At 71.7% G+C, this 40,534-nt stretch carries 37 protein-coding genes and 1 pseudogene; 22 read left to right on the forward strand and 16 right to left on the reverse strand.

What is annotated here, in order from left to right:
• The 6 genes from AOK03_RS15480 to AOK03_RS15505 all read left to right on the forward strand — a co-directional run.
• Positions 1–1,101: alginate lyase family protein (locus AOK03_RS15480; RefSeq protein ID WP_055565837.1), on the forward strand; the 1,101-nt coding region annotated here is incomplete at its 5' end.
• A 170-nt stretch (positions 1,102–1,271) separates the two neighbouring features.
• Positions 1,272–1,940, forward strand: a complete 669-nt coding sequence (locus AOK03_RS15485) for an ABC transporter ATP-binding protein (RefSeq protein WP_055565866.1) — start codon at positions 1,272–1,274, stop codon at positions 1,938–1,940.
• A 152-nt stretch (positions 1,941–2,092) separates the two neighbouring features.
• The gene (locus AOK03_RS15490; RefSeq protein ID WP_055565838.1) at positions 2,093–4,639 is read left to right on the forward strand and encodes a sensor histidine kinase; all 2,547 of its coding nucleotides are present in this window, start codon (positions 2,093–2,095) and stop codon (positions 4,637–4,639) included.
• Positions 4,640–4,692: 53 nt separating this feature from the next.
• Positions 4,693–5,376, forward strand: a complete 684-nt coding sequence (locus AOK03_RS15495; RefSeq protein ID WP_055565839.1) for a response regulator — start codon at positions 4,693–4,695, stop codon at positions 5,374–5,376.
• A 106-nt stretch (positions 5,377–5,482) separates the two neighbouring features.
• A complete protein-coding gene (locus AOK03_RS15500; protein WP_055565840.1) occupies positions 5,483–5,881 on the forward strand; it encodes an OB-fold nucleic acid binding domain-containing protein in 399 nt (132 codons plus the stop codon).
• A gap of 3 nt (positions 5,882–5,884) precedes the next feature.
• Positions 5,885–6,625, forward strand: coding sequence for a DUF3159 domain-containing protein (locus tag AOK03_RS15505; protein ID WP_055565841.1), 741 nt, complete (start codon positions 5,885–5,887; stop codon positions 6,623–6,625).
• A 137-nt stretch (positions 6,626–6,762) separates the two neighbouring features.
• Here the strand turns inward: AOK03_RS15505 and AOK03_RS15510 are convergent, their stop codons facing one another.
• From AOK03_RS15510 to AOK03_RS15525, 4 genes are all read right to left on the reverse strand, one after another.
• The gene (locus AOK03_RS15510; protein WP_055565842.1) at positions 6,763–7,440 is read right to left on the reverse strand and encodes a potassium channel family protein; all 678 of its coding nucleotides are present in this window, start codon (positions 7,438–7,440) and stop codon (positions 6,763–6,765) included.
• Complete coding sequence (locus AOK03_RS15515; protein ID WP_055565843.1) at positions 7,440–8,108, reverse strand: potassium channel family protein; 669 nt, start codon at positions 8,106–8,108, stop codon at positions 7,440–7,442. The genes AOK03_RS15510 and AOK03_RS15515 overlap by 1 nt, the downstream gene beginning before the upstream one ends.
• A gap of 221 nt (positions 8,109–8,329) precedes the next feature.
• A complete protein-coding gene (locus AOK03_RS15520) occupies positions 8,330–8,569 on the reverse strand; it encodes a hypothetical protein (RefSeq protein ID WP_055565844.1) in 240 nt (79 codons plus the stop codon).
• Positions 8,569–8,898, reverse strand: a complete 330-nt coding sequence (locus AOK03_RS15525; RefSeq protein WP_055565845.1) for an ArsR/SmtB family transcription factor — start codon at positions 8,896–8,898, stop codon at positions 8,569–8,571. Before AOK03_RS15525 ends, AOK03_RS15520 begins: the two co-directional genes overlap by 1 nt.
• Positions 8,899–9,139: 241 nt before the next feature.
• On the opposite strand from AOK03_RS15525, the gene AOK03_RS15530 reads away from it, so the two are divergent.
• The 3 genes from AOK03_RS15530 to AOK03_RS15540 all read left to right on the forward strand — a co-directional run bounded on the left by AOK03_RS15530 (position 9,140) and on the right by AOK03_RS15540 (position 15,070).
• Positions 9,140–11,455 (forward strand): MMPL family transporter, encoded by a 2,316-nt coding sequence (locus AOK03_RS15530; RefSeq protein WP_079074741.1) that lies wholly within the window; start codon positions 9,140–9,142, stop codon positions 11,453–11,455.
• A gap of 60 nt (positions 11,456–11,515) precedes the next feature.
• Positions 11,516–13,585 (forward strand): APC family permease, encoded by a 2,070-nt coding sequence (locus AOK03_RS15535; protein WP_055565846.1) that lies wholly within the window; start codon positions 11,516–11,518, stop codon positions 13,583–13,585.
• A 108-nt stretch (positions 13,586–13,693) separates the two neighbouring features.
• Positions 13,694–15,070 carry a class I SAM-dependent RNA methyltransferase gene (locus AOK03_RS15540; RefSeq protein ID WP_055565847.1) on the forward strand — a complete coding sequence of 459 codons (1,377 nt, stop codon included), beginning with the start codon at positions 13,694–13,696 and terminating at the stop codon, positions 15,068–15,070.
• Here the strand turns inward: AOK03_RS15540 and AOK03_RS45000 are convergent.
• Both AOK03_RS45000 and AOK03_RS15550 read right to left on the reverse strand, forming a co-directional pair.
• The gene (locus AOK03_RS45000; RefSeq protein WP_341845808.1) at positions 15,012–15,743 is read right to left on the reverse strand and encodes a sulfatase-like hydrolase/transferase; all 732 of its coding nucleotides are present in this window, start codon (positions 15,741–15,743) and stop codon (positions 15,012–15,014) included. The two genes, AOK03_RS15540 and AOK03_RS45000, sit on opposite strands and share 59 nt — an antisense overlap.
• Positions 15,656–17,185 (reverse strand): monooxygenase, encoded by a 1,530-nt coding sequence (locus AOK03_RS15550; RefSeq protein ID WP_055565849.1) that lies wholly within the window; start codon positions 17,183–17,185, stop codon positions 15,656–15,658. Before AOK03_RS15550 ends, AOK03_RS45000 begins: the two co-directional genes overlap by 88 nt.
• Before the next feature lie 59 nt (positions 17,186–17,244).
• Here AOK03_RS15550 and AOK03_RS15555 point away from each other — a divergent pair, with 59 nt between their 5' ends.
• The 3 genes from AOK03_RS15555 to AOK03_RS15565 all read left to right on the forward strand — a co-directional run bounded on the left by AOK03_RS15555 (position 17,245) and on the right by AOK03_RS15565 (position 20,165).
• A complete protein-coding gene (locus AOK03_RS15555) occupies positions 17,245–17,913 on the forward strand; it encodes a TetR/AcrR family transcriptional regulator (protein ID WP_055565850.1) in 669 nt (222 codons plus the stop codon).
• A 174-nt stretch (positions 17,914–18,087) separates the two neighbouring features.
• Positions 18,088–18,801, forward strand: coding sequence for a tRNA-dependent cyclodipeptide synthase (locus AOK03_RS15560; RefSeq protein ID WP_157868952.1), 714 nt, complete (start codon positions 18,088–18,090; stop codon positions 18,799–18,801).
• A 44-nt stretch (positions 18,802–18,845) separates the two neighbouring features.
• On the forward strand, positions 18,846–20,165 hold the full coding sequence (locus AOK03_RS15565) for a cytochrome P450 (RefSeq protein ID WP_079074739.1): 1,320 nt from the start codon (positions 18,846–18,848) through the stop codon (positions 20,163–20,165).
• Between the two features lie 45 nt (positions 20,166–20,210).
• Here AOK03_RS15565 and AOK03_RS15570 read toward each other — a convergent pair whose 3' ends face one another.
• From AOK03_RS15570 to AOK03_RS45175, 5 genes are all read right to left on the reverse strand, one after another.
• Complete coding sequence (locus AOK03_RS15570) at positions 20,211–20,855, reverse strand: DNA alkylation repair protein (protein ID WP_055565868.1); 645 nt, start codon at positions 20,853–20,855, stop codon at positions 20,211–20,213.
• A gap of 103 nt (positions 20,856–20,958) precedes the next feature.
• The gene (locus tag AOK03_RS15575) at positions 20,959–22,074 is read right to left on the reverse strand and encodes an acyltransferase family protein (RefSeq protein WP_244177628.1); all 1,116 of its coding nucleotides are present in this window, start codon (positions 22,072–22,074) and stop codon (positions 20,959–20,961) included.
• Entirely contained in the window at positions 22,074–24,323 is a 2,250-nt protein-coding gene (locus AOK03_RS15580) for a PIG-L family deacetylase (RefSeq protein WP_055565852.1), read from the reverse strand. Before AOK03_RS15580 ends, AOK03_RS15575 begins: the two co-directional genes overlap by 1 nt.
• Before the next feature lie 163 nt (positions 24,324–24,486).
• On the reverse strand, positions 24,487–24,741 hold the full coding sequence (locus AOK03_RS43445; RefSeq protein WP_055565853.1) for a hypothetical protein: 255 nt from the start codon (positions 24,739–24,741) through the stop codon (positions 24,487–24,489).
• Positions 24,742–24,805: 64 nt separating this feature from the next.
• Positions 24,806–25,024, reverse strand: coding sequence for a hypothetical protein (locus tag AOK03_RS45175; RefSeq protein ID WP_425264381.1), 219 nt, complete (start codon positions 25,022–25,024; stop codon positions 24,806–24,808).
• A gap of 300 nt (positions 25,025–25,324) precedes the next feature.
• Here AOK03_RS45175 and AOK03_RS15595 point away from each other — a divergent pair.
• The 4 genes and pseudogenes from AOK03_RS15595 (at position 25,325) to AOK03_RS15610 (ending at position 28,976) form a co-directional block, all read left to right on the forward strand.
• A pseudogene (locus AOK03_RS15595) lies at positions 25,325–26,326 on the forward strand (S8 family serine peptidase).
• Positions 26,327–26,354: 28 nt separating this feature from the next.
• Positions 26,355–27,224, forward strand: a complete 870-nt coding sequence (locus tag AOK03_RS40285; RefSeq protein WP_063792505.1) for an alpha/beta fold hydrolase — start codon at positions 26,355–26,357, stop codon at positions 27,222–27,224.
• Between the two features lie 103 nt (positions 27,225–27,327).
• Positions 27,328–28,404: a tRNA (adenosine(37)-N6)-threonylcarbamoyltransferase complex transferase subunit TsaD gene (tsaD, locus tag AOK03_RS15605; RefSeq protein ID WP_055565855.1), complete on the forward strand. Its 1,077-nt coding sequence runs from the start codon at positions 27,328–27,330 to the stop codon at positions 28,402–28,404.
• Positions 28,404–28,976, forward strand: coding sequence for a GNAT family N-acetyltransferase (locus tag AOK03_RS15610; protein WP_055565856.1), 573 nt, complete (start codon positions 28,404–28,406; stop codon positions 28,974–28,976). Before tsaD ends, AOK03_RS15610 begins: the two co-directional genes overlap by 1 nt.
• A gap of 9 nt (positions 28,977–28,985) precedes the next feature.
• Here the strand turns inward: AOK03_RS15610 and AOK03_RS15615 are convergent, their stop codons facing one another.
• Entirely contained in the window at positions 28,986–29,930 is a 945-nt protein-coding gene (locus tag AOK03_RS15615; RefSeq protein WP_055565857.1) for a carbon-nitrogen hydrolase, read from the reverse strand.
• Between the two features lie 159 nt (positions 29,931–30,089).
• On the opposite strand from AOK03_RS15615, the gene AOK03_RS15620 reads away from it, so the two are divergent.
• Positions 30,090–31,091, forward strand: a complete 1,002-nt coding sequence (locus AOK03_RS15620) for a LacI family DNA-binding transcriptional regulator (RefSeq protein ID WP_055565871.1) — start codon at positions 30,090–30,092, stop codon at positions 31,089–31,091.
• Positions 31,092–31,101: 10 nt separating this feature from the next.
• Here the strand turns inward: AOK03_RS15620 and AOK03_RS15625 are convergent, their stop codons facing one another.
• Positions 31,102–31,635 (reverse strand): YbhB/YbcL family Raf kinase inhibitor-like protein, encoded by a 534-nt coding sequence (locus AOK03_RS15625; RefSeq protein WP_055565858.1) that lies wholly within the window; start codon positions 31,633–31,635, stop codon positions 31,102–31,104.
• 108 nt (positions 31,636–31,743) lie between these two features.
• Here AOK03_RS15625 and AOK03_RS15630 point away from each other — a divergent pair, with 108 nt between their 5' ends.
• The 3 genes from AOK03_RS15630 to AOK03_RS15640 all read left to right on the forward strand — a co-directional run bounded on the left by AOK03_RS15630 (position 31,744) and on the right by AOK03_RS15640 (position 33,999).
• Positions 31,744–32,421 carry a GntR family transcriptional regulator gene (locus AOK03_RS15630; protein ID WP_055565859.1) on the forward strand — a complete coding sequence of 226 codons (678 nt, stop codon included), beginning with the start codon at positions 31,744–31,746 and terminating at the stop codon, positions 32,419–32,421.
• A gap of 16 nt (positions 32,422–32,437) precedes the next feature.
• On the forward strand, positions 32,438–33,637 hold the full coding sequence (locus tag AOK03_RS15635) for a spore photoproduct lyase family protein (RefSeq protein ID WP_055565860.1): 1,200 nt from the start codon (positions 32,438–32,440) through the stop codon (positions 33,635–33,637).
• Positions 33,638–33,801: 164 nt separating this feature from the next.
• The gene (locus AOK03_RS15640; RefSeq protein WP_055565861.1) at positions 33,802–33,999 is read left to right on the forward strand and encodes a hypothetical protein; all 198 of its coding nucleotides are present in this window, start codon (positions 33,802–33,804) and stop codon (positions 33,997–33,999) included.
• 96 nt (positions 34,000–34,095) lie between these two features.
• Here the strand turns inward: AOK03_RS15640 and AOK03_RS15645 are convergent, their stop codons facing one another.
• Positions 34,096–34,299, reverse strand: coding sequence for a hypothetical protein (locus AOK03_RS15645; protein WP_055565872.1), 204 nt, complete (start codon positions 34,297–34,299; stop codon positions 34,096–34,098).
• A 201-nt stretch (positions 34,300–34,500) separates the two neighbouring features.
• On the opposite strand from AOK03_RS15645, the gene AOK03_RS15650 reads away from it, so the two are divergent.
• Entirely contained in the window at positions 34,501–34,692 is a 192-nt protein-coding gene (locus AOK03_RS15650) for a hypothetical protein (protein ID WP_055565862.1), read from the forward strand.
• 2 nt (positions 34,693–34,694) lie between these two features.
• Here the strand turns inward: AOK03_RS15650 and AOK03_RS15655 are convergent, their stop codons facing one another.
• Positions 34,695–35,345 (reverse strand): histidine phosphatase family protein, encoded by a 651-nt coding sequence (locus AOK03_RS15655; protein WP_055565863.1) that lies wholly within the window; start codon positions 35,343–35,345, stop codon positions 34,695–34,697.
• Positions 35,346–35,484: 139 nt separating this feature from the next.
• Between AOK03_RS15655 and AOK03_RS15660 the strand changes: the two genes are divergently transcribed.
• Positions 35,485–36,741 (forward strand): amidohydrolase, encoded by a 1,257-nt coding sequence (locus AOK03_RS15660; RefSeq protein ID WP_055565864.1) that lies wholly within the window; start codon positions 35,485–35,487, stop codon positions 36,739–36,741.
• Between the two features lie 45 nt (positions 36,742–36,786).
• Here the strand turns inward: AOK03_RS15660 and cobN are convergent, their stop codons facing one another.
• Positions 36,787–40,428, reverse strand: a complete 3,642-nt coding sequence (gene cobN, locus AOK03_RS15665; protein ID WP_055565865.1) for a cobaltochelatase subunit CobN — start codon at positions 40,426–40,428, stop codon at positions 36,787–36,789.
• Positions 40,429–40,534 lie beyond the last annotated feature (106 nt).

The following is a 40,534-nucleotide window of genomic DNA, read 5'->3' on the forward strand; positions in this document are numbered from 1 at the left end:
GCCGCGGCCCCCGGCACCTTCACCCACCCCGGAGTCACCGTCTCCCGAGGCCAGTTGGACTTCGCCCGCGAGAAGGTCACCGCGGGCGCCCAGCCCTGGAAGTCCGCCTACGACCAGATGATGGGCAGCAGGTACGCCTCCCTCTCCCGCATCCCCAAGCCCCGCGCGGTCGTGGAGTGCGGCTCCTACTCCGACCCCAACTACGGCTGCACCGACGAGCGCGAGGACGCGATAGCCGCGTACACCACCGCCCTCGCCTGGTACGTCACCCGCGACGAGCGCTACGCGAAGAAATCCATCGAGCTGATGGACGCCTGGTCGGCCACGATCAAGGACCACACCAACAGCAACGCCCCGCTGCAGACCGGCTGGGCGGGCTCCAGCTGGCCGCGCGCCGCCGAGATCATCAAGTACACGTACGACGGGAACTGGTCGAACTCGGGCCGCTTCGCGACGATGTTGCGCAACGTCTACCTCCCCGAGGTCATCAACGGCTCCAACTCCAACGGGAACTGGGAGCTCTCGATGATGGAGGCCGCCGTCGGCATCTCCGTCTTCCTGGAGGACAAGGCGTCGTACGACAAGGCGATGGCCACCTTCCGCACGCGCACCGCCGCCTACGTCTACCTCGCGTCCGACGGGCCGCTGCCGAAGACCGCGCCGAAGCAGAACCTGGACACCCGGGAGAAGATCGTCAAGTACTGGCAGGGCCAGGGCACCTTCACCACCGGCCTCACCCAGGAGACCTGCCGCGACTTCACCCACACCGGGTACGGCCTCTCCGCGATCTCCCACGTCGCCGAGACCAGCCGCATCCAGGGCCAGGACCTCTACTCGACGGACGTCGGCGAGCGGCTGCGCCAGGGGCTCGGCTTCCAGTCCAAGTACGAGCTGGGCGAGGCGCCCCCCGCCTCGCTCTGCAAAGGCACGGTCCACCGGGGCCTCGGCCCGGTCACCGAGGTCGGCTTCAACGCCCTCGCCGGCCGCCTCGGCCACACCATGACCAACACTCAGAAGCTCACCGAACGGAACCGCCCCGCGGGCTCCAACAACCTCTTCGTCGCCTGGGAAACCCTGACGCACGCGGGCAATCCGCGCTGAGCCGGTACTTGTCGAGCCTTGTCGGGCCGGGCGTCGGATGGCGATACTGACGCCCGGCTCCCGCGCAACCGGGGGCGGAACGGGGGGAGTGGTCGGTGGCAGCGGGCGCGGGGCAGGCCGGGAACGCCAAAGACCTCGGGAACGCCGAGGGCGCCGAGGACACCGGGAACATGGTCGTCGTCGAGGACCTCCATCGGACGTACGGCACCGGGGCGGCGGCCGTCCACGCCCTGCGCGGCGTCTCCTTCACCGTCCCGCGCGGCGAGCTCGTCGCCCTGAAGGGCCGCTCCGGATCGGGCAAGACGACCTTGCTCAACCTCGTCGGCGGGCTCGACGCCCCGGACCACGGAAAGATCGCCGTGGACGGCGTGGAGCTCGCGGGACTCGGCGAGAGCGGCCTCCTGGAGCTGCGCAGGGACCGGCTCGGCTTCATCTTCCAGTCCTTCGGGCTCATCCCCATCCTCACCGCGGCCGAGAACGTCGGCGTCCCCCTGCGGCTCCGCAGGACCGACCCCCGCGCGCGCGAGGAGCGCGTCGCCCTCCTCCTGGCGCTCGTCGGCCTCGCCGACCACGCCAAGCAGCGGCCCGGCGAGCTCTCCGGAGGGCAGCAGCAGCGCGTCGCCATCGCCCGCGCGCTCGCCAACAAGCCCGCCCTCCTGATCGCCGACGAACCCACCGGCCAGCTGGACGCGGAGACCGGGCTCGCCGTGATGGAGCTGCTGCGCGCGGTGGTCCGCAGCGAGGGCGTCACCGCCCTGGTCGCCACGCACGACGCGGCCCTGCTCGATCTGGCCGACCGGGTCCTGGAACTGCGCGACGGCGAGATCATCACGCACTGACCGTGCACTGACCAGGGCGACTGGGCCCCGCGCCGACGGCATCAGGGTTGTGTCAAGGACAGCACCCCCGTACCCCCTCGTCCGTATTGCCGGAATTGTTGGCCGTAAGGTCGACGCTGCGTACACAGCAGTTTCGGGAAGACAATGGGGCCATGGCACGCGGCAAGCTTCGGATCTACCTCGGTGCGGCACCGGGCGTCGGCAAGACGTACGCGATGCTCTCCGAGGCCCACCGCCGCATCGAGCGCGGCACGGACTGCGTGGTCGCCTTCGTGGAGCACCACGACCGGCCGCGCACCGAGGTGATGCTGCACGGCCTGGAACAGGTGCCCCGCAAGGACCTGGAGTACCGCGGCACGGCGTTCACCGAGATGGACGTCGACGCGGTCCTGGAGCGCGCCCCCGAGGTCGCCCTTGTCGACGAGCTCGCCCACACGAACGTCCCCGGCTCCCGCAACGCCAAGCGCTGGCAGGACGTCGAGGAGCTCCTCGCGGCCGGCATCGACGTCGTCTCCACGGTGAACATCCAGCACCTGGAGTCGCTCGGCGACGTCGTCGAGTCGATCACCGGCGTGCGCCAGAAGGAGACCGTGCCGGACGAGGTGGTGCGCCGCGCCGACCAGATCGAGCTGGTCGACATGTCGCCACAGGCGCTCCGCCGCCGCATGGCGCACGGCAACATCTACAAGCCCGACCGCATCGACGCGTCCCTCTCCAACTACTTCCGGCCCGGCAACCTCACGGCGCTGCGCGAGCTGGCGCTGCTCTGGGTCGCCGACCGCGTCGACGAATACCTGCAGCAGTACCGCGGCGAGCACAACATCCGCTCCACCTGGCAGGCCCGCGAGCGCATCGTCGTCGGCCTGACCGGCGGACCCGAGGGCCGCACGCTGATCAGACGCGCGTCCCGGATGGCGGCCAAGGGCTCCGGCAGCGAGATCCTCGCCGTCTACATCGCCCGCAGCGACGGCCTGACCGGCGCGTCCCCCAAGGAACTCGCCGTCCAGCGCACCCTCGTCGAAGACCTCGGCGGCACCTTCCACCACGTCATCGGCGACGACATACCCGCCGCCCTCCTCGACTTCGCGCGCGGCGTCAACGCCACCCAGATCGTCCTGGGCTCCTCGCGCCGCAAGACCTGGCAGTACGTCTTCGGGCCCGGCGTCGGCGCGACCGTCGCCCGCGAGTCGGGACCCGACCTGGACGTGCACATCGTCACCCACGGCGAGGTCGCCAAGGGGCGCGGCCTGCCCGTCGCCCGCGGCGCCCGCCTCGGCCGCTCCCGGGCCATCTGGGGCTGGCTGGTCGGCGTCGCCGGGCCCACGGTCCTGACGGTGCTGCTCACCCACGTCGACGCCGATCTGGGCCTCGCCAACGACATGCTGCTGTTCCTGACCCTCACGGTCGCCGCCGCGCTGGTGGGCGGACTGCTCCCGGCGCTCGCTTCGGCGGCCGTCGGCTCGCTGCTCCTCAACTACTACTTCACGCCACCGCTCCACCTGTGGACCGTCTCCAACAACAAGAACATCGTGGCCATCGCGGTGTTCGTGGGCGTCGCCGTGTCGGTGGCCTCCGTCGTGGACCTCGCGGCCCGCCGCACCCACCAGGCCGCCCGGCTGCGGGCCGAGGCGGAGATACTCTCCTTCCTCGCCGGCAGCGTGCTGCGCGGCGAGACCAGCCTGGAAGCCCTCCTCGAACGCGTCCGCGAAACGTTCGCCATGGAGTCCGTCGCCCTCCTGGAGCGCGCGGGCGACACCGACCCCTGGACCTGCGCGGGCAGCGTCGGTGACGGGCGCCCGCTGGAACGCCCCGAGGACGCCGACGTCGACATGCCCGTCGGCGACCACATGGCGCTCGCCCTCTCGGGCCGGGTCCTGCCCGCCGAGGACCGCCGCGTCCTCGCGGCGTTCGCCGCGCAGGCCGCCGTCGTCCTGGACCGCCAGCGCCTGCAGTCCGAGGCCGACCAGGCCCGCACGCTCGCCGAGGGCAACCGCATCCGCACCGCCCTGCTCGCCGCCGTCAGCCACGACCTGCGCACCCCGCTCGCGGGCATCAAGGCCGCCGTCTCCTCGCTGCGCTCCGACGACGTGGAGTGGTCCGACGAGGACGAGGCGGAACTCCTCGAAGGCATCGAGGCGGGCGCCGACCGGCTGGAGCACCTCGTCGGGAACCTCCTCGACATGTCCCGGCTGCAGACCGGCACCGTCACCCCGCTGATCCGCGAGATCGACCTCGACGAGGTCGTTCCGATGGCGCTCGGCGGCGTACCCGACGGCAGCGCGGAGCTGGACATCCCCGAAACGCTGCCCATGGTCGCCGTCGACAAGGGCCTCCTGGAGCGGGCGGTCGCCAACATCGTCGAGAACGCCGTGAAGTACGCCCCCGACGACGAGCCCGTCAAGGTCTCCGCCAGCGCGCTGGGCGAGCGCGTCGAGATCCGCGTGGTGGACCGCGGCCCCGGCGTCCCCGACAGTGCCAAGGACCGTATCTTCGCGCCCTTCCAGCGCTACGGTGACGCTCCACGGGGTGCCGGAGTGGGCCTCGGCCTCGCCGTCGCCCGCGGCTTCGTCGAGGCCATGGGCGGCACCCTCGCCGCCGAGGACACTCCCGGCGGCGGCCTGACCATGGTCCTCACCCTGCGGGCGGCGGCCGGGCGTCCGCCGGTCCGTCCCGAGCTGTCGTCCCGGGTCACGTCGTGATCCGGAACCAAGAGGCCACGCCTCAGAACCAGCAGTCCGAAAGGCAGGTACGCATGACCCGGGTGCTCGTGGTCGACGACGAGCCGCAGATCGTACGCGCCCTCGTGATCAACCTGAAGGCGCGCAAGTACGACGTGGACTCGGCCCCCGACGGCGCGACCGCGCTGCAGGTCGCCGCGGCCCGCCACCCCGACGTGATCGTGCTCGACCTCGGTCTGCCCGACATGGACGGCGTGGAGGTCATCAGGGGCCTGCGCGGCTGGACGCGCGTCCCCATCCTGGTCCTCTCCGCCCGGCACAGCTCGGACGAGAAGGTCGAGGCGCTGGACGCGGGCGCCGACGACTACGTGACCAAGCCCTTCGGCATGGACGAGCTCCTCGCCCGGCTGCGTGCCGCCGTGCGCCGCGCGGAGCCCACCGGGACGGGCGACGGCGACGTACTGGTGGACACCGGCGACTTCTCCGTCGATCTGGCCGCCAAGAAGGTCAACCGCGGCGGCCGCGACGTACGCCTCACCCCCACGGAGTGGCACCTCCTGGAGGTCCTGGTGCGCAACACCGGCCGTCTCGTCAGCCAGAAGCAGCTTCTCCAGGAGGTCTGGGGTCCCTCGTACGGGACGGAGACGAACTACCTGCGCGTCTACATGGCGCAGCTGCGCCGGAAGCTGGAGACGGACCCGGCGCACCCGCGGCACTTCATCACGGAGCCCGGAATGGGATATCGGTTCGAGAAGTGACCGGATCGGTCGCTTCAGGGGGGTCCGCAGCGGGTACTGAGCGGACATAAGCACAGATGAGCGCACCCCTTTCCCCAGTGTCCTCGGCCCCCGGTACGCTTCTTGTATGAGTGCTGTTTCTGGTTCCGACAAGCCGGTGGGCCGTTTCCGGCGCATGCTCGACCGGCTCTCCTCCTCTCAGGAGGACCTGGAGTCGGAGGAGCTGCGGGAGGACGCCGAGACGGCGGGCTGCGTCCGCATCGGCGACTGCCGCGACCGCCAGATAGTCACCGTTACTGGTACCTTGCGCACGGTCACTCTGCGGCCACGTGCCGGGGTGCCAGCCCTGGAGGCCGAGCTGTTCGACGGTTCGGCGGCGCTGGACGTGGTGTGGCTCGGCAGGCGTTCCATCGTGGGAATCGAACCGGGGCGCAGGCTGATCGCATCCGGCCGGATCTCGATGAGCCGGGGACGCCGGGTGCTCTTCAATCCGAAATACGAACTCAGACCCCTCGGACGGGAGTAGCCGGTGACGTCCCTCGACAAGCCGACGGACCACGGGAGCGCGGAGCAGGACGCAGATTCCAGGGCCGTGACCGAGGCAGCGCTCTTCGAAGCCTTCGGCGGTGTTCGGGGCATGGTGGAGACCGTCGTTCCCGGCCTGCTCTTCGTGACCATCTTCACGATCAACAAGGACCTGCACATGTCGGCCATCGCGGCCCTCGCGGTGTCCTTGGTGCTCGTCGTGGTCCGCCTGGTCATGAAGGACACCGTCAAGCACGCCTTCAGCGGCGTCTTCGGCGTCGCCTTCGGTGTGGTCTTCGCGATGATGACCGGCAACGCCAAGGACTTCTACCTGCCGGGCATGCTGTACACCCTCGGCCTCGCCCTGGCGTACATCATCACGACCCTCGCGGGCGTGCCGCTGATCGGCCTCATCCTCGGCCCGGTCTTCAAGGAGAACCTCTCCTGGCGCACCCGCAACCCGGGCCGCAAGAAGGCGTACGCGAAGGCCAGTTGGGCCTGGGGCCTGATCCTGCTCGCCAAGTGCGCGATCCTCTTCCCGCTGTACTGGTGGGCGGACACCACGCAGTTCGGCTGGGTCCTGATCGCCCTCAAGATCCCGCCGTTCCTGCTCGCCGTCTATCTGACCTGGGTCTTCCTGGCGAAGGCCCCGCCGCCGATCGACGTCTTCGCGGAGATGGAAGCGGCGGAGAAGGCGGAGAAGGAGCGCGAGGCGGAGCGCGAGCGGGAGCGCCGCGACGCCTGAGAGCACGCCCCGAAGGGGCGGCCCAGGGGCGCGGGGAACTGCGCGCCCAGCCACGACGACGCCGCAGCCGAAGAAGGACGAGGGGGCACCCGGAACGTTCCGGGTGCCCCCTCGTCGTACCGCCGGCCAGGGCGGTCTCAGCCCACCGCGTCCTCGCGACGCACCGAGAGAAGGTCCTCCAGCTGCTCCTCGCGGGCCTGGGCCGCCACGAAGAGGAGCTCGTCACCCGCCTCCAGGGAGTCGTCCGCGGTCGGCGCGAGAACGCGCGTGCCGCGGATGATCGTGACCAGCGAGGTGTCCTCGGGCCACTGGACGTCGCCGACCTGCGTGCCCGCGAGGGCCGACTCGGGCGGCAGCGTCAGCTCGACGAGGTTCGCGTCGCCGTGGCTGAAGCGGAGCAGGCGCACGAGGTCGCCGACGCTCACCGCCTCCTCGACGAGCGCGGACATCAGACGCGGTGTGGAGACCGCGACGTCGACGCCCCAGGACTCGTTGAAGAGCCACTCGTTCTTGGGGTTGTTCACGCGGGCGACGACCCGCGGGACGCCGTACTCGGTCTTGGCGAGCAGCGAGACGACCAGGTTGACCTTGTCGTCGCCGGTCGCGGCGATCACGACGTTGCAGCGCTGCAGCGCGGCCTCGTCGAGCGAGGTGATCTCGCAGGCGTCGGCGAGCAGCCACTCGGCCAGCGGGACGCGCTCGACCGAGATGGCGGTCGGCGCCTTGTCGATGAGAAGGACCTCGTGGCCGTTCTCCAGGAGCTCACCGGCGATGGAACGTCCCACCGCACCGGCTCCGGCAATGGCGACCCTCATCAGTGACCGCCCTCCTCGGGGCCTTCGGCGAACGCGGCTTCGACCTTGTCGACCTGGTCGGTGCGCATCATGACGTGCACCAGGTCGCCTTCCTGCAGGACCGTCTGCGAGGTCGGCAGGACCGCCTCGCCCAGCCGGGTGAGGAAGGCGACGCGCACGCCGGTCTCCTCCTGGAGCTGGCTGATCTTGTGACCGATCCACGCCGACGACGCGTGCACCTCGGCGAGCTGCACCCCACCCGTGGGGTCGCGCCACAGCGGCTCGGCGCCGGACGGGAGCAGTCGGCGCAGCATCTGGTCGGCGGTCCAGCGGACCGTGGCGACCGTCGGGATGCCGAGGCGCTGGTAGACCTCGGCGCGGCGCGGGTCGTAGATGCGGGCCGCGACGTTCTCGATGCCGAACATCTCGCGGGCCACGCGGGCGGCGATGATGTTCGAGTTGTCGCCGCTGGAGACGGCCGCGAAGGCGCCCGCCTCCTCGATGCCGGCCTCGCGCAGGGTGTCCTGGTCGAAGCCGACGCCGGTGACGCGGCGGCCGCCGAACCCGGATCCGAGGCGCCGGAAGGCCGTGGGGTCCTGGTCGACGACGGCGACGGTGTGCCCCTGTTGTTCCAGGTTCTGGGCGAGAGCGGAGCCGACTCTCCCGCAGCCCATGATGACGATGTGCACCTGTCCTTTACCCCGCACTCCTGGTCATCCCGCTGACCTGCGAAAACATCGTGCTCACTCTTCTCTCTCACTCTGCCGGGCAACCACGGGGCAACAGCGTGCGGCGTTGCCAAGAGACGAGCTTAAGCCGCAATGGGTCCCGCGCACTCACCCACGTCCGCACTCATGGGGACCACGTCCTCACTCATGGGGACGCGAAAGGGGCCGGTGGGGGTGAGACCTCAGTCCACGCTGCGCAGCAGGCCCTCGACGTTCTGCAGGCGGTGACCGAGTTCGACGAGCTGGAGGCGGGTCGACTCCTGCTCCGACCTGGCGCGCTCGACGGCCTCTCGGTACTCGTGCATGGCTTCGGCGTACTGCCGGTCGCGCTCGCGGTTGCGCTGCGTCTGGAAGTACGCGACGGCGACGATGGCGCCGGCGAGTATCAGGAAGAAGGCGACCGGGATGATCACGTCGTCCATCAAGACCCCTCAGGTGGTTGCTGTCCGGCCTCGTCCGACGCGTCCTCCCGGACGGCCGCGAGGATCGTGTCCACGTTCAATCGCACGTCGAACGGCGCGAGTTCGAAGTACTTGAGTGCCTTGCCGTCGTCGGAGAGCTCCAGGCGCCCGACGACCAGACCGGCCTTCTCCAGGCGTTCGAGGTGCATGTAGAGCAGGGGGCGGGAGACGCCGAGCCGCCGTGCCAGTTCGCTGACGTACAGCTGTCCCGGCGCGAGCTCGGTGATGATCCGGATCCGCTGGGCGTGGCCGACAGCGGAGAGGAAGGCGAGCAGCTCTGCGCTGTCCATGGTCCGCCTTCGCACTGGTCCCGAAACCTGTCAGCCAAGACTTACGTATGACGGGATCCACTGTCAATCTGTGCCGTTCCGCCGCCGCATGCGCTCTGAATGACAGTTGACGGCTGCTTCCTTCACCTGTCAGTCTCCACTTACACATGAAGCAACGAGCTATGAGCCACGGGCCGCGAGCCATGGGCTGTGAGTCGTGAGCCCACGAGCGTGGCGAGTGGCAAAGGGGACGGGGATGGTCATGAGGAAGCGATCGGCCACGGTGCGCGTGGCCCGGTGGAGCGCGCTGAACCCATGGAAGGCGGTCATCGGCTGGCTGCTGTTCGTGGTGCTCTGCCTGGGGGGCGGGATCGCCGCGGGCATGAACAGCGCGACGTCGGAGGACTTCCGCGTCGGAGAGGCGGGCCGGGCCGAGGCCCTGGCGACCGACGGCGGCATCCCGCTGCGGTCCACGGAACACGTACTGATCCGTGACGCGTCGGGCTCGACGGGCAAGCCGGGCCCGCTGGACAAGGCGGCCGCCGACGCCGCGGTCAAGGACATCACCGCGCGGATGAAGGCCCTGCCCGAGGTCGCCTCGGTCAAGGCCCCGGTGTCCTCCGCCGACGGACGCGTCCTGCGGGTCCCGGTGGAGCTCACCGGAACCGAACAGGACGATCAGGAGAGAGTCCCGCCGCTCCTGGCGCAGACCGCGGAGGCCGCGAAGGCCCACCCCGGCCTCGTGATCGAGGAGACCGGCGACGCCTCCGTGAGCAAGGGCGTCGACGATCAGCGCAACGAGGACCTGAAGTTCTCCGAGGCGATCACGCTGCCCATCACGCTGATCACCCTGGCGGTGGTCTTCGGCTCGGTCGTCATGGTCGGCGTACCGCTGCTGCTCGCCGTCACCTCGATCATGGCGACGATGGGCCTGGCGATGGTGGCCTCCCACCTGCTGCCCGACACCGGCGTCGGAATGAGCATGATCCTGCTGATCGGCATGGCCGTCGGCGTCGACTACACGCTCTTCTACCTCAAGCGCGAACGCGAGGAGCGGGCCCGCGCGGGCGGCCGCCTCACCTCGGAGGCGCTGGTCGAGGCCGCCGCGGCGACGGCCGGCCGCGCGATCGTGGTCTCCGGGCTCGCGGTGATCGTCTCCACCACGGCGCTCTTCCTGGCGCGTGACGTCATCTTCGACTCGCTCGCCACGGGCACGATCCTGGTCGTCGCCGTCGCCGTGGTCAGCTCGGTCACGGTGCTGCCCGCGCTCCTGGTCAAGCTCGGCCGCCGGACGGAGCGGCGGACGGCGAAGCGTGTCGCACGGGGGAAGCCCGTCCGGACGTACGGCGAGAAGAAGCCCGGCCGCGTCTGGAGCCTCCTGCTCGCCCCCGCCCGCAAGCGCCCCGCACTCACCCTCGGCCTCTCGGTCCTCGTGATGCTGGGGCTCGCGCTGCCCGCGCTGGACATGAACCTCAAGAACCCGGCGCGCGACAGCTTCTCGCGCGAGATCGCGGCGATGCGGGGGTACGACCGGCTGCTGGAGGCCTTCCCGGAGCAGCGGGTCCGGCACGTGGTCGTGGTGCGGGCCGAGGCCTCGCAGGCCGGTGACGTACGGGCGGCGCTGGGGGAGCTGGAGCGCAGGGCGTACGCGGACCCTCTCTTCACGCGCCCCGCCGACCGGGACTCCTCCGGTACTCCGCTCGTCCGCTCCTCTGAGGACCGGACGACCACAACACTGGAACTCAACGTTCCGCACCCCACGTACTCGAAGAAGGCTGAAGACTCACTCGACCACCTCCGCCGGACCTATCTGCCCGCGACCGTCGGCAAGCTGCCCGGCGTGGAGACGGCCGTCACCGGCGAGGTCCCGCGCGGCCTCGACTACGTGGGACACCAGAACGACAAGCTGCCGCTCGTCCTCGGCTTCCTGCTCCTGATGACCTTCGTCATGACGGTCTTCGCGTTCCGCTCTGTCGTCCTCGGACTGCTCGGCGTCGTCCTCAACCTGCTCTCCGTCGGCTCCGCGCTCGGCGTGCTCGTCCTCGTCTTCCAGGGCGAGTGGGCGGAAGAGCTGCTCTCCTTCATCTCACTCGGCGGAATCTCCTCGCGCGTGCCGCTCTTCCTCTTCGTGATCCTCTTCGGGCTCTCGATGGACTACCAGGTCTTCGTGGTCAGCCGGATCCGCGAAGCCGCCCTGAACGGCGTGCCCACGCGCCGGGCGGTCATCGACGGCATCACGTCCTCCGCCAAGGTCGTCACCAGCGCGGCGATCGTCATGGTCACCGTCTTCGCGAGCTTCGTGATGCTGCACATCCTGGAGATGAAGCAGATGGGCCTCGTCCTCGCGGTGGCCGTCCTGCTCGACGCGTTCGTGATCCGCGTCATGATCCTGCCCGCCGCGCTGCTCCTGCTCGGCCGCGCCACCTGGTGGCCGTCCGGCGCGATCCGGCGCGCGGAGGCACGGGCCGCGGCGGCGCGGGCCGACCAGGGGCACTCCGGCCACCCGGAGCCGCACGCCGCCCGTCCGGGGGCGCACCCCGCCCATCCGGAGGCGCGCAGGATCGCACAAGGCCGATAAGCGGAGCAGTTGGGGGTGGTGGGTGGGCGCGCCCCCATTCGAACGCTTACGATCCTCTCCGTGTCCAAACTGACCGACGTGCCCAAACGGATCCTCATCGGGCGCGCACTGCGCAGTGACCGGCTCGGAGAAACGCTCCTGCCGAAGCGCATCGCACTCCCCGTCTTCGCGTCCGACCCGCTCTCGTCTGTGGCGTACGCGCCGGGAGAGGTCCTTCTCGTCCTCTCCATCGCGGGTGTGTCGGCCTACCACTTCAGCCCCTGGATCGCCGTAGCGGTCGTCGTGCTGATGTTCACGGTCGTGGCGTCCTACCGCCAGAACGTGCGCGAGTACCCGAGTGGTGGTGGCGACTACGAGGTCGCCAACACCAATCTCGGCCCGAGAGCCGGCCTCACCGTCGCGAGCGCCCTGCTCGTGGACTACGTCCTGACCGTGGCCGTGTCGATCTCCTCGGGCATCGAGAACCTCGGGTCCGCCGTGCCGTTCGTGGTCGAGCACAAGGTGCTCTGCGCGGTGGCCGTCATCGTCCTCCTCACCCTGATGAACCTGCGGGGCGTGAAGGAGTCCGGGAAGCTCTTCGCCATCCCGACGTACGTCTTCGTGGCGGGCGTCTTCATCATGATCGCGTGGGGTGCCTTCCGGGGCATCGTCCTCGGCGACGACATGGCGTCGCCCACCGCCGACTACGAGATCAAGCCCGAGCACCAGGGCCTGGCCGGCTTCGCGCTGATCTTCCTGCTCCTGCGGGCCTTCTCCTCGGGCTGTGCGGCGCTCACCGGCGTCGAGGCGATCAGCAACGGCGTCCCGGCGTTCCGCAAGCCGAAGTCGAAGAACGCCGCGACGACGCTCGCGCTCATGGGCGGCCTGGCCGTCACCATGTTCTGCGGCATCATCGGCCTCGCCATGGCGACCAACGTCCACATGGCCGAGAAGCCCGCGCAGGACCTGATCCACAACGGCGTCCCCGTCGGCAGCGACTACGTCCAGAACCCGGTGATCTCCCAGGTCGCCGAGGCGGTCTTCGGACACGGCAGCTTCCTCTTCATGATCCTCGCGGCCGCCACCGCCCTGGTCCTCTTCCTCGCGGCCAACACCGCGTACAACGGCTTCCCGCTGCTCGGCTCGATCCTGGCCCAGGACCGCTACCTGCCGCGCCAGCTGCACACCCGCGGCGACCGCCTCGCGTTCTCCAACGGCATCGTGCTGCTCGCGGGCGCCGCGGCCCTGCTGGTCGTGATCTACGGCGCGGACTCGACCCGCCTGATCCAGCTCTACATCGTCGGCGTCTTCGTCTCCTTCACCCTCAGCCAGATCGGCATGGTCCGGCACTGGAACCGCCACCTGGCCAAGGAGAAGGACCAGAACAAGCGCCGCCACATGATCCGCTCCCGCGCGATCAACACCTTCGGCGCGTTCTTCACGGGCCTCGTCCTGGTCGTGGTGCTGGTCACCAAGTTCACGCACGGCGCCTGGGTCGCACTCCTCGGCATGTGCATCTTCTACGTGACGATGACGGCGATCCGCCGCCACTACGACCGCGTGGCCGAGGAGATCGCCGCCCCGGAGACTCCGAACGACGACAGCGTGCGCCCCTCCCGGGTCCACTCGATCGTCCTGGTCTCCAAGATCCACCGCCCGACGCTGCGGGCCCTGGCCTACGCGAAGCTGATGCGCTCCCACACCCTGGAAGCCCTCAGCATCAACGTCGACCCGGCGGAGACCAAGGCCCTCAAGGAGGAATGGGAGCGGCGCGGCATCACGGTCCCGCTCAAGGTCCTCGACTCGCCCTACCGCGAGATCACGCGCCCGATCATCGAGTACGTCAAGAACCTGCGCCGGGAGAGCCCGCGCGACGTCGTCAGCGTGATCATCCCCGAGTACGTCGTGGGTCACTGGTACGAGCACCTGCTCCACAACCAGAGCGCCCTGCGCCTCAAGGGCCGCCTGCTCTTCACGCCGGGCGTGATGGTGACGTCCGTCCCTTACCAGCTGGACTCCTCCGAGGCCGCGAAGAAGCGGGCCCGCAGGCGTTCGGAGTGGAACGCGCCGGGTGCGGTGCGGCGGGGGCCGGTGGAGAAGCCGAGGCGTCCCAAGGAGCAGAACAAGAAGGAGCCGAGCAAGAAGGGCTGACCCCGCCGGGGGCGGCTCGTGGCGAGCGGCCGGACGACACCCACGTAGACTGGTGGGCTGTAGTCCGGCCGTTCCCCTTTTACTTTTACGTAGTGGAGTCACCCCGCCATGCAGGCAGAACCGAAGAAAACGCAGGCGGGGAACTCGTCGGCGGACGCCTCCCAGGCGAGCGTCTCGCTGATCGGCCAGGAGTACGAGGTCGAGATCGGCCCCGTCGCGCACGGCGGTCACTGCATCGCCCGTACGGACGAGGGCCAAGTGCTCTTCGTACGGCACGCGCTGCCCGGCGAGAAGGTCGTCGCGCGGGTGACGGAGGGCGAGGAGGGCGCACGCTTCCTGCGGGCGGACGCGGTAAAGGTGGTCGAGGCCTCGAAGGACCGCGTCGAGGCCCCCTGCCCCTACGCGGGCCCGGGCCGCTGCGGCGGCTGCGACTGGCAGCACGCGAAGCCGGGCGCGCAGCGCCGCCTCAAGGGCGAGGTCATCGCCGAGCAGCTCCAGCGCCTCGCCGGGCTCACCCCCGAGGAGGCGGGCTGGGACGGCACGGTCATGCCGGCGGAGGGCGACAAGCTCCCGGCCGGTGAGGTCCCGGCCTGGCGCACGCGCGTCCAGTACGCGGTCGACGCCTCGACGGGCAAGGCGGGTCTGCGCCGCCACCGCTCGCACGAGGTCGAGCCGATCGAGCACTGCATGATCGCGGCGCCCGGCGTCTCCGAGCTCGGCATCGAGGAGCGCGACTGGTCGGGCATGGCGACGGTCGAGGCGATCGCGGCGTCGGGCTCCCAGGACCGCCAGGTGATCCTCTCCCCGAAGCCCGGCGCACGCCTCCCGATCGTGGAGCTGGACAAGCCGGTGTCGGTGATGCGGGTGGGCGAGAAGGACGGCGGAACGCACCGCGTCCACGGCCGCCCCTTCGTCCGCGAACGCGCCGACGGCCGCACCTACCGCGTCGGCAGCGGCGGCTTCTGGCAGGTCCACCCGAAGGCGGCGGAGACCCTGATGCTCGCCGTCATGCAGGGCCTCACCCCGCGCAAGGGCGACACGGCCCTCGACCTCTACTGCGGCGTCGGCCTCTTCGCGGGCGCGCTGGCCGACCGCGTCGGCGAGAAGGGCGCGGTGCTCGGCATCGAGTCCGGCAAGCGCGCGGTGGAGGACGCCCGCCACAACCTGGCGTCCTTCGACCGCGTCCGCATCGAACAGGGCAAGGTCGAATCGATCCTCCCGCGCACCGGCATCACCGAGGCCGACCTGATCGTCCTGGACCCGCCGCGCGCGGGCGCGGGCAAGCAGACGGTGAAGCACCTGGTGGGCCTTGGCGCGCGGCGCATCGCGTACGTGGCGTGCGATCCGGCTGCGCTGGCGCGGGATCTCGGGTACTTCCGTGAGGGCGGGTACCGGGTGCGGACGCTTCGGGCGTTCGATCTGTTTCCTATGACGCATCATGTGGAGTGCGTGGCGATCCTTGAGCCTGCTGAGAAGGGCCGCTGACCTGCCGGTGCACCTGGTGTGCACGACGCGCGCCCGAGGGGCCACGCTGTCCGATCCGGGCGGCGTGATGCCGGGATGCCGGGATGAGCGCGGGCGGTGTGTTGGTGAACACCCCTGTGTTGTGGGGGTACTTGCCGGTGAAGATGGACGAACGGGAGGGGCAGCACAGCGAGTCCGTCACCGTGTGGTTGGAGAAGGACAGTCCGGCCCTCTGCATGGCCTTCACGTGCGGCATGTGGTTCACCAGGGCCGACGAGAGATCGTCGGTGAGGACCCACACGGTGTTCGGACGCCCGGACGCCCGGACGCCCGGACGACGCGCCCGCGCTCGCATCGGCCGGGCGCGCCTCACCGCCTTCGCTGTTATTGCACGCGACCGGACCGGACGCCGCGAGGGCGCCCCTGGCCAGCCACAGGGGAACTTTGCTGCGAGTGCCTGCGATGGCCAACGGATCCCCTCCTGGACGGCGTGACGGAACGACTCCCTGCCCTTCGACCCTGCCGGAGAAGGGTGGGAGAACGGTGCGAGCGCGGCGTGCAACGGGTGGGAAAGACACCGGAACGGCGACCGGCCGCACGTCGTACTCAGGGCCTGGGGCTTCCGGTCCAGGTCGTCAGGGCCTCGGTGCGCTCGGCCCGGCGGGTGGCCGCGTCGGTGGTTCGGGTGGCCCATGCGATGTGGCCGTCGGGGCGGACCAGGATCTCTGTTGCTTCGTGCAGATCGTCGCGGGTGGCGTTCGGTGATGCGGTTGCCGCGGTGAGGTACGGGGGCCGGGGCCCTTCCTCGTTCTCCGTCGACTGGCCTTGCCCGCCGTCGTGTTCCGTAAAGTCGATCAGGACGAAGTGGGCCGGTGAGAGCAGTTCGTGGACGCGGGTGTTCTTCGAGTCGGCCGTGTTCAGTTCGATGTCCGGCATGCGGCGGCCCGTCAAGGGGTGGGCGTCTTGCCGGGGTGATGTGTACGCAGTGCTCAGCGCGGAGACGCGGTCGGCGAGGAGTCGGTTGACGTCCTGGACGCCGAGCAGTTCGTCGAGCAGTGTGCGCAGGGCCGTCGCGGGCCGCTCGTACTGTGGGGTGAGGGTGAGTTCCGTGAGGAGCAGTTGGACCGAGGTGTTCTCGGTGACCGCCTGTCCGACCGGGCGGCGTTCCTCTTCGTAGCTGTCCAGCAGATCGCCGGGTGCCCAGCCGTTGATCTCGGCGGCGAGCTTCCAGCCGAGGTTCATGGCGTCCTGCAGACCCGTGTTCAGGCCCTGCCCGCCCGCCGGGAAGTGGATGTGTGCGGCGTCGCCCGCCACGAGGACGCGACCGCTGCGGTAGCGCTCGGCCAGGCGGGTCGCGTTGCCGAAGCGTGAGAGCCACCGCGGGTCGGCTATGCCGCAGTCGCCGCCGCAGATGCGTGTCAGGGCGTCCCGGAACTCCTCCAGTGTCACGGGCTCGTCGGCGGGGGCTCGCATGCGTTGGGGGTCGATGTAGACGAGGCGGGTGAGTCCGGCCTCCAGCGGTACGACCATGACGCCGTTCGCCCGTGCGGCTTCGAGGGCCTCGGGGGAGGCGCCGACCGTCGCGAAGTCGCCCAGTACGCCGGTGAGGGTCTCGTCGGTGCCGGGGAAGCCGATGCCGGCGGCCCGCCGCACGGCGCTGCGTCCGCCGTCGCATCCGACGGCGTACCGCGCCCGGGACGTGGTGGCCCGGCCGTCGCTGTCACGGAGATCGACCGATACGCCCGTGTCGTCCTGTGCGAGTGCCAGGACCTCGTGCCCGCGGTCGATCCGTACGCCCAGTTCGCGGGCCCGCTCCTCCAGCAGGGCTTCCGTGCGCGCCTGGGCCAGGAACAGCGTGTAGCCGTGGCGGCTGTCCAGCGCGCCGAAGTCGAGCCGGGTGGGCAGATTGGCGAAATGCCAGCCCGGCAGGGTCCTGCCCGACGACAGGAAGCGCGGCAGGAGGCCTCGCATGTCCAGCAGCTCCAGGCTGCGCGGGTGCAGCGTCAGGGCCCGGGAGTTCCGGGTGGCCTCCGCACGGCGCTCCACGATCCGCACCCGAGTGCCTGCCAGGGCGAGTTCACACCCGAGCATGAGGCCGGTCGGCCCGGCGCCGACGACGATGACATCAGGTTCCATGACTGCTCCCTCATTAGTGAACGGTGTTCACGTGAACGATGTTCACTATAGTTGGGGGCATGACCTCTCCGTCAATCCCGAACAGGGGCCGACCGGCGCGCCTCGACCGCGCGAAAACCGTCGGGACCGCCCTGGAACTGCTGGACGAGCTCGGCCTCGAAGCGCTCACGATGCGCAGGCTGGCCGACAGGCTGGGCGTCCAGGCCGGGGCGCTCTACCGCCACTTCACGACCAAGCAGGACCTGCTGACCGCCATGGCGGAACGCATGCTCGGCGACGTCCAGGTGTCACCCGGGGCGGCCGACTGGGCGGAACGCCTGCGGGCGCTCGCCCGTGCGATGCGCCGGGCGCTCCTGGCCCACCGTGACGGTGCCAGGGTCTTCGGCGGCACCCACTCGGTCGGTCCGCACACGCTGGCCTTCGCCGAGTCCGTCCTCGGTGTGCTCCGGGAGGCCGGGTTCAAGGACGAGGACGCGGCCCGCACCCTCATGGCCATGGTCAACTTCACGCTCGGTCACACGCTGGAGGAGCAGGCCGCCACCGCACCGCTCGAGAACGGGACGCCGGAGGACCCGGACCGCCTGCGGAGCGCTGTGCTGGCCGGTTCGTACCCGCACCTCGCGGCCACGCTGCCCGTGCTCACCAGCACAGACTTCGACGCCCACTTCGAATTCGCGCTGGATGTCCACATCGAAGGGCTGCGTCACCTGCGGCCCCGCGCGGCGTAGTTCAGGGCGAGGGGCGGAGGGGGAGAGGGGGCGGTTCCGGCGGTCTTAGGGGTGTTGCGCGCGCCGGGAGCTCACTCTGCGTCACCACTTCGGGGAATTGACCACATTCCTGGCACTCTTCATGGGCATACCTGAATCGCATATTCGTCATCGAGGCGACAGCGAGGAGCCGTGGTGCCCCACAGCGAACCGGCCCTGATCGAGAACGACTTGGACATCGTGCCCGTGGGCATGCGGAGCGGAGACCTTCTTCGGCGCGGGGATCATGCGCTGTTCGGGGTGAGCACAGGGAACAGCTACTTCACCCGGCGGTGTCTGGCCGAGGTGATGGCGTGGGCGGTGGACCGGTTCGAGGTCGTGGACGTCGTGCACGCCGATGTCGCCCTGGAGGCGATGCTGGAGGCCTTCGGCTACGAGCGGCCTGCCGCGCGCCGGAGCGCGGCCAAGCAACTGCGCGGGGTCCGGCGGCGCATCAAGGGCGCCCTGGAGGACGTCGGTCCGGACGCGGGGCGCGTACGGGTGCGGCCGCTGTCCGACTTCCTGGACCAGCCCGGATACCGCGAGGTCCGCGCGCAGGTCCGCACCGCGCTGCAGACCGACATGGAACTGCGGTCCGTCCGGGACGCCATGGCCCACCAGTTCCTCGCCAAACGACTGGCGCCCGGCGCGCTGCCCCTGCCCGCGCAGACCGAGGCGGCGCTCGACTACGTCAACGCCGAGCTGCCGTTCTTTGTCGACACCCCCCACATCCTGGGCGTCGACTCGTCCGTCCACTGCTATCACACCGTCCTGGCGCTGGGGCGCCTGCTGTTCGGCGAGCGCCCGACGGGGCTGCTGCGCCCGGCCGACACCCAGGGGTACGCCATCGTCGCCGCCTGCCTCGCATGACCCGTCCGCAGGGCCCGGGGGTCCGCAGAAGAAAGCAGGTCGTCATGGATTCCAGCCCGTCCAGCCCGTCCACCTCGTCGGCGTCCACCTCGTCCACCTCGTCCACCTCGTCCGCCTCGTCCGCGTCCGTCGCGAGCGCCGCCTCCTCCGTGGCAGGAGACACCTCCTGCCCGTACGCCCCGGTGCAGTGGCCGTTGTCCCGGCGCGGCGACGTCGTACCCGCCGAGTGCGCGGAGTTGCGCCGGGACAGCCCCATCGCCCGGATCCGGACCCTCACCGGCGACGACGCCTGGCTGGTCACCAGTTACGCGCTGGCCCGGCAGGTGCTGGAGGACGACCGCTTCAGCCTGCGCGACACCGCGGCTCCCGACGTGCCGCGGCAGTACGCCCTGACGATCCCCGCCTCGGCCGTCAACACCATGGGCAACGTCAACAGCGCCGGTCTGCACCAGGAGGTGCTCCGCGCGTTCGGGCCCAGGACCGGTCCCGCGTCCGCGCAGTGGATGTCCCGGCGGGCGCACGACCTCGTCGACGTCATGGTCGAGGAAGGGGCCCCGCTGGATCTGCGGCAGCGGTTCGCCGAGCCGTACTCCGCCGCCCTGGTCTGCCAGGTACTCGGCCTGCCCTACGAGGACGGGCTGCGGCTCATGTCGGGGCTCGACCTCGGCTTCGTCACCAGCCCCGTCGTGTTCGACGGCTGCACCGCCAACTGGGACAAGGACTTCGCCTTCGTCCTGCGGCACGTGCGTGCGGCGCGCAGCGATCAGAGCGGACTGATCCGGCGGCTGTGCGAGCTGCGGGACGATGCGCGGCGTGACGGCGGTGATCTGACCGACGAGATGATCGCCGCCACGGTCACCTCCCTGTTCGGGGCCGGTGCCATGAGTACGTACGTCTTTCTGCTGCACGCCGTGCTCACCCTGGTCCAGCACCCGGACGTGGTGGAGCGCCTGCGGAAGAACCCCCAGGAGATGCCGCGCGCGGTGGAGGAGCTGATGCGGTGCACCCTGTCGATCGGGGACGGACTGCCCCGGATCGCCCGGGCCGACGTCCGGGTCGGCGAGGTCCTGGTGCGGGCGGGGGAGCTGGTCCTGGTCTGCGTCGAGGGGGCGAACTTCGACCCTCGGCAGTTCCCGGACCCCGAGCGGTTCGACCTCGACCGCACGGGCAACAACCACCTGTCGTTCGGGGCCGGTCGCCACTTCTGCCCCGCCTCCGCGATCTCCCGCGTGCACGCCGCCGAGGCCCTCACCGTCCTCGTGGGGCGGCTGCCGCGGCTGCGACTCGCCCTGCCCGCCGATCAGTTGGTGTGGCGCACGGGCAACATCAAGCGGGTGCCCGAGAGGCTTCCCGTCCTGTGGTGAGGCCTCACCGCCCGGCCGCCTCCCCGCCCCCGCCTCCCCGCGGTCCTACTTTCCCTGCCCGCGGCGCACCATCTCGGTGATCCAAACGGGCGCGAAGGGAGACGTGCAGCCCGGCGAGGTCGGATAGTCCTTGAGCACCTCCAGGCGCTCGCCGATGTCGAGCGCACGCGTGCGGTGCTCGGCGTGCTCGATGCCGATCCGCGCCAGGCAGTGGTTCATCTCCCACTGGAGGCGTTCCGGGGCGTCCTTCATCTCCGCCTCGATGACGTCGAGCAGCCCGGAGAGGTCGAGGCCCTCGGGCTTCTTCGCCACGCGTTCGGTGGTCAGCGCCCAGCCGGCGCCCGCGACCACCGGATCCGGGTCGGCGGACCAGGCCCGGCGCAGCTCCTCGGCGTGCGGGCTCTTCTTCACCACGTAGTTCACGAGCCAGTCGTGCACCTTGGGGGTGCGTGCCTCGCGCACCATGGCGTCCAGCCGGTCACGCTCGAACGTCTTCGGGCGGCAGATCAGGAGGGCCAGCAGCCGCGCCGCGGTGTCCTGCGTCTCCCAGAGCCGGCAGGCGAGATCCTGCTGCGTCTTCAGCCGTTTCGCGAGTGCGCGCAGCTTGCCGAGGTTCACCCCGTGGTCGTCGCCGTGCCTCGCGTTCACCTCGCGCGTCTTCGGGTCGTCGAGCGCGGCCAGCTCGGCCATCACCTCGTTCAACGCCACCGTCCCGGTCACCTCGGCCACCTCGGTCTCCTGCCGTCCCGTCCACGAAATGCGGGAGCGCGTTCCACCTTGCCCTCCGCCGCGCCTACCGCGAGCGCTCACCCGCCGGTACGGCCCCCCGCGGCAGCCGAGGCTCCACCACCCGCCGGAACACCTTCCGTACCGGCGGAGTCGACAGCAGGAACACCGTGGTGACGACGCCGAGCGTGAGGAGGATCTGGCCGACCGCGCCCAGGTCCTTCAGGGCCGGGTACAGGCCCGCCGCCTCGCCCGCGCGGATCAGGAGGCCGTGCAGGAGGTACGGGTACATCGTGGCGGCGCCGAGAGCGGTGAAGAGCGTTCGGCGGCGGGGCACGCAGGCGAAGAACGCGGCGACCAGCACCGCGCTGAGCGCGAAGATGCCGACGCGCACGGCCAGGTACTGCGGCCAGCTCACGTCGAGTTCCGTGTAGCCGACGTCCATGGACAGCCAGTGCTCGTCGGGCGCGGGGATCCACAGGTACGCCCCGGCCCCGGCGCAGACCAGCGCCACCACGCCACAGCGGCGCGCCGTTCGCGTACGCAGCAGGGCGAAGTGCTCCGGGCGCAGGTTCAGGCCGAGCACGAACCACGGCAGGAACATCAGTACGCGCGGCAGCGCCAGGTCGTAGCCCATCGTCGTGAGTCCGGCCGCGAGGGAGATCAGTACGGCGATCGGCACGGGATGGCTGATCGCCCGCCACAGGGGGGTGCTCAGGCGCCAGAGGAACAGGGCGATGAGGAACCAGCAGAGGTAGGTGGGTTCCGTGGGGGTGAAGACGTACGGCTCGCCCCGCACCGCGCTGTACGTGGCGGAGTACGCCGCCTCGAACAGGAGGTAGGGGATCAGCACCCCTTCGATCAGTCGGCGCACCTGGTCGGGGCGGCCGGTGAAGCGCTGCGAGAAGTAGCCGCACAGCAGGATGAACGCCGGCATGTGGAACGCGTACACGACGGTGTGGACCGCCTGCAGCGTGTGCGTGCCGGAGACGATCTGTTCCCAGGAGTGGCCGAGGGCGACCAGCACGATCAGGAGGAACTTGGCGTTGTCGAAGAACGGGTCGCGCGAGTCCTGCGGGTTCTGTGGGGCCTGCGGGTTCTGCGAGTCCTGTGGACGCTTCGAGTTCTGTGAGTGCTGCGAGTTCTTTGTGTTCCGTAGCCGCGTGGGGGTCGGCATCCGCATCAGGCCTTCGACCTCCCCGCCGTCGGGGACCCCACCGGCTGCCAGGGAGCCAGGCGACCTCCTCCACGCGTGGCATGGGTCCAGTACAGGCGGCTGTCGAGGCCGAGCATCGTGAGGACGACACCGCCCGACGCCAGCGGAGCACTCGACGGCGCGCCCGCGGGGAGCACACCGGTGTGGTTCCACTGCGGCCGGGTCTTGGCGATGCCCGACGTGCTCCAGGCCGTGGCGACGTCGCCCGTGGCCGTCCGGGCCGCGAGCAGGACACCGCCCCCGTCGTCCGAGGCGACGCCCACCGGGCCGTAGCCGCCCGCCCCGCCCAGGTCGGTGACGGACGTCGACGTGTGCGCGGTGGACGACCTGCGCACCTGACCCGGCTCGGTCGATGAGGGGGTGAGACCGTCCGCGTGCAGACGGGCCGAGCGCACGTTCCCGGAGTTCGGGGCGCGGTAGAAGACCCGGACACCGTCGTCGTCCTGCCGGACGGTCAACGGCAGGGTGGTGGCGGGGAGGCCGGTGGCCAGGGGGCCGCGGACGTCCGCACCCGGCTCGTCCTGGATCCAGGCCAGGACGCTGTGCGGGGTGGCGGCGAGGACGTAGGCGCGCCCGGCGCCGTCCAAGGCGGCGACCGGATCGCCGTGCACGGCCGCACCGCCCAGGCCGCGCCAGGGAGTCCACGTGCCGTCCGGCTGCTGGACGCGCGCCGTCAGCTGGTGGCCGCTGTTGCGCGCGAACACCGCCATCGTGCCGTCCTCGTGCGCCACGACCGCGGGCGCGCTGATGTCGTTCGTGCCGACCTCGTCGGACAGCTCCGGGCTGTCCAGCGACTGCCAGGGGCCGAAGGGCTTGCCCGGGGCCTGCTGGACGACGAATCCCACTTCCTTGCGGTAGGCGGCCGGCTGGTCGCCGAACAGCGTGCGGGTACCGAAGACGGCGATGCGTCCGTCGGAGAGGGCCACCGGTCGTACCCCCGTGTCCACACCCGTCTCCGCCTGGAACACGGGCCCCTTCCAGCGGCTCGCTCTCCACCCCGCGCCCTTGCCGCCGGGCCGGTGCCAGTGCGCGATCCGGCCGTCCAGTACGGCGAAGGCCCACAGACTGTCGTCCTTGCCCACGAGCAGCCAGTCGGCGCCGGTGTCCCCGGCGTGGTGGATGCTGTGCGACCAGCGGGGCTTGGGGCTCGCGGCGACCTTGAGGTCGCCGCAGCCCGCCGGGTCCTTGCAGGAGTCGTGCGGGGCGTCGCCCCAGGAGTACGTCTCGAGGGTGCGGGCCTTGGACGCGCCGGAGACGGGGTCGAGGGCCTGGGGCAGACCGCCGTTGAAGTACCCCATGTAGGTCTGCACGGTGAAGTGGGGACCCGAGCCGGAGGCGGCGTACCGGGCGAGGGCCTGCTGGACGAACCGGGCGCCGAAGCGATGGTCCTGGTGGTCGGAGCACTTGAGGTTGCGGTCCAGACGGCCCGGCGTCGGGTTCTGCATCCGGACCTGCGTCGGCCGGAACCGCGTGAGGTAACCCGTCAGCGTCCGGATGAGCTGCTCCTTCGTGTACGAGAAGTCGCGGGTGACCGGACCGCCGTGCACCAGCTGCGAGCCGAGCACGCCGACGCGGCCGTCCCACAGCCCGTGCATGCTGTGCGGGCGGTCCCCGGCGATGCTGCCCGCCTCGTGCAGCAGGGTCCACACGAGGCGGATGTGGGGGTACCCCCGCAAGGTGTCGAGCTCCGCCTGGCCGCCGCCCTCCGTCGGGATGACGGAGCGCTGCCACGGGTGGTCCGGACGTCCGGTGACCATCTCCGCGTAGGCGGCGCGAATGCCGTTCTGACGTGCTTTTGCGTACTTGCGCTCGTCGCGCGCGGGTCGGGGCATGCCCCGGAACGTGCCCTTCCTGGGGGCGTTGACGCCGTTCGACTCGCCGGACGTCAGGTAGATCGTGGTCAACGGACGGCCGCTGCGCAGCGACTGTCCGACCTCCGGATTGATGAAGAACAGATCGTCGTCCGGGTGGGCGACGATCTGCACGACCGATTCCTCGGTCTCGGGCTGCGGTCCGGAGGTCGCCCATGTGCCCGTGGGGGCGGCCGTGCTCATGTCCGGTGACTGATGCGGCGTGACGGGCACGTCGCCGGTGTCACCCTTCGAGCGCACGGCCATGCCTATGCCGACGCCTGCGGGCGCCACGACACCGAGCACGGTGGCCGCGAGGACGTTGCGACGGGATGCGCGCGCGAGAAGGCGCTTTTCGGGGGGCATGGGTGGTGTTGCCTATCTGCATCTGACGTACCGGCCACTCGGCTCACGAGCTGCCGCCGTGGACTCCTTGATCACCGGGGAAGATGACGCGCGAATGCGGCGGGTTGTCCTCAGTGATCTTCCTCACGGCGCCGGGTCGGCCTCCGTCGCGCGCCGCGACGGGTCAGTGATCCCGGCTCTTCGCCAGGCGCGGGGCGTCGCGTTCGGGGCGCGGGAGGCACAGGGCGAGCAGCCCCGTGACGGCGAGCAGGGCCGACGTGAGCAGGAACGCGTCGCGGTATCCGGCGGCGACCGAATCCGCGGCGTCGACGACCCGCCCGACCGTCCAGGGGGACAGGGCCCCGGCGAGGGCGTAGACGAAGGCCGGCGCGCCGAGCACCACCCCGCGCCGTGACGCCGGGGCGATCACCGCCGTCACCGGCCGTGCCCCGTGGTGCTCTCGCGGTAGAGCGCCGGCGCGGCGGCGGCCACCTCCGCGCTGATCAGCGGGTCGTGACGCCGCGCTCGCCCTCCACGAAGGAGATGTTCGACAGGCCGAGGCCGCGCACCTGATGGATCCCGGGGACCACCTCGTACAGTCCCTGCCGCGCCACCAGCCTGCTCTGCCGCCACAGCGACGGGTGCGCGGTGGGCGGACAGCCGTCGGCCAGGAAGCCGCACGCATCCGCGTCCCACACCACGCTCCCCTCCGGGACCGTCACCGGGCCCGGCGTGAGGCGGCCCGGAAGGCCCCGTCCGCGTCGGTGAAGTCCTGATCGTCGTCCCAGGCCAAGCCGCTGTCCGTGGGCCCTTGCTCGCTGCCGCTCATGGTCACCGATCTTCACAGCCCCGGGCGGGGAGCGCCTGATGACGCGTCACAGAGGGACCGCTGACACATCACACCGGCTGACCGACCGGCCCGCCGAGGCCGCGGCGCGACGTCTCACCCGTGCGGATCGCTCTCTGCGGCGCGTGTCCCCGGGGAGCCGCAGGGGCGGTGGGACACAGGAGGGCGGTCATCCATGACGGAGCAGGCGGCGCAGGTGCGGAGCGGGAGGAGTGCACGGCTGGTCGCCGCGGCGGTCGGGACCACCGCGCTCGCCCTGCTCGCCACGGCGTGCGGGGACGACGGCGGCGACAGCAAGCCCGGCCCGAAGCGGGATCAGCAGTGGGCGCTCGAAGCCCTGAAGCTGCCGGCCGGCTGGGAGAAGGCGAAGGACGACGACACGGTCATCGCGGTCGCCGACACCGGAGCCGATCCCGACCACCCCGGTCTCAAGGGCCGGCTGGTCGACGGGCACGACTTCGTCGACGGCGACGACGAGCCCAAGGACATGAACGGCCACGGCACGCACGTCTCCGGCATCGCGGCGGCCCACACCGACAACGGCGTCGGCATCGCGGGCGGCGCGCCGGGCGCGAAGACCACGCCCGTACGGGTCCTCGGCCCGAACGGCAGCGGCAGCGACGCGCACATCACCCAGGGCATCGTCTGGGCGCACAGCACGGCGCGGACGTCATCAACCTCTTCCTCGGCGAATCCGGCCTGACGGCCCGCCTGCTGAAGGGCGGCATCCTCAGCCAGGCCATCAAGACCGCCCACGGCAAGGGGTCGGTCTTGGTCGCCGCCGCGGGGCAACGACGGCACGGCGCTGCAGCCCTGCGAGGTTCGGACGCCGGTCCTCGTCGTGGGGGCGAGCGACCGGAACGGAAAGCCAGCGGACTTCTCCGACTTCGGCGCGCAGCAGGCGGTGTCGGCGCCAGGGGTGGACGTCCTCTCCACCCTGCCGACGTACACGACCAAGGAGACGCCGAAGAACGACTCCGGGTACGGCGACCTCTCGGGGACGTCGATGGCCGCGCCGTACGCCTCCGCCGTGGCGGCCCTCCTGCGCCGGCAGGGCCGCGATCCCGACCAGATCATGAGCGCGATCAGGGACAGCGCGGCCAACCCGGAACAGCCCGCGAAGCTGGGGCTGGGGATCGTGGACGCGAAGGCGGCGGTGAACACGGCGAAGCCGTGAGGCGTACCGGAAAGGTAGCTTCTCCGTCGTGACATGGACAGAGAAGCAGGGCCTCGCTTCGCTCTCCGACGGGGCACAGGTGCACTGGACGGCGTCGGGGGACACGGGGACACGGCCTCCCGTGGTCCTGCTCCACGGCGGCCCCGGTCTGCCCGACTACCTGGGCGACGTCGCCGCCCTGGTCGCGGACCTGGCACCCGTGTACCGGTACGACCAGCGCGGGACGGGCCGGTCGCAGTGGCACGGGCGCCACACCCTCGTCCGGCACATCGGCGATCTCGTCGAGCTCCTCGACGCGTGGGACGCACCCCGGGCCATCCTGATCGGGCACTCCTACGGCGCCGACCTGGCCGCCCGGTTCTGTCTGGCGCACTCGGAACGGGTGGCCGCGGCGCTGCTGATGTGCGGGCCGCTCGTGGGGGACTGGCGTGCCGGGTACCGGGCGGAGCGGAGTCGGCGCATGACCGCTGAGCAGCAGGAGCGGCTTCGCGTGCTGGAGGAGTTGCCGCGCCGCTCGGAGGAGCAGGAGGTCGAGCTGCTCACTCTGGCCTGGTTCACCGACCACGCGGACCCCGAACGCGGTCGGCAGTGGGCGGCTCGGGGCGCGCGTCGAAGGCGCCCGGTCAACTGGACCATGAACGCCGAACTCGGCGAAGCAGGACGTGCCGACCCCCTCGACGGGCACCTGGCCGAGCTGCGCGAACGGCTGCCCGCGCGGACGGAACTTCTCGGCGGTGGCGAGGACCCCCGCCCGATGTCGGCGCTCGACGCGCTGGCGCGCTCGCTCGACCGTCCGCTGACCCGGATCGAAGGCGCCGGTCACGAGCCGTGGCTGGAGCGGCCGGACGCCGTGCGCGCGCACCTCCGGCGCTTCGTGCGCGGCGCGCCCCGCGGGTGAGAGACACCCGGAGGACCTGACGGCACGCCCCTATTGCACATATATTGCAACTGCGTACGTAGTGCAGAAGGGGCGTGCAGTGGGCGGAGCGGCGGGCAAACCCGTGGTGCTGGGCATCGAGTCGTCGTGCGACGAGACCGGTGCGGGAATCGTGCGGGACGGGAAGCTGCTCGCGCACGTGGTGGCGTCGAGCATGGACGAGCACGCGCGGTTCGGCGGCGTGGTGCCGGAGATCGCGGCCCGTGCGCACCTGCACGCGTTCACCCCGGTCGTCCGGCAGGCCCTCGACGAGGCCGGGCTGCGGCTCGGCCAGATCGACGCGGTCGCCGTCACCACGGGACCCGGCCTGTCCGGAGCCCTGCAAGTGGGACTGGCCGGTGCCAAGACCCTGGCCTACGCGGCCGGGGTCCCGCTCTACGGCGTGCACCACCTGGCCGGGCACGTCGCCGCCGACACACTGGAGCACGGCCCGCTGCCCGACCCCTGCGTGGTGCTGATCGTCTCGGGCGGCCACACCTCGCTGCTCCTGGTGCGGGACCTGGTGCGCGAGCCGATCCTGCACCTGGGGGACACGCTCGACGACGCGGCGGGGGAGTGCTTCGACAAGGTCGCCCGGATCCTGGGGCTGCCCTATCCGGGCGGGCCCGCGATCGACCGCGCGGCACGGGACGGGGATCCGCGGGCGGTGGCGTTCCCGCGACCGCTGACGCGCCCCGGCGACGACCCGTACGCCTTCTCGTTCTCCGGGCTCAAGACGGCCGCGGCCCGTTGGGTCGAGCGGCATCGCCTCCGGGGCGCGGAGCCGTCCGTTGCCGACGGGGCCGCCGCGCTCCAGGAGGCCGTCGCGGACGTGCTGACCCGCAAGGCGCTCGCGGCCTGCCGCGCGTACGACGTGCGGACGCTGGTCGTGGTCGGCGGCGTGGCGGCGAACTCGCGGGTGCGCGGCCTGGCCGAGCAGCGGTGCGCGGCCACAGGCATCGAACTGCGGGTGCCGCCCATGACGTTGTGCACCGACAACGGCGCGATGATCGCCGCCGTCGGCGATCTGCTGGTGCGCGCCGAGGCGGAGCCCGCGCCGCTGAACGTGTCGATCGACCCGTCCGCGCCGCTGGACCACGCCTCGCTCACGCCGGTGCCCGGAAGCGGACCGTCGGTGAAGTCCGCCGACAGGGCCGCCTGATGGCCGCCGACATCAGGGTCGTCTCCGGAAGCCGCCTTCTGTCGTACGCGGAAGGCGTCCGCACGGTGTACCTGGACGCCTTCGGAGGTGCCCCTTGGGGCGAGGGGCCCGAGCAGGCCGACGGCTACCTGCGGCGACTGGCGGAGGACGCGACCCGGCCCGGGTTCACCGCCGCGCTGGCGCTGGACGGGGAGACGGTCCTCGGCTGGGCCACGGCCTGGACGACTCCGCTGCCGTTCCCCACCGGCCGGTGCTACCCGCAGATAGCGGCCGCCCTCGGCGCGGACCGCACGGCCGCGTGGCTGTGCGGCGCCCGCGAGGTGGACGAGCTGGCGGTCGCCTCCCGCGCCCGGGGCACCGGAGCGGGCGCCGCGCTGCTGGACGCGGTGACCAGGGACCGGGCCGACGGCCGTTGCTGGCTGCTGACCTCGGTGGCCGCCGGAGAGGCCCGCACCTTCTACGAACGGGCGGGCTGGACACCGGTCACCCATCCTGCTGCCGGAGGCACCGGCCTCGCGGCCTACCTCGGCCCCCGGCACCCGGCCGGAGCCGCCGCCCCGCGTCCCCTCTGACCTGCCGCCTCAGGGCTCGACGGTCAGCGACGCGTACGCGTCGGGGCGGCGGGTGGCGAGGAACGGGAAGAGCTCCAGCCAGTCGCGGCGGGCGTCGAGGTCGAGATCGGCGACCAGCACGGCGGGCTCGTCGCGCGGGGCCTGCGCCAGGACCCGCCCGTAGGGGTCGACGATGAACGAACTCCCGTAGAAGGTGAGCCCGTTCTCCGCGCCGATCCGGTTGGGCACCACCATGAACGTCGCGTTGGCGATCGCGTTGCCGGTGATGACCTTCTGCCAGATCGGCTGCGTGTCGAAGCCGGGGTGGCCGGGCTCGGAGCCGATGGCGGTCGGGTAGACGAGGACGTCGGCCCCGGCCAGCGAGTAGGCGCGGGCCAGTTCCGGGAACCACTGGTCCCAGCAGGTGGGAAGACCGAACCGCGCCTCGTCGACCTGCACCACCGGGAAGGCGTCGTCGCCTGCCGGGCCCTGCCGGAACCAGTGGTCCTCGTAGTAGCCCTCCGAGACTGGGATGTGCGTCTTGCGGGTCCGCTGGGCGAGGCTGCCGTCGGGGGCGACGAGGATCGCGGTGTTGTAGCCGAGCCCGTCGTCCTCCCCGCCCGGCGCCGGAGCCCGCTCGTACAGCGAGGCGTGCACGTACACGCCGCACTCGCGGGCCGCCTCGGCGGCGAAGGCGAACGTCGGGCCGGTGAGCAGGTCCTCCGGCTCGGCCGGGGCGGGGTGGTCGGCCTTGCGGACCACCGCGAAGTACGGCGACAGCGTCAGCTCCTGCAGGCACACCACCCGCGCGCCCTCGGCCGCCGCGAGGCGGACGCCCTCAAGCAGGGCCGCGCGGTGCTCGGCCGGGTCACGGTGCCAGCGCTGCTGCACGGCGGCCACCCGGAGCGGGGCGCGCTCGGCGGGACGGGTCCTGGTCGGGGACGCGGGCGGGTTGTACGCGGTGATCAGGCGCATGACGACATCCAGTCGAGTAGCAGGGAAAGCGGGGCGGACGGGCGGGGAGGCGCGGCACGGGACCGGGCACACGGTGCCGGAACGTTCCGGCACACATGAATGTAGACCGTGCCGGAACGTTCCGGCAAGGCTGATCCCGTACGTCTACACTTCGGGCACGTGAATGCCCGTACCGTCACCCTCCTCGACGTCGCCCGTGCCGCCGGAGTCTCCAAGAGCACCGCCTCCGACGCCCTGCAGGGCGCGGGCCGGGTCGCGGAGGCCACCCGCGAGCACGTCCGCGAGGTCGCCGCCCGCCTCGGCTACCGGCCCAACAGCGCGGCGCGCCGGCTCCGCCGGGCCAGCACCGGAGCGATCGGACTGCACCTCCCGCAGACCGCGACGCGCCTCGACTACTACATGAACCTCGCCTTCGGGGCCGTCGCCCGCGCCCAGGAGGAAGGGCTCGACGTCGTCCTGCTCGCGCCCGCCACCGGCGCGCACGGGCCGCTCGCGTCGCGCGTCGACGGGCTCCTCGTCATCGACCCCGAGATCGGCGACCCCGCCGTGCCCGGACTGCTCGGCGCGGGCATCCCCGTCGTCACCGGCGAGCGCTACCTGGGGTCGGCTCCCGCCCCCAGCGGCGCGGTCATCTGTGACAACTCCGCCTCGCTGACGGCCCTGTTGGACCACGTGCGCGAGCGCGGCGCCCGCCGCCCCGCCCTGCTGGCGCCCGCCGACACCTCCGCGTGGGCGGCCGCCCTGCACGCCACGGCCGACGACTGGGGGCGCGCGCACGGAGTGCCCGTGGAGGTCCGCACGGTCTCCTTCGCCGCCACGGCCCGCGAGGCGGAGCAGGCCACGCTCGCGCTGCTCGCCGCGGCGCCGGGGACCGACGCCGTGATCTGCGCGCCGGACGGCGCGGCGCCCGGAGTCCTCCACGCGGCGGCCGCCCAGGGCCGCGCCGTGGGCCGGGACTTCTACGTGGCCGCCTGCGTCGACGGCACCGCCACCCGCAGCGCGGGCCCGCCCGTCACCGCCGTCGACCTGCGCCCCTCGGCGTACGGCCGCGCCTGCGCGGAACTCCTCTGCGACATCCTCGCGGGCCGCACGGACGCGGCGACGGTCCGCACCCATCAATGGGCCCTGGAGGCCCGCGCCTCGACCCTCGGCGGGGCCTGACAACAGCTCGTCAGGCGACGTTCTCCGCGGTCGCGGTGAGGACCGCGCGGCCGAGTATGTGACCGGTCATCGTGAAGCCGAGCAGGGCCGGGGTCGTGTCGGCGGGCACGTCGATGGACTCGACGTCGAGGGCGTGCACCACCACGAAGTAGCGGTGCGGGCCGTGCCCGGCGGGGGGTGCGGCGCCCATGTAGCGCGCCGCGCGGGCGTCGTTGGGGAGCTGGAAGGCGCCCTCGGGCAGGCCCGAGCCCGTCTCGTCGCCCGCTCCCGCGGGCAGTTCGGTGACGGTGGCGGGGATGTCGGCCACCGCCCAGTGCCAGAGCCCGGAGCCGGTGGGGGCGTCGGGGTCGTACACCGTGACGGCGTAGCTCTTCGTGCCCTCCGGGGCGCCGCTCCAGGACAGCTGCGGGGAGGCGTCCTTGCCTCCGGGGACGCCCGCCGACATCTGCTCGGGCGACCAGGCGGCGCCGTCGGCGACGTCGGTGCTGGTGACGGCGAAGGAAGCCGCCTCGGGGAGGCGTGCGAAGGGGTCGTTGGTGCTCATTGAGCCGTTCCTCTCGGGTTCGTTGGCGACGCGACGTCACGTCGCTCGGCGATGAATCGACAGTAACACGAATAATCGATTATTCGAGGGATCGTCTATGGTGGAGTCATGACGCAGCATTCGGCCCCGACCTCGACCGCCCCGGCGAAGCGCATGCTCTCCGAGCAGGTCCACGCGCACCTGCGGGACGCGATCATGCGCGGGGACCACGCCCCCGGTGCCGCCCTCAAGCCGCAGGACCTCGCCAAGGAGCAGGGCGTGAGCCTGGCCGTCGTGCGGGAGGCGCTCGTGCGGCTGGTCGGCGAGGGTTTCGCGGACCGGCTGGCCAACCGCGGCTTCGCCGTCCCCGCGTACTCCGACCGCCGCTGGCAGGAGATCGCCGAGGCCCGCCGGACCGTCGAACCGCTCCTGCTGCGCATGTCCGTCGAGCGCGGCGACGTCGACTGGGAGGCCCGGGTGCGGGCCGCCCACCACCGCCTGACCCGCACCCCGGTGTACGTGCCGGAGGAGGGCGAGTACTACAGCAGCGCATGGTCCGAGGCGCACCGGGTGTTCCACCGGACCTTGCTGGAGGGGTGCGGCAACCAGGTCCTGCTGGAGACCTTCGACCGGATGTGGACCGCGAGCGAGCTGACGCGCCGCTGGTCGACGCACCGCAACCCGCACCGGGACGGCGTCGAAGAACACCGTCGGCTGGAGGAGGCCGCGCTGGCCCGTGACGCCGACACCGCGGCCGAGGTGCTGGCCCAGCACCTCACCCTGACCGCCGCCGGACTGACCGACTGACGACGGAAGGCAGCCCGTGACGAATCCCGGCAGCCCTGGCCCTGCCCCTGGCGTCGGCCCTGGTCCCGGTCCCGTAAAGCCTGAGCAGCAAGCTCTCTTCGGATGGTCGGACACCGCTCCAGCGGACGGCGGCGCCTTCCGGGACGGCCCGGAGGCGCGCCGGATGCTCGACGTGCGTGAGGTGTACGCCGAGCCCGCCGCCCTCGACTCCCCGCGCGGTCAGCAGATCATGGCCCGGTTGTCGCCGGACGTGCGCGTGACCGAGGTCGAAGGGCACTGGCTCATTCCCTCGCTGCACGGCAACGACGGCAACATCGGCCGGTGGGTCCGGATCAAGACCGAGACGCTCGTCCTCGGCGTCAAGCACACGCTCGCCACCCGCCCCAACGGCCGCTCCGCCGACTGGATCGCCCCGGGCCCCTCCAACGGGTGCGCGATGGCCTGCGCCTACTGCTACGTCCCGCGCCGCAAGGGATACGCCAACCCCATCACGCTGTTCACCAACATCGAGGCGATCGTCGCCCACGTCCGGCGCCACGTGCGCGCCCAGGGCCCGAAGACCGAGCCCAACCAGTGCGATCCGACGGCCTGGGTCTACGACATCGGCGAGAACGGCGACTGTTCCGTCGACGCCCTGGTCTGCGACAACACCGCCGATCTCGTTGCCGCGTTCCGGGACATGCCGACCGCCAAGGCCTCCTTCGCGACCAAGTTCGTCAATCCCGATCTGCTCGCGCTCGACCCGCGGGGGCGGACCCGCGTGCGCTTCTCCCTCATGCCGCCCGCCGACGCCCGGCTGCTGGACATCCGCACCAGTCCGGTCGGCGAACGGATCGCCGCCGCCGCGGACTTCCTCGACGCCGGGTACGAGGTGCACTTCAACCTCTCGCCCGTCGTGCTGCGCCAGGGATGGCAGCGGGACTGGGCCGAGCTGCTCGACCACCTCGACGACGTCCTGCCCGCCCGGGTGAAGGAGCAGGCCGCCGCCGAAGTCATCATGCTGACGCACAATCAGGGGCTCCACGAGGTCAACCTGGGCTGGCATCCCCGCGCCGAGGAGGTGCTGTGGCAGCCGGAGGCGCAGGAGACCAAGCGGTCGCAGAACGGCGCCCTCAACGTGCGCTACGCCCAGGAGGTCAAGCGGCAGGCCCTCGCGCGGATCCAGCAGCTGCTCGCGGCGCACGCACCGTGGCTGCGCATCAGGTACGCCTTCTGACGCCAGGACGCCTTCTGGCGTTCCGGAGAAGCGGCAGAGGATCGTTACCTCTTGCACGAACGGGTGATATGGGGCGTATCGGCTCGGCGGGCTGGGGAGTCACTGGGCGGCTCGCGAAGATCGTCGAGCCGTCGGCAACTCAGCCCAAACGAAAGAGAGTTCACATGCGTCGCTCCGCCGCCGTCATCCTCGGTGCCGTCACGCTGCTGGGGGTCCTCGCGGTGCCCGCCAGTGCCGTGCCGGACCCCGTCGCGACCGTCGACTGCCTGACGCAGTCGGCCGGTGACGTCACGTCCCTCGTCGACCCGGCGAGCCCCGGCGTCCCGGCGGAGGTGCCGGGCGCGGCGTGCCTCGCTCCGTGACGGTCTGAAGGCGCCTGAAGAGGGTCTGAACGGGAGGCGGTTCGAGGCGGTCCGGACGGGCCGCCTCGCCCGCTCACCGCACGGTGGCGAAGGCCCTCAACCACCCCACCGATAACCGTCGCCGAAGAGAAGCGTGTGCTCCAGCACGTCCTCCATCGGGTCGTCGATCTGGCCGGTGTTGACCAGCGCGACCACGGGTGCGTTGTGCGAGTTCTCGTGCGTCTCGTCGGCGTGAGCCGTGCCGGAGCACAGGACGGCCGGTGCGGCCGCCACTGCCGCGACCAGCGTCCAACGGGACATCTTCTGCACCCAACTGCCGTTCACTGCGGCCTCCTTGGAACGTGCGCGTGCGGGCCGGGGTCGCGGCCCGATCACCGGGTGTAACCCGGACGCGGTCAGGAGGTCACCGATCGCCACCGACGATCATACGAACGGGTTGTCGTCCCTGATTGCTCCCTCTCGCCCGAATGACCCAACCTCCCTACCTCGTAAGGCTGTCGCATGTTCCGTCGCGCCCTGGTTCCCGCCCTCCTGGTTCTCGCCGCCGCCGTGGCTCCGGCCGTCGCCGCCAACGCCCCGGCGAACCCCGGCCCGTTGCCCTTGCCGCTGCCCGTCGCCGACACCGTCGTCAATGAGGGGGTCTCCGTCGAGGGGCCGCTGGTCAACAACATCGGCCTGCCCACCGTGGTGTGAGGTCAGGCGCGCAGCTCCGGCGGAAAGCCCGTCCAGCGCAGCTCCTCGGGGAGGTGCCGCATGTCGTTGTAGAGCGCGAGCGCGGCGGGACGGCCCGGGGCGTAGCGGATGACCGTCAGGGCCGCGTTGCAGTGGTTCAGGCCGAGCCAGCGGGCCGGTGGGGCGTCGAGTGCGGCGCGGACCAGCCAGCCGGTCAGGAAGTTGTGCGTGACGAGGAGTTCGTGGCGCGGTTCGTCGCCGGGGGCCGGGCCGGTGAACCGGGTCAGTGCCTCGGCGGCCAGGGCGGGGCCGTCCTCGCGCTCCGCCGCCGGGAACATGGCCAGGCGCTCCAGTGTCGCGTCGGCCGTCTCCGGGGGCAGCTCCTCCTTGTCGGGGATATAGGGGAGGTAGTCGCCCGCCGGGGCCGAGCGGATCAGGGGAGCGTTGCCCTTCAGCTGGTCGGATATCAGGGCGGCGGTCTGTTCGGCCCGGGGGAGCGGGCCGTGATGGATCGCCGCGAAGGGGATGTCGCGGAGGCGCTCGCCGAGCAGGACCGCCTGCCTGAGTCCGGCCTGCGTCAGTCCGCTCTCGTCGGGCGTGGCCTCGCCGTGCCGGGTGATGTAGAGGTGGCGCGTGGCGGTCGGGCCGGTCGCGCCGGTCGAGGGAGTGATCATGCGGGGAGGGACGCCCTCGCGTTCGGTGCCGGTTCCGGCCGCCTCGAACGGGCTCCGTGAAGACGCCGCACAAGACTTCGCGACAGACCCCGCAAACCCATCCGTAAGGTGGCGGGACACCATCGAAGAGGAGCGTGACATGTCCGCCGCCGAACGGAATTCCTCCGCCCTGCTGGGGCTCGACGCCATCAAGGGCGACCTCGCCGCCCTCTACCGCGATCTGCACGCCCACCCCGAGCTCTCCTTCGAGGAGCACCGCACCGCGGCCGAGGTCGCCCGGCGCGTCGCCTCGTACGGATACGAGGTCACGACCGGTGTCGGCCGTACCGGTGTGGTCGCCGTCCTGGAGAACGGCGCGGGCCCGACCGTCCTGCTGCGCGCCGACTTCGACGCGCTGCCCGTGACCGAGCGCACCGGGCTGCCGTACGCCTCCGTCCACGAGGGCGTGATGCACGCCTGCGGGCACGACATGCACGTCACCTGTCTGCTGGGCGCGCTGCAACTGCTCGCGGCTGCCCGCGCCGACTGGTCGGGCCGGATCGTCGGCGTCTTCCAGCCCGCCGAGGAGGTCGCGAAGGGCGCGCAGGCCATGGTCCGGGACGGCTTCTACGAGCGGTTCGGCGTGCCGGACGTCGTGCTCGGGCAGCACGTCGCGCCGCTGCCCGCCGGGATGATCGGCGCGCACCCCGGGCCCGCCTTCGCGGCGACCGACTCCCTGCGCGTGCGGATGTTCGGCAAGGGCGCGCACGGCTCGCGTCCCGAGACGTCGATCGACCCCGTGGTGATGGCCGCCGCGACCGTGATGCGGCTGCAGACGGTCGTGTCCCGGGAGATCGCGGGCGGCGAGACGGCCGTGGTGACCGTCGGCTCGCTCCAGGCGGGCACCAAGGAGAACATCATTCCCGACGAGGCCGAGCTCAAGATCAATATCCGGACCTACACGCCCGAGGTCCGTACGAGGGTGCTCGCCGCCGTCGAGCGCATCGTCAGGGGCGAGGCGGCCACGGCGGGGGCGGAGCGGGAGCCCGAGATCACGGAGATCGACTCCTTCCCCGTGCTCGACAACGACGCCGACGCGGTGGAGCGGACGATGGCCGCGGTCGGCGCGGTGATCGGGGAGGACCGCGTCTTCGATCCCGGGCCGGTGACCGGCAGCGAGGACGTCGGGTACTTCGCGACCTCGGCGGACCGCGAAGTACCCCTCTGCTACTGGCTGTTCGGCGGCGCCGACCCGGCGGAGGTCGCGGCCGCCCAGAAGGCGGGGACGTTCGAGCGGGACATTCCGTCCAACCACTCGCCGTTCTTCGCGCCGCTCGTCGAGCCGACCCTCACCACCGGGGTCACCGCGCTGACGAGCGGCGCGCTGGCGTGGCTGGGCGGCCGGCCGTCGCAGTGACGTGACGGCCGCCCGCGGTGCGTGGACGGGGGGTGACCGGAAGGGTCAGCCCTCGCCGCCGCCGTCCTCCAGGTTGCCCTCGGTCTCCAGATAGGCCTGCCGCAGCGCTTCGAGCACCGCCGGGTCCGGCTTCGCCCACATGCCGCGCGACTCCGCCTCCAGGAGGCGTTCCGCGATGCCGTGCAGGGCCCAGGGGTTGGCCTCCTGGAGGAACTCGCGGTTCGTCGGGTCCAGGACGTACGTCTCGGTGAGCTTGTCGTACATCCAGTCGGCGACGACACCGGTCGTGGCATCGTAGCCGAACAAGTAGTCCACGGTGGCGGCGAGTTCGAAGGCGCCCTTGTAGCCGTGGCGGCGCATCGCCTCGATCCACTTCGGGTTGACCACGCGTGCCCGGAACACCCGCGAGGTCTCCTCGACCAGCGTGCGCGTGCGGACCGTCTCGGGGCGGGTCGAGTCGCCGATGTACGCCTCCGGGGCGGTGCCCCGCAGCGCGCGCACGGTCGCCACCATGCCGCCGTGGTACTGGAAGTAGTCGTCCGAGTCCGCGATGTCGTGCTCTCGGGTGTCCGTGTTCTTCGCGGCCACCGCGATGCGCTTGTACGCCGTCTCCATCTCGGCGCGGGCCGGGCGGCCTTCGAGCCCGCGGCCGTACGCGTACCCGCCCCACACCGTGTAGACCTCGGCGAGGTCCGCGTCGGTGCGCCAGTCGCGGGAGTCGATGAGCTGGAGCAGGCCCGCGCCGTACGTGCCGGGGCGCGAACCGAAGATGCGGGTGGTGGCCCGGCGCTCGTCGCCGTGCTCGGCGAGGTCGGCCTGGGCGTGGGCGCGCACGTAGTTGCGGTCGGCGGGCTCCTCCAGCGAGGCGGCGAGCCGCACCGCGTCGTCGAGCAGGCCGATCGTGTGCGGGAACGCGTCGCGGAAGAAGCCCGAGATGCGCAGCGTCACATCGATGCGCGGGCGGCCCAGCTCCTCGTACGGAACGGCCTCCAGGCCGGTCACGCGCCGCGAGGCGTCGTCCCAGACGGGGCGGATGCCGAGCAGCGCCATCGCTTCGGCGACGTCGTCGCCCGCGGTGCGCATCGCGCTCGTGCCCCACAGGGACAGGCCCACGGAGGTGGGGTAGTCGCCGTCGTTGTCCTGCTGGTACCGCTCCACGAGGGAGTCGGCCAGGGCCTGGCCCGTCTCCCACGCGAGGCGGGAGGGGACGGCCTTCGGGTCGACCGAGTAGAAGTTCCGGCCGGTCGGCAGGACGTTGACCAGGCCGCGCAGCGGGGACCCCGACGGGCCCGCGGGGACGAAGCCGCCGTTCAGGGCGTGCACGGCGTGGTCGAGCTCGGCGGTGGTGGCCGCGAGGCGCGGGACGACCTCGCGGGCCGCGAACTCCAGGATGGCGGCGACCTGCTCGCCGTGGTCCGCGGCCACGGAGGCCACGGCCGCCGGGTCCCAGTCCGTGTCGTCCATCGCCTGGACCAGGGCACGGGCCTTGTCCTCGGCCTCGTCGGCGGTGACGCGCGTCGCCGCCGACTCGTCGAGGCCGAGCGCCTCCCGCAGACCCGGCAGCGCGGTCGTGCCGCCCCAGATCTGGCGGGCGCGCAGCACCGCGAGGACGAGGTTCACGCGGTCGGCGCCCGCCGGCGGGTTGCCGAGGACATGCAGACCGTCGCGGATCTGCATGTCCTTGATCTCGCAGAGCCAGCCGTCGACGTGCAGCAGGAAGTCGTCGAAGCCGTCGTCGTCCGGGCGCTGCTCCAGGCCCAGGTCGTGGTCGAGCTTGGCGGCCTGGATGAGCGTCCAGATCTGCGCGCGGATCGCCGGCAGCTTCGCCGGGTCCATGGAGCTGATCTGCGCGTACTCGTCGAGGAGCTGCTCCAGGCGCGCGATGTCGCCGTAGGAGTCGGCGCGCGCCATGGGCGGCACCAGGTGGTCGATGAGCGTGGCGTGCACGCGGCGCTTGGCCTGGGTGCCCTCGCCCGGGTCGTTGACCAGGAAGGGGTAGATCAGGGGCAGGTCGCCGAGCGCGGCGTCGGGGCCGCACGCGGCGGACAGGCCCGCGTTCTTGCCGGGCAGCCACTCCAGGTTGCCGTGCTTGCCGAGGTGGATCATCGCGTCGGCGCCGAAGCCGTTGTCGGACGCGGGCGCCGCGATCCAGCGGTAGGCGGCCAAGTAGTGGTGCGACGGCGGCAGATCGGGGTCGTGGTAGATCGCGATGGGGTTCTCGCCGAACCCGCGCGGCGGCTGGATGAGGATGAGCAGGTTCCCGCGGCGCAGCGCCGCGAGCACGATGTCGCCCTCAGGGTCGCCGCCCTGGCCGACGCGGGACCGGTCCAGGAACATCTCGCCGGGCGGCGGGCCCCAGTGTTCCTCGACGGAGTCGCGCAGCTCCTGCGGCAGGGTCGCGTACCACCGCTTGTAGTCGGCGGCGGGGATGCGGACCGGGTTGGCGGCGAGCTGCTCCTCGGTGAGCCAGTCCTGGTCGTGGCCGCCCGCGTCGATGAGCGCGCGGATCAGCTCGTCGCCGTCGCCGGAGACCAGGCCGGGGATGTCGGCCTCGGGGCCGAAGTCGTACCCCTCGGCGCGCAGCCTGCGCAGCAGCTCCACGGCGGATGCCGGGGTGTCGAGGCCGACCGCGTTGCCGATGCGGGAGTGCTTCGTCGGGTACGCGGACAGCACCAGGGCGAGGCGCTTGTCGGCGGCCGGGATGTGCTTGAGGCGCGCGTGGCGCACGGCGATTCCGGCGACGCGGGCCGCGCGCTCGGCGTCGGCGACGTACGCGGGCAGACCGTCCTCGTCGATCTCCTTGAAGGAGAAGGGGACGGTGATGAGGCGGCCGTCGAACTCCGGCACCGCGATCTGGCTCGCGGCGTCGAGCGGCGAGACGCCCTCGTCGTTCTCCTCCCAGGCCGAGCGCGACCCGGTCAGGCAGAGCGCCTGCAGGATCGGCACGTCGAGGCCGGTCAGCGCGCCCGCGTCCCACGACTCGTCGTCACCGCCCGCGGAGGCCTCGGCGGGCTTGGTGCCACCGGCCGCGAGGACCGTCGTGACGATGGTGTCGGCGGCCCGCAGCGCGTCGATCAGCTCGGGCTCGGGGGCGCGCAGCGAGGCCACGTACAGCGGGAGCGGGCGGGCCCCGGCGTCCTCGATCGCGCCGCACAGGGCGTCCACGAAGGCGGTGTTGCCGCTCATGTGGTGGGCGCGGTAGTAGAGCACCGCCACGGTCGGGCTGTCCGTGCCGTCGGCGACGTCGGCGCGGGCGGTGCGCTCCAGCGGGCCCCAGGACGGGGCGGCCGCGGGCGGCTCGAAGCCGTGGCCGGTGAGCAGCACGGTGTCGGAGAGGAAGCGCGCCAGCTGCTCCAGGTTCGCGGGGCCGCCGTGCGCCAGGTAGGCGTGCGCCTCGGCGGCGATGCCGACCGGCACGGTCGAGGAGGCCATGAGCTGGGCGTCGGGTGCCTGTTCACCGGTGAGCACGACCACCGGGAGGCCGGTGGCGATGAGCTGGTCCAGGCCCTCCTGCCAGGCGCGGACGCCGCCGAGGAGGCGGACGACGACGAGGTCGACGCCGTCGAGCAGCGCGGGCAGTCCGTCGAGGTCGAGGCGGGAGGGGTTGGCGAACCGGTAGTCGACCGGACCCCCCGCCGCGCGGGCGCTGAGCAGGTCGGTGTCGGAGGTCGACAACAGCAGAAGCATGCGGGCGCAGGCCTTCCTCGGGGTGTCCGCGCCCCGGGTGGTCGTTATGGACGGCAGGAGTTCCTGGCTCACCCCACTCGGGTGGGGCTCACAGTGGCGGGACCGC

This window comes from Streptomyces atriruber, assembly GCF_001418325.1.
GTDB lineage: Bacteria > Actinomycetota > Actinomycetes > Streptomycetales > Streptomycetaceae > Streptomyces > Streptomyces atriruber.

Bases quoted from the DNA above. Each gene is read 5' to 3' on its own strand.
- AOK03_RS15485 (WP_055565866.1), top strand. From the start codon at position 1,272: ATGGTCGTCGTCGAGGACCTCCATCGGACGTACGGCACCGGGGCGGCG.
- AOK03_RS15490 (WP_055565838.1), top strand. From the start codon at position 2,093: ATGGCACGCGGCAAGCTTCGGATCTACCTCGGTGCGGCACCGGGCGTC.
- AOK03_RS15495 (WP_055565839.1), top strand. From the start codon at position 4,693: ATGACCCGGGTGCTCGTGGTCGACGACGAGCCGCAGATCGTACGCGCC.
- AOK03_RS15500 (WP_055565840.1), top strand. From the start codon at position 5,483: ATGAGTGCTGTTTCTGGTTCCGACAAGCCGGTGGGCCGTTTCCGGCGC.
- AOK03_RS15510 (WP_055565842.1), bottom strand. From the start codon at position 7,440: ATGAGGGTCGCCATTGCCGGAGCCGGTGCGGTGGGACGTTCCATCGCC.
- AOK03_RS15520 (WP_055565844.1), bottom strand. From the start codon at position 8,569: ATGGACGACGTGATCATCCCGGTCGCCTTCTTCCTGATACTCGCCGGC.
- AOK03_RS15525 (WP_055565845.1), bottom strand. From the start codon at position 8,898: ATGGACAGCGCAGAGCTGCTCGCCTTCCTCTCCGCTGTCGGCCACGCC.
- AOK03_RS15530 (WP_079074741.1), top strand. From the start codon at position 9,140: ATGAGGAAGCGATCGGCCACGGTGCGCGTGGCCCGGTGGAGCGCGCTG.
- AOK03_RS15540 (WP_055565847.1), top strand. From the start codon at position 13,694: ATGCAGGCAGAACCGAAGAAAACGCAGGCGGGGAACTCGTCGGCGGAC.
- AOK03_RS45000 (WP_341845808.1), bottom strand. From the start codon at position 15,743: ATGGGCCACCCGAACCACCGACGCGGCCACCCGCCGGGCCGAGCGCAC.
- AOK03_RS15550 (WP_055565849.1), bottom strand. From the start codon at position 17,185: ATGGAACCTGATGTCATCGTCGTCGGCGCCGGGCCGACCGGCCTCATG.
- AOK03_RS15555 (WP_055565850.1), top strand. From the start codon at position 17,245: ATGACCTCTCCGTCAATCCCGAACAGGGGCCGACCGGCGCGCCTCGAC.
- AOK03_RS15565 (WP_079074739.1), top strand. From the start codon at position 18,846: ATGGATTCCAGCCCGTCCAGCCCGTCCACCTCGTCGGCGTCCACCTCG.
- AOK03_RS15570 (WP_055565868.1), bottom strand. From the start codon at position 20,855: ATGGCCGAGCTGGCCGCGCTCGACGACCCGAAGACGCGCGAGGTGAAC.
- AOK03_RS15575 (WP_244177628.1), bottom strand. From the start codon at position 22,074: ATGCGGATGCCGACCCCCACGCGGCTACGGAACACAAAGAACTCGCAG.
- AOK03_RS15580 (WP_055565852.1), bottom strand. From the start codon at position 24,323: ATGCCCCCCGAAAAGCGCCTTCTCGCGCGCGCATCCCGTCGCAACGTC.
- AOK03_RS15610 (WP_055565856.1), top strand. From the start codon at position 28,404: ATGGCCGCCGACATCAGGGTCGTCTCCGGAAGCCGCCTTCTGTCGTAC.
- AOK03_RS15615 (WP_055565857.1), bottom strand. From the start codon at position 29,930: ATGCGCCTGATCACCGCGTACAACCCGCCCGCGTCCCCGACCAGGACC.
- AOK03_RS15625 (WP_055565858.1), bottom strand. From the start codon at position 31,635: ATGAGCACCAACGACCCCTTCGCACGCCTCCCCGAGGCGGCTTCCTTC.
- AOK03_RS15630 (WP_055565859.1), top strand. From the start codon at position 31,744: ATGACGCAGCATTCGGCCCCGACCTCGACCGCCCCGGCGAAGCGCATG.
- AOK03_RS15640 (WP_055565861.1), top strand. From the start codon at position 33,802: ATGCGTCGCTCCGCCGCCGTCATCCTCGGTGCCGTCACGCTGCTGGGG.
- AOK03_RS15645 (WP_055565872.1), bottom strand. From the start codon at position 34,299: ATGTCCCGTTGGACGCTGGTCGCGGCAGTGGCGGCCGCACCGGCCGTC.
- AOK03_RS15650 (WP_055565862.1), top strand. From the start codon at position 34,501: ATGTTCCGTCGCGCCCTGGTTCCCGCCCTCCTGGTTCTCGCCGCCGCC.
- AOK03_RS15655 (WP_055565863.1), bottom strand. From the start codon at position 35,345: ATGATCACTCCCTCGACCGGCGCGACCGGCCCGACCGCCACGCGCCAC.
- AOK03_RS15660 (WP_055565864.1), top strand. From the start codon at position 35,485: ATGTCCGCCGCCGAACGGAATTCCTCCGCCCTGCTGGGGCTCGACGCC.
- cobN (WP_055565865.1), bottom strand. From the start codon at position 40,428: ATGCTTCTGCTGTTGTCGACCTCCGACACCGACCTGCTCAGCGCCCGC.